General features: G+C 70.7%; 49 protein-coding genes and 3 pseudogenes. 29 read left to right on the forward strand and 23 right to left on the reverse strand.

Annotated elements, in window-relative coordinates; all coding sequences use genetic code 11:
- The 4 genes from ACZ4FV_RS34860 to ACZ4FV_RS34875 form a co-directional block, all read right to left on the reverse strand.
- On the reverse strand, positions 1-3,819 hold a 3,819-nt coding region (locus ACZ4FV_RS34860; RefSeq protein WP_465324306.1), incomplete at its 3' end, for a type I polyketide synthase.
- A 172-nt stretch (positions 3,820-3,991) separates the two neighbouring features.
- Positions 3,992-4,186 carry a ferredoxin gene (locus ACZ4FV_RS34865; protein WP_395861821.1) on the reverse strand — a complete coding sequence of 65 codons (195 nt, stop codon included), beginning with the start codon at positions 4,184-4,186 and terminating at the stop codon, positions 3,992-3,994.
- An 8-nt stretch (positions 4,187-4,194) separates the two neighbouring features.
- Positions 4,195-5,385 carry a cytochrome P450 gene (locus ACZ4FV_RS34870; protein ID WP_402241366.1) on the reverse strand — a complete coding sequence of 397 codons (1,191 nt, stop codon included), beginning with the start codon at positions 5,383-5,385 and terminating at the stop codon, positions 4,195-4,197.
- A 92-nt stretch (positions 5,386-5,477) separates the two neighbouring features.
- The gene (locus tag ACZ4FV_RS34875) at positions 5,478-5,867 is read right to left on the reverse strand and encodes a nuclear transport factor 2 family protein (protein ID WP_395861817.1); all 390 of its coding nucleotides are present in this window, start codon (positions 5,865-5,867) and stop codon (positions 5,478-5,480) included.
- Positions 5,868-6,571: 704 nt separating this feature from the next.
- On the opposite strand from ACZ4FV_RS34875, the gene ACZ4FV_RS34880 reads away from it, so the two are divergent.
- Complete coding sequence (locus ACZ4FV_RS34880) at positions 6,572-9,340, forward strand: helix-turn-helix transcriptional regulator (RefSeq protein ID WP_465324309.1); 2,769 nt, start codon at positions 6,572-6,574, stop codon at positions 9,338-9,340.
- A gap of 100 nt (positions 9,341-9,440) precedes the next feature.
- On the opposite strand, the gene ACZ4FV_RS34885 is transcribed toward ACZ4FV_RS34880, so the two are convergent.
- Positions 9,441-11,039, reverse strand: coding sequence for an ABC transporter permease (locus ACZ4FV_RS34885; protein ID WP_395861813.1), 1,599 nt, complete (start codon positions 11,037-11,039; stop codon positions 9,441-9,443).
- On the reverse strand, positions 11,036-12,037 hold the full coding sequence (locus ACZ4FV_RS34890; protein ID WP_395861811.1) for an ABC transporter ATP-binding protein: 1,002 nt from the start codon (positions 12,035-12,037) through the stop codon (positions 11,036-11,038). The genes ACZ4FV_RS34885 and ACZ4FV_RS34890 overlap by 4 nt, the downstream gene beginning before the upstream one ends.
- A gap of 68 nt (positions 12,038-12,105) precedes the next feature.
- On the opposite strand from ACZ4FV_RS34890, the gene ACZ4FV_RS34895 reads away from it, so the two are divergent.
- A complete protein-coding gene (locus tag ACZ4FV_RS34895; protein WP_465324312.1) occupies positions 12,106-12,642 on the forward strand; it encodes a GbsR/MarR family transcriptional regulator in 537 nt (178 codons plus the stop codon).
- Positions 12,643-13,477: 835 nt separating this feature from the next.
- Here ACZ4FV_RS34895 and ACZ4FV_RS34900 read toward each other — a convergent pair.
- Positions 13,478-13,636, reverse strand: coding sequence for a hypothetical protein (locus ACZ4FV_RS34900; protein WP_402241357.1), 159 nt, complete (start codon positions 13,634-13,636; stop codon positions 13,478-13,480).
- Between the two features lie 189 nt (positions 13,637-13,825).
- Between ACZ4FV_RS34900 and ACZ4FV_RS34905 the strand changes: the two genes are divergently transcribed.
- Entirely contained in the window at positions 13,826-17,038 is a 3,213-nt protein-coding gene (locus ACZ4FV_RS34905) for a tetratricopeptide repeat protein (RefSeq protein ID WP_465324314.1), read from the forward strand.
- A 121-nt stretch (positions 17,039-17,159) separates the two neighbouring features.
- Here ACZ4FV_RS34905 and ACZ4FV_RS34910 read toward each other — a convergent pair.
- The 4 genes and pseudogenes from ACZ4FV_RS34910 to ACZ4FV_RS34925 all read right to left on the reverse strand — a co-directional run.
- A pseudogene (locus ACZ4FV_RS34910) lies at positions 17,160-17,373 on the reverse strand (NAD(P)H-dependent glycerol-3-phosphate dehydrogenase); the annotation flags it as partial.
- 1,518 nt (positions 17,374-18,891) lie between these two features.
- Positions 18,892-19,647: a tetratricopeptide repeat protein gene (locus ACZ4FV_RS34915; protein WP_465324316.1), complete on the reverse strand. Its 756-nt coding sequence runs from the start codon at positions 19,645-19,647 to the stop codon at positions 18,892-18,894.
- Positions 19,648-19,943: 296 nt separating this feature from the next.
- Positions 19,944-20,702, reverse strand: coding sequence for a serine hydrolase domain-containing protein (locus ACZ4FV_RS34920; RefSeq protein WP_465324381.1), 759 nt, complete (start codon positions 20,700-20,702; stop codon positions 19,944-19,946).
- A complete protein-coding gene (locus ACZ4FV_RS34925) occupies positions 20,654-21,019 on the reverse strand; it encodes a serine hydrolase (RefSeq protein ID WP_465324383.1) in 366 nt (121 codons plus the stop codon). The genes ACZ4FV_RS34920 and ACZ4FV_RS34925 overlap by 49 nt, the downstream gene beginning before the upstream one ends.
- Here ACZ4FV_RS34925 and ACZ4FV_RS34930 point away from each other — a divergent pair.
- On the forward strand, positions 20,981-21,355 hold the full coding sequence (locus ACZ4FV_RS34930; protein WP_465324393.1) for a hypothetical protein: 375 nt from the start codon (positions 20,981-20,983) through the stop codon (positions 21,353-21,355). The two genes, ACZ4FV_RS34925 and ACZ4FV_RS34930, sit on opposite strands and share 39 nt — an antisense overlap.
- Before the next feature lie 267 nt (positions 21,356-21,622).
- Entirely contained in the window at positions 21,623-23,068 is a 1,446-nt protein-coding gene (locus tag ACZ4FV_RS34935) for a phosphotransferase family protein (protein ID WP_465324385.1), read from the forward strand.
- A 73-nt stretch (positions 23,069-23,141) separates the two neighbouring features.
- On the opposite strand, the gene ACZ4FV_RS34940 is transcribed toward ACZ4FV_RS34935, so the two are convergent.
- Positions 23,142-23,492, reverse strand: a complete 351-nt coding sequence (locus ACZ4FV_RS34940; RefSeq protein ID WP_395861786.1) for a DUF1876 domain-containing protein — start codon at positions 23,490-23,492, stop codon at positions 23,142-23,144.
- Between the two features lie 1,749 nt (positions 23,493-25,241).
- Between ACZ4FV_RS34940 and ACZ4FV_RS34945 the strand changes: the two genes are divergently transcribed.
- The 7 genes from ACZ4FV_RS34945 to ACZ4FV_RS34975 all read left to right on the forward strand — a co-directional run bounded on the left by ACZ4FV_RS34945 (position 25,242) and on the right by ACZ4FV_RS34975 (position 36,532).
- On the forward strand, positions 25,242-27,482 hold the full coding sequence (locus ACZ4FV_RS34945; protein ID WP_465324319.1) for an MMPL family transporter: 2,241 nt from the start codon (positions 25,242-25,244) through the stop codon (positions 27,480-27,482).
- 178 nt (positions 27,483-27,660) lie between these two features.
- Entirely contained in the window at positions 27,661-28,905 is a 1,245-nt protein-coding gene (locus tag ACZ4FV_RS34950) for a sensor histidine kinase (RefSeq protein WP_465324321.1), read from the forward strand.
- A 53-nt stretch (positions 28,906-28,958) separates the two neighbouring features.
- On the forward strand, positions 28,959-29,651 hold the full coding sequence (locus ACZ4FV_RS34955; protein ID WP_465324323.1) for a response regulator: 693 nt from the start codon (positions 28,959-28,961) through the stop codon (positions 29,649-29,651).
- 941 nt (positions 29,652-30,592) lie between these two features.
- Positions 30,593-31,750: a carboxylate-amine ligase gene (locus ACZ4FV_RS34960; RefSeq protein WP_465324325.1), complete on the forward strand. Its 1,158-nt coding sequence runs from the start codon at positions 30,593-30,595 to the stop codon at positions 31,748-31,750.
- Entirely contained in the window at positions 31,738-33,522 is a 1,785-nt protein-coding gene (locus tag ACZ4FV_RS34965) for an N-acetylglutaminylglutamine amidotransferase (RefSeq protein ID WP_395861777.1), read from the forward strand. The genes ACZ4FV_RS34960 and ACZ4FV_RS34965 overlap by 13 nt, the downstream gene beginning before the upstream one ends.
- A gap of 5 nt (positions 33,523-33,527) precedes the next feature.
- Complete coding sequence (locus tag ACZ4FV_RS34970) at positions 33,528-35,588, forward strand: alpha/beta fold hydrolase (protein ID WP_465324327.1); 2,061 nt, start codon at positions 33,528-33,530, stop codon at positions 35,586-35,588.
- Positions 35,589-36,211: 623 nt separating this feature from the next.
- Positions 36,212-36,532, forward strand: a complete 321-nt coding sequence (locus ACZ4FV_RS34975; RefSeq protein WP_465324329.1) for a hypothetical protein — start codon at positions 36,212-36,214, stop codon at positions 36,530-36,532.
- Between the two features lie 416 nt (positions 36,533-36,948).
- Here ACZ4FV_RS34975 and ACZ4FV_RS34980 read toward each other — a convergent pair whose 3' ends face one another.
- From ACZ4FV_RS34980 to ACZ4FV_RS35010, 7 genes are all read right to left on the reverse strand, one after another.
- Positions 36,949-37,446, reverse strand: a complete 498-nt coding sequence (locus tag ACZ4FV_RS34980; protein WP_465324331.1) for a hypothetical protein — start codon at positions 37,444-37,446, stop codon at positions 36,949-36,951.
- 168 nt (positions 37,447-37,614) lie between these two features.
- A complete protein-coding gene (locus ACZ4FV_RS34985) occupies positions 37,615-37,773 on the reverse strand; it encodes a hypothetical protein (RefSeq protein WP_465324333.1) in 159 nt (52 codons plus the stop codon).
- Between the two features lie 287 nt (positions 37,774-38,060).
- Entirely contained in the window at positions 38,061-38,501 is a 441-nt protein-coding gene (locus tag ACZ4FV_RS34990) for a YdeI/OmpD-associated family protein (RefSeq protein ID WP_465324335.1), read from the reverse strand.
- 182 nt (positions 38,502-38,683) lie between these two features.
- Positions 38,684-39,097 (reverse strand): VOC family protein, encoded by a 414-nt coding sequence (locus ACZ4FV_RS34995; protein ID WP_465324337.1) that lies wholly within the window; start codon positions 39,095-39,097, stop codon positions 38,684-38,686.
- A 157-nt stretch (positions 39,098-39,254) separates the two neighbouring features.
- Positions 39,255-39,920 (reverse strand): VOC family protein, encoded by a 666-nt coding sequence (locus ACZ4FV_RS35000; RefSeq protein ID WP_465324339.1) that lies wholly within the window; start codon positions 39,918-39,920, stop codon positions 39,255-39,257.
- Positions 39,920-40,441 carry a helix-turn-helix transcriptional regulator gene (locus ACZ4FV_RS35005; RefSeq protein ID WP_465324341.1) on the reverse strand — a complete coding sequence of 174 codons (522 nt, stop codon included), beginning with the start codon at positions 40,439-40,441 and terminating at the stop codon, positions 39,920-39,922. The genes ACZ4FV_RS35000 and ACZ4FV_RS35005 overlap by 1 nt, the downstream gene beginning before the upstream one ends.
- A 292-nt stretch (positions 40,442-40,733) precedes the next feature.
- Positions 40,734-41,144: a VOC family protein gene (locus tag ACZ4FV_RS35010; RefSeq protein WP_395861761.1), complete on the reverse strand. Its 411-nt coding sequence runs from the start codon at positions 41,142-41,144 to the stop codon at positions 40,734-40,736.
- Between the two features lie 290 nt (positions 41,145-41,434).
- Between ACZ4FV_RS35010 and ACZ4FV_RS35015 the strand changes: the two genes are divergently transcribed.
- From ACZ4FV_RS35015 to ACZ4FV_RS35025, 3 genes and pseudogenes are all read left to right on the forward strand, one after another.
- On the forward strand, positions 41,435-41,614 hold the full coding sequence (locus tag ACZ4FV_RS35015; protein WP_402241309.1) for a hypothetical protein: 180 nt from the start codon (positions 41,435-41,437) through the stop codon (positions 41,612-41,614).
- Positions 41,615-41,930: 316 nt separating this feature from the next.
- Positions 41,931-42,713, forward strand: a complete 783-nt coding sequence (locus tag ACZ4FV_RS35020; protein WP_465324344.1) for a hypothetical protein — start codon at positions 41,931-41,933, stop codon at positions 42,711-42,713.
- A gap of 43 nt (positions 42,714-42,756) precedes the next feature.
- Positions 42,757-42,939, forward strand: a pseudogene (locus ACZ4FV_RS35025) (Tn3 family transposase); the annotation flags it as partial.
- A 509-nt stretch (positions 42,940-43,448) separates the two neighbouring features.
- On the opposite strand, the gene ACZ4FV_RS35030 reads toward ACZ4FV_RS35025, so the two are convergent.
- Positions 43,449-44,105, reverse strand: a complete 657-nt coding sequence (locus ACZ4FV_RS35030; RefSeq protein ID WP_465324348.1) for a TetR/AcrR family transcriptional regulator — start codon at positions 44,103-44,105, stop codon at positions 43,449-43,451.
- Between the two features lie 95 nt (positions 44,106-44,200).
- Here ACZ4FV_RS35030 and ACZ4FV_RS35035 point away from each other — a divergent pair, with 95 nt between their 5' ends.
- The 8 genes from ACZ4FV_RS35035 to ACZ4FV_RS35070 all read left to right on the forward strand — a co-directional run bounded on the left by ACZ4FV_RS35035 (position 44,201) and on the right by ACZ4FV_RS35070 (position 50,250).
- Positions 44,201-44,545: an NAD-dependent epimerase/dehydratase family protein gene (locus tag ACZ4FV_RS35035; RefSeq protein ID WP_465324388.1), complete on the forward strand. Its 345-nt coding sequence runs from the start codon at positions 44,201-44,203 to the stop codon at positions 44,543-44,545.
- Entirely contained in the window at positions 44,542-45,183 is a 642-nt protein-coding gene (locus ACZ4FV_RS35040) for a Rossmann-fold NAD(P)-binding domain-containing protein (protein ID WP_465324353.1), read from the forward strand. Before ACZ4FV_RS35035 ends, ACZ4FV_RS35040 begins: the two co-directional genes overlap by 4 nt.
- Positions 45,180-46,919, forward strand: a complete 1,740-nt coding sequence (locus ACZ4FV_RS35045) for a type IV secretory system conjugative DNA transfer family protein (RefSeq protein WP_465324356.1) — start codon at positions 45,180-45,182, stop codon at positions 46,917-46,919. Before ACZ4FV_RS35040 ends, ACZ4FV_RS35045 begins: the two co-directional genes overlap by 4 nt.
- Before the next feature lie 277 nt (positions 46,920-47,196).
- Positions 47,197-47,787 (forward strand): hypothetical protein, encoded by a 591-nt coding sequence (locus ACZ4FV_RS35050; protein WP_465324358.1) that lies wholly within the window; start codon positions 47,197-47,199, stop codon positions 47,785-47,787.
- Positions 47,780-48,313, forward strand: a complete 534-nt coding sequence (locus ACZ4FV_RS35055) for an integrase (protein WP_465324360.1) — start codon at positions 47,780-47,782, stop codon at positions 48,311-48,313. Before ACZ4FV_RS35050 ends, ACZ4FV_RS35055 begins: the two co-directional genes overlap by 8 nt.
- Positions 48,300-48,755 (forward strand): hypothetical protein, encoded by a 456-nt coding sequence (locus ACZ4FV_RS35060; protein WP_465324362.1) that lies wholly within the window; start codon positions 48,300-48,302, stop codon positions 48,753-48,755. Before ACZ4FV_RS35055 ends, ACZ4FV_RS35060 begins: the two co-directional genes overlap by 14 nt.
- A gap of 713 nt (positions 48,756-49,468) precedes the next feature.
- On the forward strand, positions 49,469-49,930 hold the full coding sequence (locus ACZ4FV_RS35065; protein WP_395861740.1) for a hypothetical protein: 462 nt from the start codon (positions 49,469-49,471) through the stop codon (positions 49,928-49,930).
- Positions 49,927-50,250, forward strand: a complete 324-nt coding sequence (locus ACZ4FV_RS35070; RefSeq protein WP_395861738.1) for a transcriptional regulator — start codon at positions 49,927-49,929, stop codon at positions 50,248-50,250. The genes ACZ4FV_RS35065 and ACZ4FV_RS35070 overlap by 4 nt, the downstream gene beginning before the upstream one ends.
- Positions 50,251-50,461: 211 nt before the next feature.
- Here ACZ4FV_RS35070 and ACZ4FV_RS35075 read toward each other — a convergent pair whose 3' ends face one another.
- The gene (locus ACZ4FV_RS35075) at positions 50,462-51,070 is read right to left on the reverse strand and encodes a TetR/AcrR family transcriptional regulator (RefSeq protein ID WP_465324366.1); all 609 of its coding nucleotides are present in this window, start codon (positions 51,068-51,070) and stop codon (positions 50,462-50,464) included.
- Between the two features lie 192 nt (positions 51,071-51,262).
- On the opposite strand from ACZ4FV_RS35075, the gene ACZ4FV_RS35080 reads away from it, so the two are divergent.
- The 3 genes from ACZ4FV_RS35080 (at position 51,263) to ACZ4FV_RS35090 (ending at position 53,449) form a co-directional block, all read left to right on the forward strand.
- A complete protein-coding gene (locus ACZ4FV_RS35080; protein WP_465324368.1) occupies positions 51,263-52,090 on the forward strand; it encodes an EamA family transporter in 828 nt (275 codons plus the stop codon).
- Between the two features lie 508 nt (positions 52,091-52,598).
- The gene (locus ACZ4FV_RS35085) at positions 52,599-52,871 is read left to right on the forward strand and encodes a hypothetical protein (RefSeq protein WP_465324370.1); all 273 of its coding nucleotides are present in this window, start codon (positions 52,599-52,601) and stop codon (positions 52,869-52,871) included.
- Entirely contained in the window at positions 52,868-53,449 is a 582-nt protein-coding gene (locus ACZ4FV_RS35090) for a hypothetical protein (RefSeq protein ID WP_465324373.1), read from the forward strand. The genes ACZ4FV_RS35085 and ACZ4FV_RS35090 overlap by 4 nt, the downstream gene beginning before the upstream one ends.
- A gap of 282 nt (positions 53,450-53,731) precedes the next feature.
- On the opposite strand, the gene ACZ4FV_RS35095 is transcribed toward ACZ4FV_RS35090, so the two are convergent.
- Positions 53,732-54,694 (reverse strand): GNAT family N-acetyltransferase, encoded by a 963-nt coding sequence (locus ACZ4FV_RS35095; RefSeq protein WP_465324375.1) that lies wholly within the window; start codon positions 54,692-54,694, stop codon positions 53,732-53,734.
- A 118-nt stretch (positions 54,695-54,812) separates the two neighbouring features.
- A pseudogene (locus ACZ4FV_RS35100) lies at positions 54,813-55,103 on the reverse strand (N-acetyltransferase); the annotation flags it as partial.
- Positions 55,104-55,630: 527 nt separating this feature from the next.
- On the opposite strand from ACZ4FV_RS35100, the gene ACZ4FV_RS35105 reads away from it, so the two are divergent.
- From ACZ4FV_RS35105 to ACZ4FV_RS35115, 3 genes are all read left to right on the forward strand, one after another.
- Positions 55,631-56,083, forward strand: coding sequence for a hypothetical protein (locus ACZ4FV_RS35105; protein ID WP_402241285.1), 453 nt, complete (start codon positions 55,631-55,633; stop codon positions 56,081-56,083).
- Between the two features lie 294 nt (positions 56,084-56,377).
- Positions 56,378-56,695, forward strand: a complete 318-nt coding sequence (locus ACZ4FV_RS35110) for a hypothetical protein (protein WP_465324391.1) — start codon at positions 56,378-56,380, stop codon at positions 56,693-56,695.
- A gap of 376 nt (positions 56,696-57,071) precedes the next feature.
- Positions 57,072-57,506, forward strand: a complete 435-nt coding sequence (locus ACZ4FV_RS35115) for a DUF6892 domain-containing protein (RefSeq protein WP_395861724.1) — start codon at positions 57,072-57,074, stop codon at positions 57,504-57,506.
- The last annotated feature ends 165 nt before the right edge of the window (positions 57,507-57,671 follow it).

Raw genomic sequence — 57,671 nt, forward strand, 5'->3', positions numbered from 1 at the left:
ACCCTCGGACCAGCCCGTACCGTCCGCGGCGGCCGAGAACGCCTTGCACCGACCGTCCGGCGACAGACCACGCTGGCGACTGAACTCGACGAACATGCCGGGTGTGGACATCACCGTCACGCCGCCGGCCAGGGCCATCGAACACTCGCCGGCACGCAGTGCCTGCACGGCGAGATGCAGACTCACCAGGGACGACGAGCACGCGGTGTCCACGGTGACGGCGGGCCCCTCGAAGCCGAACGTATAGGCCAGGCGTCCGGAGACGACGCTGCCGGTGTTCCCGGTGAGTAGATAGCCCTCGGAGCCGTTGGCGGCCTCGTCCAGCCGCGCGCCGTAGTCCTGGTTCATCGCGCCGACGAACACACCGGTCCGACTGCCGCGCAGCGCGGCCGGGTCAATGCCGGCCCGCTCGAAGACCTCCCAAGACGTTTCCAGGAGCAGCCGCTGCTGCGGATCCATCGCCAGCGCCTCACGCGGCGAGATCCCGAAAAAGCCCGCGTCGAAGTCGGCGACGCCGGCCAGGAAGCCGCCGTGCCGGGCGTAACTGGTGCCCACCTTCGAGGAGTCCGAGCCGGAGTCGACCTCCGGGTCGTACAGTCCCGCCAGGTCCCAGCCCCGGTCCTCGGGGAACGGCGTGATGGCGTCCCCGCCCGCGGCCACGAGTCGCCACAGGTCCTCCGGTGAGCCGATCCCACCGGGCAGTCGGCAGGCCATGCCGACGATGGCGATCGGGTCGTCGTCGGTCGGCCGTCCGGCCGGGTGCTCCGGCCCGCTGTCGAGCCCGGGACTGTGGGCGGCGGCCGGGTCGACGCCCGGACGATCCCGCGCGGCGTCGACGACCAGCGCGACGAGGTGGCGCGCGACGGCGGCCGGCGTGGGGTGGTCGTAGGCCAGCGTGGTCGGCAGCCGAAGCCCGGCGTCGGTGTTGACCCGGTTGCGGAATTCGACGGCGCTCGGCGAGTCCAGGCCCAGGTCCTTGAACGTCTGCTCGACGTCGGCCGGCCCGAGCGCGGGACGCCCCAGCACGGTCGCGGCGTGCGCGAACGTCAGGTCGCGGACGGCCTGTTCCCGGCCCTCCCTGGGCAGCCCCGCAAGGCGGTCGGCCCACGCGGACCGTGTCGGCCCGGTGTCGGCGGGCGTCTCGGTCGTGCCGCCCAGCCAGTGGCGTTCGCGCTGGAACGCGTAGGTGGGCAGGTCGACCCGGCGCGCCCCGGCCCCGAGGACCGGGCGCCAGTCGACCGTGACGCCGCGCACGTGCGCTTCGGCCAGGGCGGTGCGGAAGCGCTCGGAACCACCGTGGTTGCGGCGCAGGGTTCCGAACGCGACGGCGTCCGACCCGGTGTCCTCGATCGTCTCCAGGATGCCCGTGGTCAGGACCGGGTGGGCGCTGGACTCGATGAAGACGTCGTGTCCCCCGGCGAGCAGGGTCCTGATCGCGTCCTCGAAGCGGACGGTCTGGCGCAGGTTGGTGTACCAGTACTGGGCGTCGAGGCGTGCGGTGTCCAGGAGTTCGCCGGTCACCGACGAGTGGAAGGGGGTGTGCGAGGTGCGCGGCTCGATCCCGGCCAGGGCTCGCAGCAGGGATTTGCGGATCCTGGAAACCTGGGTGGAGTGCGAGGCGTAGTCGACCGGGACGCGCCGTGCCCAGATTCCCTGTGCCGCGCAGATGGCGAGGAGTTCGTCCAGGGCGCCCGGCTCGCCCGAGACGATGACGGATGCCGGACTGTTGACCGCGGCGACCGACAGCCGCTTCTTGAACGGTGCGATCAGTTCGGTGATCCGGTCGGCCGAGACGCCGACCGACGCCATGCCGCCTCGGCCGGACAGGTCGAGGAGCGCCTTGCTGCGCAGCGCGACGACCTTCGCGCCGTCGTCGAGCGAGAGCGCGCCGGCGACGCACGCGGCCGCGATCTCGCCCTGGGAGTGGCCGACCACCGCGGCGGGCCGCACGCCGAACGAGGCCCAGAGCCCGGCGAGTGAGACCATCACCGCCCAGAGCACGGGTTGTACGACGTCGACCCGCTCCAGCCAGTCGTCGGACTCCGAGCGCAGGATCGAGGTCAACGACCAGTCGACGTACGGCGCGAGCGCCGCCTCGCAGTCGGCGATCCGCTCGGCGAAGACCGGTGCGGAGTCCAGCAGGTCGGCGGCCATCCCCAGCCACTGCGAACCCTGACCGGGGAAGACCAGCACCGTGCGGCCGGCGGATCGCGCCACCCCGGTCACCACGCCCGGCGCCGGTTCCCCGGCGGCGAGCGCGCTCAGGCCCTCGACCAGTTCGGCCCGGCCGCCCGCGATCACTACGCCGCGATGCGCGAGCGAGGACCGTGCCGACAGGAGCGAGTAGGAGAGGTCGGGCAGGCCGAGGTCCGGCCGGTCCGTGACGAAGCGGGCGAGTCGGCCGGCTTGTGCGCGCAACGCCTGATCGGTGTGGCCGGAGACGACCAGGGGCAGGGCCCCCGCGGCCGAAGCCGGGACTCCGGCTCCGGTGCCGGTGGTTGTGTCCGCCTCGGCCTCGGACAGCACGACGTGGCAGTTAGTCCCGCCCATGCCGAACGAGCTCACCCCGGCGATCCGCAATCCCGCTACGGCCGGCCACGCGGTCGGCTCCGTCGGCACCTTCAGGCGCAGTTCGGCCAACGGGATGTCGGGATGGGGCTCCGCGTAGTTCAGGCCGGCCGGGATTTCCCGGTGGGACAGTGCCAGGGCCGTCTTCACCAGGCCGATCACCCCGGCCGCGGCCTCCAGGTGGCCGACGTTGGTCTTCGCGGAGCCCACCGGCAGGGGGAAATCGGCGTTCCGGGCGGCTCCCAGGACGGCGCCCAACGCGGCGGCCTCGACCGGGTCCCCGAGCCTGGTGCCGGTTCCGTGCAACTCGACGTAGCCGACCCGGGCCGGGTCCACGTCCGCCTGCTCGTACGCCCGGCGCAGCACGTCCTGTTGCGCGGTCACGCTGGGCGCGGTCAGCGTCGCGCCGCCGCCGTCGTTGTTGACGGCGCTGCCGCGCAGGAGGCAGTGGATCCGGTCGCCGTCCGCGAGCGCGCGCCGCAGCGGCTTGAGCACCAGCACCGCGCCACCTTCGCCGCGGACGTAGCCGTTGGCCCTGGCGTCGAAGGTGTAGCAGCGTCCGTCCGGGGACAGCGCGCCGAAGCGCTCCATGCGGTCGGTGGACTGCGGGGTCAGGATCAGGTTGACCCCGCCGGCCAGGGCCGTCTCGGATTCGCCGGAGCGCAGGCTCTCGCAGGCCATGTGCACGGCGACCAGGGAGGAGGACTGGCCGGTGTCCACGGTCAGGCTGGGGCCGCCCGCACCCAGGAAGTAGGAGACGCGGTTGGCGATGATGCTGCGGTGCAGGCCGGTGGTGCTGTGCGCGGTCACCGCGTCCGGGCCGTCGGCCTGGAGCAGCAGCGAGTAGTCGTCGGAGAAGGCGCCCACGAACACGCCGGTTCGGGTGCCGGCCAGCGTGGCGGGCACCGTGCCCGCGTCCTCCAGGGCCTCCCAGCTCAGTTCCAGCATCAGGCGCTGGTGGGGGTCCATGGCGGCGGCCTCGCGCCCGGAGATGCCGAAGAAGGACGGGTCGAAGCCGTCGACCGAGGCGAGGAAGGACCCCCGACCGGACACGCCGCCGATGCCCGGTCGATCCGCGGCGGGAGGCCCGATGGTGTCGGCGCCCTCGCGCAGGAGCCGCCAGAAATCCGCCGGCCCGTGCACGCCGGGCAGCCGGCACGAAATGCCGACCACGGCGATCGGCTCGTGCCGGCTTGGACCGGAATGCCCGTTCGCGGACGTTTCGATGCCGGGACGGTCCCCACGTACCATGTCAAGCCCCTCAGTTCTCAGCCGGTCGCGGTTGTGGCCCGCCGCAGGCCCGCCGGGTCCTCCCGGAGGCGCTTGCCGATCACTTCCCTGACGCACTGCCGTTTGGGCCGCGCCGTCGAATACGGCGATTCGCGGCGGCCCTGCCCACGACCCGCCCGATGGGGCCGGGGTTTTACTCGGCGAGCTCGACCGCCCCCGATGGGCAGAGCCTGGCCGCCTCGCGGACGGCTTCGTGCAGTTCGCCGGGCGGCTCCGCCAGGATCAGGACGACCAGGCCGTCGGTCTCGTCCTGATCGAACACCTCCGGTGCCTCCAGCGCGCACATCCCGGCGCCGCAGCACTGCTCGCGATCCACGTCGATTCGCATCGGCCCGGCTACCAGGCGACCGGCATCGAGGCGACGCCGTAGATCAGCATGGTGTCCCGCATCCGGACCTCTTCCTTCGGTACGGCCAGGTGCAGTCCGGGGAAGCGGTGAAAGAGGGCCTCGAAGCCGATCCGCATCTCGATCCGGGCCAGTTGCTGGCCGATGCACTGGTGGATGCCGTGTCCGAAGGAGAGTTGACCGCGGCCGCCGCGGGCGAAGTCGAGGCGGTCGGGGTCGGCGTAGTGCTTGGGGTCCCGATTCGCCGCGAAGGCCGACAGGGTGACCGTCTCGCCGGCCCGCATCGGACAGCCCTCGAACTCGAAGTCCTCGAGGACGCCGCGGATCGGACCGTAGTGATTGACCGTCAGGTAGCGCATCAGCTCCTCGACGGCGCTCTCCATCGTGGTCTCGCCCGCGCGCAGCATGGCGAGTTGATCGGGGTTGGTGAGCAGCGCGTAGGTGCCGAGCGAGAGCATGTTGGCGGTGGTCTCGTGCCCTGCGGCCAGCAGCAGGAAGCAGATGTTGGTGACCTCCTCCACGGTCAGCTCCTCGTGCGCGGCAAGACCGCCGAGCATGTCGTCGGAGGGCTCGGGGCCGCGGCGCCGCTCGACCAGTCCGCTGAGGTACTTCTGCATCGCCTCGAGTGCGGCGTAGGCCTGCTCGATCGGGGTGTTGGTGTCCTGGATGACGGTGGAGTTGTGCTGGAAGACGTCGCGGTCCTCGTAGGGGACGCCCAGGAGTTCGCAGATCACCAGCGACGGGACGGCCAGGGCGAAGGCGGGCACCAGGTCGACCGGCGGGCCGGCCTCCGCCATGGCGTCCAGCGCGTCGTCGGCGATCTCCCTTACGCGCTCGGCCAGTTGATTCATCCGGCGGAGCGTGAACAGGCCGGTGAGCAGGCGGCGATACCTGGTGTGCTCGGGCGGATCGGTGTAGACGAAGAACCCTGGTTTGGCCGGGGTGGGCTCCTGCGCCTGGATCGGCGAGCGCAGCAGGTCCTTTTGTGAGCTGAAGCGCAGGTCGGCCAGGGCCGCACGGACCTGGTCGTACCCCGTGATGAGCCAGCCCTCGCTGCCGTCGGGATAGCGCAACCGGTCGACGGGGCACGCGCGCTGACGCTCCAGCAGCTCCGGCGGCGGGTCCAGTGGCGTGGTGCGCGTGACGGGCAACGGCTGGGCCGCGGCCGGAACCTCGGTCATCTCGTGATCCTTCCTGTCGGCGGGGTGTCGCGGTCTCCGGCGATTGCTTCGCGGGTTCGCGCGTCGCGGGGCCGGGGTGGCCGGCGGCTCGGTCAGCCGAGCACCTTCATGTCCGTGTCGCCCCACAACGCGCGCAAGTCCTTGACCAGGCCGTCCTCCCGGAAGCGGACGATGCCGATGATCGAGATCGAGATCCGCTTCGGGTAGCTGCGCGGACGCAGTTCGACGGTGGCCGGCAGCACCACGGTCTCGCCGTCGTGGGCGGCCACCGGTGTGCCGGGGCGTTCCTGCGCGCGGTCGTCGACGACGGCCCGGGTGATGTGCGCGCGCAGCGCTTCCCGGCCCACCTGCTCGCCGGAGCCGACCGGGTCCTCGAACACCACGTCGGGGGCGAACAGTTCCAGGACGCCCTCGACATCGCCGGCGTTCATCCGGCGGCAGTATTCGAGCGCCAGGGCCTTGCGGGTCACCTCGTCGGGCACGCCGACTCCTTCCGGGCAGGGCAGCGGCGAAGTTGCGGGCGCGGAGACCGGACCGGTCGGCCCCTCGCCGGTGAAACGGTGCGGTCCGCGAGGCCGCGTCGCGCGGGATCGGCGGCTCGCCTGCGTCACCGCCGACCGCCGAACCGAGAAGCCGCTCTCACACGTCCCAGTGTTCGATCACCTGCCGATCGGGCACCACCCCTGTTTGCCACCCCTAACCACCCCGGGGCACACCGCGATGGGGGGGTTGACCTGCACGGGAGCTCAAGGGGAGCAATGCGGGGGCGCGGTGGGACGGATGCCGCGCGCCGGTGACCGGCGGCGGCGCCGGACCGGCCGACCGGCCGGTGGAATGGGCGACATACCCGATCTGCGGACGTGTTTCGGCCCACATCAGGCTTACGTCAAGGAACCTCGAACGGCCCCGATAGCCCTGCTACTGTGATCTCACGGTAACCCCCAGCGACCACAACGCGACCTCTGTCGAGGCAGTCGAGGGCCGGCTGCGCAGTCGGGCACCGGAACCTCGGTGCGGCAGCGTGGCACCCGTCGGCGTTTTCGTGTCCCCATCACTAGCGTGAAGGAAGGTACATGGAGACCATCGAGAGCCGATACACCCTGTGCGCGAGACTGACTCCGCTCATCAGAACCCGGACCCGAGACAGCCCCGTGTGGGTCCGCGCCGTCCGCGATGAGACCGGAACGTGAGCGCGCGGGAGCGTTCGGAAGCGAGCGCGATCATGGCCGGTCTACTGGCCGGATCGCTGGTCGGCGAAAGCGGGATCGCCGTCGTCAGCGGCCCCGTGGCCATGGGCAAGACGACACTGTTGGCCACGTTCACCCAACAGGTGCGTGCGGCCGGTGGGCTGGTGCTCCCAGCCGTGGCGTCCGAGTCCGAGGCCGGCATCCCATTGGGGGTGATCGCCCAACTACTCCAGGAAGCCTCGCCGTCGGCCCCGGTCGGCGAGCAGGTGAACCAGTTGCTGGCGATCGGCAGGGCGTACCTGACGGCCTCGCCGGGGGAATCGCCGGCGCGACTGTCCACGGTGGACGCCCAGATCGTCCAGTCCCTGTGCGGGGTTCTGCTCGGCCTGGCCGGACCCCGGCCGCTGGCCTTGGTGGTCGATGACGTCCAACACGCCGACCCGGCCTCGATCGCCTGTCTCGCCTATCTGGCACGCCGCATGCACAACACCCCGCTGCTCGCGGTGTTCAGTCACGGCGACCCTCCCGACGACCGATGCGCGGAATTCGTCGAGCAGTTGCTTCGGTTGCCGCACGCTCGCGAGGTCCGGCTGCCGCCGCTCGACCTGGATCAGGTGCGCGATACGGCGGCGGCCCGGCTCGGCACCGGCGTCGCGGAGCGGGCCGCGGTGTGGGCGCTGCGGGTGAGCGGCGGCAATCCGCTGCTGCTCGACGGGGTCCTCGAGGACTGCCGCCTCGGTGGGCACGCCGCGTCGACCGCGGGCTACACGCGGGCGATGCTCTCGTGTCTGCACCGGAGCCCGTCACCCGCCGAGCCGGTCGCCCGGGCACTGGCCGTGTTGGGTACGCCGGAGCCGATCGCCCGACTGTTGGGCCTGGAGGCGGGCGAGGTGACGCGGTGCCTGGCGGCGCTCGACACCGCGGGTCTGCTGGAGCAGGGTCGCTTCCGGCATCCCGGGGCGGCCTCGGCGGTGTTGGCGGACCTGGGCCCCGCGGCCACCGCCGCACTGCACCGGGACGCGGCCGAACTGCGCTACGCCGAAGGCGCGTCCGCCGCCGTGGTCGCCGAACACCTCCTGGCGGGACAGGGGTTGCGTACGTCCTGGTCGGTGTCCGCGCTCGACGCGGCCGCCTCGTCGGCGCTGTCCGAGGGTCGGGGTGTCAAGGCGATCGAATACCTGCGCCTGGCCTGCACGCTGAGCGGAAACCGGAAGGAACTGGCCCGGATTCGGGTGGCCTTGCTGCGCGTGGAGCGACGGATGGGGCCCGGCATCGCCGAGCAGCAGATCCCCGGCCTCCTGCAGGCGGTGCATACCGGCTGTCTGGGCAGCGGGGAGACGCTGGCCGTGGTCAGAGCGCTGCTGTGGGACGGTCGTTTCGAGGCCGCCACCGAGGCGTTGAAACATTTGACCGACTCGGATCGGTGCTCGGGCCCCGAGACGGTGATGGAACTGCGTGCCGCCCGGCTGTGGATGCGCTGTTCGTACACCCCGCTGCTGGGGCTGCTGCCGAGTACCGAGGAGAACCCGCAGGAACTCTGCGGCACGCCCTCCACCACCGAGAGCCGCCGCCGCTACGACGCGGCGACCGTGCTCGACTCGGTACTGACCCAGGAGGCTTCCCATCGCGCGGTACCCAAAGCCGAAAGGATCCTGCACGGCAGCCGGTTGCACGGCACCGACCTGGACACGATCGAGTGCGCGCTGCTCGCGTTGACCTACGCGGAGCGGCCCGCGCTGGCGCGGCCGTATTGCGACGAGTTGATCGTCGCGGCGCAGGAGCGGGGCGAGCCGGGCAGCGAGGCCAGGCTGCACGCGCTGCGGGCGGAGATCTGCATCCGCCTGGGCGATCTGCCCGGAGCCGTCCTGCACTCGACCGCCTCCTTCGACGTCGTGCCCACCGGTGAGTGGGGACCGGCCGTCGGCTCTCCGCTGGCCAGCATGATGATCGCGCTCACCTCGATGGGGCGTGAGGACGAGGCCGCGGAACTGCTCTACCTGCCGATACCCGAGACCATGCTGCAGAGCCGATCCGGGCTGCATTACCTGCACGCGCGCGGGCGGTACTGCATGGCGGTCCGGGATTGGGACGGGGCGCTGGCGGACTTCCAGAGCTGCGGTGAGCTGATGACGCGCTGGGGCATGGACGTGCCGGGTCTGATCGCGTGGCGCAACGACGCGGGCGAGGCGTGGTTGCGGATGGGTGAGCGGGACCGCGCCCGCGCGCTCCTGGAGGAGCAGTTGAGCCGCAGCGAGCGTGGCGGTTCGGCGCGCACCCGCGGGGCGACGCTGCGGCTGCTGGCGGCCACGCACGAGCCGCGCAGACGTCTGGTGCTGCTGCGGCAGGCCGTCGACGCGCTGCAAGAGAGCGGGGACCGCTACGAGTTGGCGCGCGCGCTGGCCGACCTCACCGACATGTACAACGCGGTCGGCGAGACGCGGCGGGCCCGGGTGATCGGCTCCCAGGCGCGGATCATCGCGGACAAGTGCCAGGCGGAGCCGTTGAGCAGGCTCCTTCCCACGGACCGCGACCAGCCCGACACCGAACCCAAGGCTCCGGCCGCGCTGCTCACCGATGCGGAACAGCGCGTCGCCGACCTGGTCGCGCTGGGGCATACGAACAGTGAGATAGCCAAACTGCTCTACATCACGGTCAGCACGGTGGAGCAGCACCTGACCCGGATGTACCGCAAGGTCGGAGTCAACGACCGGGCGCAGTTGGCCTCCGCGCTGTTCACCGGGCCGCACACGCAGGCGATCGGCGTGTAGGACGGACCGGCGGGCACCCGGCCGGGGTTCCCGGCCGGGCGCCTCTTGGCGCCGTGCTCTTTTCGAAGGTGAAGGGCTCAGGCGGGCTTCGGTATGCCGGTCACGCGAGCAGGTCGCGGCGGCGGAACGCGGCCAGGGCCGCGGCCAGTCCGACCAGCGCCAGCGCGCTCATCACCACCAGCGGCGTCGCGGCGACCGCGTTGCCGGGGAGTTTGGGCACGTGCGCGAAGGGCGAGATGTCCAGCACGTAGTGGCTGACCTTCAACTCCGGGCCGACCAGGGTCAAAAAGGCGAAGAGACCCAGGAGGCCCCACCCGACGCCCGTCCAGCGGGGGAACGCGGCGAACACCAGTACCGCGAGCGCCACGATCAGCAGGACGGCCGGGAGTTGCGCGAACACGGCGCCGAAGGTTCTGCCCGACATCCGTCCCACGTCGTGCGCGCCCAGCCCCGCGGACAGGCCCAGGCCGAATCCGGCGGCGGCCAGGATCACCACGGCGCCGGCCACCGCCAACGCCAGATGGCTCAGCAGCCAGCGCGCGCGACTCGGCGTGCCGGCGAAGATGAGCTCGATCCGGCCGGCGGCTTCCTCGCCGCGGGCCCGCACGATCACGCTGAGCGCGAAGACAGCCGCCATGATCGCGAACACGCCCACGACGGAGGACACATACGCGTCGGCCATGTTCTGCGAACCGCCGAGTTCGGACATGATCCGCTGCACCCGGTCACTGCCGGTGAGCACGTCCACGTCCCGGACGAAGGAGCCGAACACCAGCGCCGCCGTCAGGACGCCGATCGCCCAGCCCAGCAGGGCGCCGCGGTGCATCCGCCAGGCCAGACCGAAGGTGCCGCGGGTGTCGGCGCCCCCCTGGGCGGGTCCGGGTCGGGCGGGCAGTACACCGGAGCCGAAGTCCCGCCTATCCAGCAGCCGTAGCGCCAGCGCGATCAGCCCGGCGGCCGCGGCCGCGGGGACCGCCAGCACCTGCCAGCGGTCGCCCGCGTACGGCCGCACCTGCTCGGTCCAGCCGATCGGTGAGGCCCACAGCAGCCCGGTGGCGCCGTGACTCATGTCGGCCACCGCGCGCACCAGGTAGCAGACGCCGAGCAGAGTGAGCGCGACCGTGTTCGCGGTGCGCGAGGCCTCGAAGAGCTGGGCGCAGACGGCGGCGACGCCGGTGAAGACGATGCCGCACGCCGCCATCGAGAGGCCGAGGGCGAAGGCACCGGCCACCGGCAGGCCGAAGACGGGCAGGATCGCGCCGATCACCACGCCCACGCCGAGATTGACCGAGAGCACCAGCCGGAGCGCGGCGACCAGTGGCGCCTTCCGGTCCACGATGCCCGCGGCGACCAGTTCCTGACGGCCCGTCTGCTCCTCCGCCCGGGTGTGCCGGACGACGAGGAGGATGGACATCACCGCGGCCAGTACGGCGCCGAGCACCGCCGAGCGCCAGGTGGTGATGGCGCCGAGCGAGGTGTTCGTGATCCGCCCGTAGAGCGCGGCCGCTCCGGACGCGGCTCCGATCCCGTCGACGAAGGTCTGCCGCGACGCCTGGTCGGGGAACAGCCCCTTGATGCTGTACGCGGTGGAGGCCACGCTGCCGATCAGGGCGTACGCCCACAGGGGCAGGATGATCCGGTCGCGGCGGGAGGCGAGCTTGGACAGCTCGCGCAGGCCGGCCAGGCTGCCGCCGCTCACTGCTTGACCTCGGACTGCTGCTCGCCGCGCTGCTTTTCGACGGACTGCCGTTCCTCGGACTGCCTTGCCCCGGGCTGCCGTTCGCCGGGCTGCGCCTGACCGGACCGCTGCTCCCCGGAGTAGTAGCGCATGAACAGCTCTTCGAGCGTGGGCGGCCGGCTGACCAGCGATCCCAGACCCGCGTCGGTGAGCACGCGCAGCACCTTCTCCAGCGCGTCCGGGTCGACCTGGCAGCGCACCGAGAGCCCCTCGACCCGGAGGTCGTGCACGCCGGCGATGGTGTCGAGGCCGCTCACCGGCCGGGACACGGTCGCGGTGATGGTGGTGCGCGAGAGGTGGCGCAGCTCGTCGAGCGTGCCGGTGTCGACCCGGCGGCCTTCGCGGATGATCGAGACCCGGTCGCAGAGTTCCTCGACCTCGCTGAGGATGTGGCTGGACAGCAGGACGGTCGCGCCGCGGTTCTTGGCCTCGGACACACACGCGCCGAAGACCGCCTCCATCAACGGGTCGAGGCCGGAGGTCGGCTCGTCCAGGATGAGCAGTTCGGCCTCGGAGGCCAGCGCCGCGACGAGCGCCACCTTCTGGCGGTTGCCCTTGGAATAGGCCCGGCCCTTCTTCCTCGGGTCCAGCTCGAACCGCTCCACGAGCGCGTCCCGCCGCCCCTTGTCCAGACCGCCGCGCATCGAGCCGAGCAGGTCGATCGTCTCGCCCCCGCTCAGGTTGGGCCACAGGCTGACATCGCCGGGCACGTAGGCGAGTCTGCGGTGCAGCGCCGTGGCGTCCTGCCACGGGTCGCCGCCGAACAGGGTGGCGATGCCACCGTCCCGGCGCAGCAGGCCCAGCAGGACGCGAATAACGGTGGACTTGCCCGCGCCGTTGGGCCCGAGCAATCCGTGCACCTCACCCGGTGCCACCTGCAGGTCCAGGCCGTCGAGGGCGACCGCCCGTCCGAAGTGCTTCCGCAGTCCTGAGGTGTGGATCACATCGATTGCGTTCACGCCCCGGATGCTACAGTTACTTCACGTGTTTGTGAAGCTTCATAATGTAATGCACACAGGTCATCCGGATGGGTGTGCGAGAGTGGCGCACCACGACGGCGGAGGAGTTGGTGAGCGTGGCGGACGGCCGCGACGAGCAGGCCGCACGGCACTTCGTCGAACAGATGGCGATGCTGTTCGCCGACTGGGGCTTCCCCAGGATGAGCGCGCGCGTACTGATCACCCTGATGGCGGCCGAGGAGCGCGGGCTGACCGCGGGCGAGCTGGCCGACCGACTGGCCGCGAGCCCCGCCGCGATCTCGGGCGCGGTCCGCTACCTCACCCAGGTCGGCCTGGTCGCCCGCGAATCGGTGCTGGGCTCACGCAGCGACCTGTACCTGCTGCCCGACGACTCCTGGTACACCGGCACCGCGACCAAGCAGCACCTTTTCGCCCAGCTCATCGCCGCGACCGACAAGGGTATCGAACCCCTCGGCGGCCCCGACACGAAGGCGGGCGCCCGGATGGCGGAGATGCGCGACTTCTTCGCCTTCGCTCAGCAGGAGATGGCGGGCGCCCTGGCGAAGTGGAAGACCCTGCGCGGCCGGCCGCCGGCGCGGCCGTGACCCGACCGACCCCGCACGCGCACCGGATCGCCGATGCCGGGGCGACTCGATATGCACCAAGGCCCGGGACCGGTCCTTGTGTTCGTCCGTTGAGGTCGAAGCCGACCCGCGCCGGCTGCGAGGGTCGTCTCCTTGAACTTCGTCGAGCCGGTCTCCTCGGACTCCTCGAACTCGGTGCGTGGGCCACGCCTCGACGTCGGTGCCCATGGAAAATCGCCAGGTGGCGCCATACGCCTGGAGGGGTGAATCGACCGCCGATCGGTTTGTTGTTTGCTTCGGTGCGCGGTAGGAATTCCGCCCGGGGGCGCGGCGTGTGGGACTCCTCCGCAGGCGCGTGCCCACATGAGGGGACGCGCTCGTGCCGAACTCGCCCGTGCGAAGCGCCGGTACAGCCTTGGAGGACGGGACGTTCGCGTTCTCGTTTCGCGGCGTGGGGATGACCGACGGTGCGGGCGAGTCCGCGTCCGTGCACCGATCCGGTCCTGTGTTGAACAGCATTTGAGCAGTTCCTCCCACAACCGGGCGCTGGCGGAGGGAATCGCCCGATGGTCCGACGTGATGAGCCTGGTTGCGCGCCGCCGGCCGTCGACCACAGCGTTCCGTCACCGGCCCGCTCGCCGGGAACCAGCACCGGCACACACCCCGGAACCCACAAACCGACGACGAACGCGACCGGATCGCGGGGACCACCGGCCACATCCGCCAACGACAGCTCGGTGCGATGGTGAAGGTGTGAGGTTCGGGGTGAGATCGCGAGCCGGGGCGCGGGGTCGATTCCCCGCGCCCCGGCTCCCTCACCGAGTCGATACCGGTTCGACGGTGGTTCGGCCCCGGATCAGTGGTGGGTGATCCACCAGATGATCCAGGTGCCGGTGGCGCTGCCGGCACCAGTGGCAAGGCCGCGGGTGGCGCTTGCGGCGAGGGAGCGGGCGGCGCGCATCAGGCGGCTTCGGGTCGCGACGGTGGGGGCGTTGGTGGGTTGGTCGTCGTTCACGGTGGTCTCCCCGAGTGGGTGTGAACCCCGGGCGGGTTCATGTCGCCCCATCGAGCACTCACGGACGTTTTTCCGGCGACGGTCCCCGGGCCGGTCGTCCGTCTCTAGGCTGCTGGGGCCGGGTGCGCGGGTTATCCGGTGGTCGTCCGGACCGGATCCGGACCGGACAACGCGAGAAGGTCGGGGTTCGTGGCGGGCGATGCGGGGGGCAAGGCGACGGAACTGGCGCGGTCGCTGTGGGAGTTGTGGAAACGGGCCGGGTCGCCCACCTACGAGAAACTCGTCCACCAGGGCGCCCTGCAACAGCCCGAGGTGGAGTTGAACACCACCTCGCTCGGAGAGTGGTTCAACGGACGCGCCGTGCCCGCCGATCCGGTGCGGTTCGCGTTCCTGGTGACCTGGCTGGAGCACGAGGCCCGCGGGCGCGACCGCGCCTACGTTGCGACACCGGTCGCGGCGTGGGAGCGGCGGCGAGGCGAGGCGGTGCGCGAGCGCCGTCCCGCCGGACGCCCCCACACGACGCGCACCGTCGAACCTGCGTCCGGGGGCGGGGGTTTCGTGGGTCGGCCGGTTCGGGATTTCACGGACGCGTTCGCGTTGGAGGTGCACCGGGCGATCGACGCACCCGAGCACGCGCGGGATCGGTTGCCGGTGTTGCCGGTGTACGTCGCGCGCGACCACGACAGGGTGCTGGGCGAGGCGGTGCGGCGCGCGGCGGGTGGGGAGAGCGTGATGGTGACGTTGGTGGCCGGGTCCTCCACCGGCAAGACCCGCGCCTGCTGGGAAGCCTTGCAAGGTGTGCCGGACGGGTGGCGGTTGTGGCATCCCATCGCTCCGGGCCGTCCCGAGGCCGCCGTGGCCGAACTGTCCGCCGTAGGGCCGCGCACGGTCGTGTGGCTCAACGAGGCCCAGTTCTACCTGGAACCGGCCGGGATCGGCGAACGCGTCGCGGCCGAACTACGCGAACTCCTGCGCGACCGCTCTCGCGCGCCGGTCCTGGTCCTGGCGACGCTGTGGCCGGACCCGTACTGGATCACCCTCACGACCCGGCCCCCCACCGACCGGCCGGACCCGCACGAGCAGGCACGAGCCCTGCTCGAGGGCACCGACCTCCACGTCCCCGAGACGTTCACCGGTGCGGACCTGGCGGCCCTCCGCGCAAGAGCGAGCCAGGACCCGCGACTGGCGAACGCCCTCACCAGCGGGGACGACGGACGCATCGCCCAGTTCCTCGCGGGCGCCCTTGCGCTGCTCAAGCGCTACAAGCTCGCCCCGGCCGGCGCGCGGGCCGTGATCGAGGCCGCCATGGACGCCCGCCGCCTCGGCCACGGACCCGCCCTGCGCCAGGCGTTCCTCGAGGACGCCGCCGACGCCTACCTCACCGACCACCAATCCGACGCCCTCACCGACGACTGGTTCGAACAGGCCCTCGCCTACGCGACCAACGTCGCCGGCGTCTACGGCGCGAGGGCGCCGCTGACCCGCATCCGCCCCCGACGCCGCACCCGCGACACCGCCGACGAAGGCGCGACCTACCGCCTCGCCGACTACCTCGAACAACACGCACGCCACACCCGCAGCCGCCTGTGCCCGAGCGCCTCGTTCTGGACCGCCGCCCACGACCACGCCCACACCACCGACGACATACGCAACCTCGCCGACGCCGCACGCGAAAGACTCCGGCTGCGCCACGCCGAACGCCTGTACCGCAAAGCCGCCGACGCCCGAGACCCACACGCTCTGGAACACCTGACCCAGCTGCGGGAGCAGGCCGGGGACCTGGACGGCGCCGAACGCATCGCCCACGAAGCCGCCGACACCGGAAACACCACCGCGCTGACGCGGCTGGCCGCACTGCGGGCGAAAGCGGGGGACCGGGACAATGCCGAACGCCTGTACCGCAAAGTCGCCGACGCCGGAAACGCCTACGCGCTGACGACCCTGGCCCAGCTGCGAGAGCAGGCGGGCGACCTGGAGGACGCCGAACGCCTGTACCGCAAAGCCGCCGACGCCGGAGACACCTACGCGCTGACGCACCTGGCCCGGCTGCGAGAGCGGGCGGGGGACCGGGACGGCGCCGAACGCATCGCCCACGAAGCCGCCGACACCGGAAACACCTACCCGCTGACGCGGCTGGCCGCGCTGCGGGAGGAGGCCGACGACCTGGACGACGTCGAACGCATCGCCCTCAAAGACGCCGACGCCAAAGTCACCGAGGCGCTTACGCGGCTGGCCGTGCTGCGGGAGCAGGCGGGCGACCTGGACGACGCCGAACGCCTGTACCGCAAAGCCGCCGATGCCGGAGACGCCGACGCGCTGGCGTACCTGATCGGGCTGCGAGAGGCCGCGGGAGACCGGGACGGCGCCGAACGCCTGTGCCACGCAGCCACCGACACCGGACACCCCTACGCGCTGGCGTACCTGGCCAAGCTGCGGGAGGCTGCGGGAGATCGGGACGGCGCCGAACGCCTGTGCCACGAAGCCGCCGACGCCGGAGACACCACCGCGCTGACGTACGTGGCCGAGCTGCGAGAGAAGGCCGGCGACCGAGACGGCGCCGAACGCCTCTATCGCGAAGCCGCCGACACCGGGGACACCGACGCGCTGACGCACCTGGCCAGGCTGCGGGAGGAAGCGGGGGACCTGGATGGCGCCGAACGCCTGTACCGCGAACTCACCGACACCGAAGACGCCGAAGACACCATCACGCTGGCGCACCTGGCCGGGCTGCGGGAGAAGGCCGGGGACCGGGACGGCGCCGAACGCCTGTACCGCGAAGCCGCCGACGCCGGAGACACCACCGCGCTGACGAACCTGGCCCGGCTGCGGAAGAAGGCCGGGGACCGGGACGGCGCCGAACGCCTGTGCCACGAAGCCGCCGACGCCGGAGACACCACCGCGCTGACGAACCTGGCCCGGCTGCGGGAGAAGGCCGGGGACCGGGACGGCGCCGAACGCCTGTACCGCGAAGCCGCCGACGTCGGAGACACCACCGCGCTGACGAACCTGGCCCGACTGCGAGAGCAGGCCGGCGACCGAGGCGGCGCCGAACGCATCGCCCACGAAGCCGCCGACGCCGGATACCCGTACGCGCTGACGCACCTGGCCGAGCTGCGAAAGGAGGCCGGGGACCGGGATGGCGCAGAGCGCCTGTACCGCGAAGCCGCCGACGCCGGAGACACCAGCGCGCTGACGAACCTGGCCCGACTGCGAGAGCAGGCCGGCGACCCAGGCGGCGCCGAACGCATCGCCCACGAAGCCGCCGACGCCGGAAACACCACCGCGCTGACGAACCTGGCCCGGCTGCGGGAGGCGGCGGGAGGCCGGGACGGCGCAGAACGCCTGTTCGTGTTGCTTCGTCGCGGTCTCGACGCCGACGACGTGCCACCCGTCGGCGGGTAGACCAGCGGACCGGGAGGGGGTGCCGTGGGGACTCCGGTCGAGACCCGATCGTCGGGGACAGCGAACCGACAACAGGCACCAGGAGGTGTAGGGCGGCCCCGACGCTCTCCGCCGGATCCCACGTACACCAGTCGGCGAGGTGGTGGCCGAAGGTCCGGTTACGCGACAGGGGCGAGGAACAGGTGGCGACCAGGTCGCCCAGGCCGGCGAGTCCGGCGGGAGTGGGCGCCCATATCGACGGCGAGGCGGGTGATCTCGGCGAGTCCGCAGGTGACGAGCATCGCGGTGGCGTCGTGGCCGGGGCCCATGCCGGAGGCAATGCCCACCGCCGGCGCGCAAGCCGGTCGTCATCGTGATTTGGCGGATGAGCGCTTCAGCCGGCGAACGGCCTGGCCCATCTGTCCGCCACGCCTTCTACCCTCTCCGCCATGCGCTACCTGGCAGATCCTTCGCCTGCGGTGCTTTGCGCCGCAGCCGGCCCGTCGAGCAGTTCCTCGGTCCGGTTCGAGCCGCCGACCGTTTGGGCATCCACTACGTCGAGCGGCGGGCGCCAGGGAGGGTCGCGGTGGGGTGCACGCCCGGTGGGCGGGAAGGGCGGGGGTGTTGACGGCGACAGCCTCGAAGAGCAGGGCCTTGGCCACCTCACGGGTCGGTCCAGGCATGGCGGTTAGTACCGCTTTCCCTGTTTCATCCTGCGAATTCGCCAGATCCCGATCGACAAGCTGATGACCGTGATGACGGTGAGGATGATCGCTCCCACCGGCCAGAAGGGAGTGGGGTCGTCGGCGGCCAAGTGGAGGGGCGGCATGGCGTGACCTCACTCGTCAGTCGTGCAAACGGCACCGCCGGATGCGGCTCCCGGCGGACGACTGCCCGCGATCGACCCGGGCATGCTCGGGTTGCCCGTGCGAAGGTCTGCGGGTTGGTGCGCACCGACCGACGACGCGTGCGAGCGCACCCGGCCCGAGTGCGTGCGGTTCCCGATGCGCGCCGCGCCTGTCCGCAGCCGGATCACAGTGGGTGGTGTTCAGGCCGATGTGGGTGGTGTCGGGTTTTCCTGCGCGGGTCCAGGGGTGGTGGGTTTCCTCGATTTGCTGCCACAGGTTACGCGGCCCGGCTTCGTGGGCGACGGATTTGAGGCCGTCGGCGTGGGTGACGGCGGCGATGGAGAGTCCGCTGCCGGTGTCCTGGCCGTACAGCCACAGCGTGCCGGGGACGGCCTGGGGGACGCAGTGCGGCACATGGAGCCCGATGAGGAACTCGACCGGGTCTCAGGGGCTTTCGCCGATGACGTCGTTCGGCGCGAATCGCACTGCCGGACCGCCGCCGTGTGCCGCCGCAACCGGGCGCATCGTGCCGGAACCGGGAACGAAACGGCCACGCAGAAGGCGACCGTGCGACAAACCCGGCGGGGCGGCTCAGCATTCGTTCGCGCCCTTTCGGCCGTCCACAGGTCCCGTTGTCCCGGACCGGGAACGGGCCGGACGGGCGTCCAAGCCCGAGCTGGCGGCAATTCCCGGCGCTGCGGTGCGGGTTCGGTCATGCTGTCGGCATCGTGTCGTCTTGTGGGACAAGTGCGGGGTATGGCGTTCGACTTGCGGTTTCGTCCCTGGACCAGCGCCGGGTTGTTGGAGTTGGTGTTGGCGGTCCGTAACCGCGAGGTGGAGGCTCCCGATCCGCTCCTAAGTCGTGGCCGACGCCGAGCGGGAGGCGCGGCGCCGCCACCTCACCCCGAACCGCTGCCGCAGCCGGGCGGGATACGGACGGTACGCACCGATCGGCAGGTACGGCCCGACGAATTCCCGCTCCGTATCGGTCGGTTGTCCTCGCGTCACCACAGACGATCCACGGGATCAGGACTGCCCGGACGATGAATCCCACGGATTGTCCACAATCGGATACAAGTCGTGTTCGTTTCGGATTTGGTTGGCGCCTTGAGTGAACGCCGCGGCGAACTGGGTGTCCCCCAGGGCCGCCCGGGTGGCGGCCGAGATCCTGTCGATGTCGCCGCGCTCTCCGGGTGGCAATGGTGCCCTCACCGAAGCCCGGGTTTCGGTGGCCGCCCCAAGGAGCCGCGCTGCGTGCCCGTGTCTGCCGGCGAGTGCCGACGCGCCCGCGAGCCCCTCCAAGGCCAGGGCCACGGCTCGCGGATCACCCGTGCGGCCGGCTGCTTCCAGGCCTTCGCTGTGCAACTTCATGGCCGTCTCGGCGTGCCCGCGCAGTTCGGCGACGAAGCCGAGTTCGGCCGGAAGCAGGGCTGTGCCGTTGTCGGCGTCGAATCGGTGGTTCCATTCCAACCAGGTCCGCAAATACTTTTCCGCGTCGTCGAGTCGCCCCTGCCGCCGAGCTCCCAGCGCCGGCCCCACTTCGGCGAATTCCTGGGCCGGTTTGTCGCCCCGTTCGAGGGCGAGCAGTCGGCCACGTTCGTGATATTGCTCGGCCAGTGCGTAGTTCTGCGTCAGTAGGGCGATTCTGCCGAGTTCGGACCATCGGGTCGACGCGTCGGTCCAAAGGCCGAGGGTTTCGGCGATCCGCAGCCCTTCGCGATGCCACCGGCTTGCCTCGGAGTAGTCACCCGCGACCTCCGCGAGTCTGCCGAGCATCCCCATCGCCTGGAGCTGCCCCCACTCGTCGCCGATTTCCCGAAAATGCGCGAGGCTCTCGTGGCCGTCGCGCCGGGACGCGGCAAGGTCGCCGCAGATGTAGCTCTGCGTGCCGGGTGGCCATGACCACGACGGTGCCCCGGTGGCCGGTGTCGGGCGCCAGGACGTTGCTGCCGCCGCCCAGGACCCAGGGGTGGTCGGGGAGTTCGGCGGCGAGGTCGGGCCAGGCGGTGGGGTCGGTGTGGATGCGGAGACGGTCGGCGGGGCCGCCGAGGCGCAGGGTGGTGTGGTCGGCGAGAAGGTCACCCATGGTGAGCCTCCGAGGTGGTGAAGGGGTCAGGTGGTGGTGAGGGTCTTGCGGGCGAGGGTGCGCAGTGGGGCGAGGCGGGGGCTGGGCGGGCCGTGGTAGACGGCGTTGGTGCAGATGGCGATGTAGCGGCCGGTGGTGGGGGCGAGGTACAGGCTCGTGCCGGTCCACCCGTGGTGGTAGACGACGTCGCCGTCGTCCGCGATGAGCCACGCGAGTCCTCGGTCGAGCCGGGTTCGACCGGTGCCTGGGGGGTGCTGGAGGCGGTGAGCCAGGCGTGGAGTGGGTGTTCGGGGTGGAGGAGGTGTTCGGCGTAGCCGGCGAGGTCGGCCGCTGTGGTGAAGACGCCGGCGTGGCCGGCGATGCCGCCGAGGAGAGCGGCGTTGTCGTCGTGGACGCCGCCCCAGATCCGGGGTGCCCCGGTGAGGCGCTGTTCGGTGGGTGCGACGTGTGGGCTCCGGGTGACGGGTCCGTAGGTGGTGTCGGTCATGCCGAGGTCGGTCCACAGTTCGGCGGCGAGTTCGTGCAGGGGTCGCCGATGAATGTGGGCGAGGGCCGGGCCGAGGAGGATGAAGCCCCGGTTGAGGTAGCGGTGGCGGCCCGGGGGTTCTTCCAGGGGTTCGCGGCACAGGAGTTCGGCGAGTGGGGCGGGGTTGCCGCGGTAGCGGTCGAGGCGGGTTTCCGCGCGCAGTCCGCTGGTGTGGGTCAGGAGTCGGCGGATGGTGGCGCCGGCGCCGGGGGCGTCGCCGGTGATCGGGGCAGGTAGGCGCGTACCGGGGTATCGAGGTCGAGGAGTCCGGTGTCGAGGGCGCGGCCGATCAGCGGCCAGGTGGCGACGACCTTGGTGAGCGACGCGGCGTCGTAGACGGTGTGTTCGGTGGGTGGGGCGTCGCCGCATTCGGGGCGACGACGCCCGCGGTTGCCGTGTGCCGCTCCCCCGCAGCGGTCCCGCAGGCCTGGGCACGCGTCGGCGATCCACCGGCCACGGCGACCGCGGACCCCGCGCGGGACACGCTCCCGAAACTCGAACCGGTGGCCAGTGACGCCGATGGAGGAGCGGTGCTCGCGGATCCCGGCGACCCGGCACGCTCCACGTGCGCGCGGTACGCGGCGTACATGTCCATCCCGGACACCGGCGCCACGCCCGAGGACGGGCGGTTCGCGCCCGGCGCCCACACCACGGTGCTGCGTCAGGAGATCATCGGCGACCGGGACGCGCGAATCAGGCGGTCCGTCACCGTGACGGCGCGCGAGAATCGAATCGCGCCGGTCTTCCGCACCACGGCGGGCAGTTCGTTGGTGCCGTGTGCGCTGAACAAGATCGTCGAGACCGCGGTGGCCGATCCCGAGGTGAAGCCGAATGCGGAGGGCCCGGACCTGGTGGCGTTGTTGGGGCTCCCCCGCTAATCTGCTCTGCTGGTTCGTGCGAATGGGCCGCCGACACGCCGGTCCGGGCGGGCGACCGCGGAGTCCAGATCGGAGCATCTCACGCCGTGCAGCCCGTCGATCCAGCCAATGTGAGAGCCCGGGTTACCCGGTTTCCGCTCTGCCCTCGGCCCACCATGCTGTCGTCGCGCACACCGCGCACACCGCGCGCACCGCGCCGGCGGGTGCCATTGTGCCTCCGGGGCCTGCCCGCCCACGTCGCACCCGCGCATGGGTTCGGTGACCACGATGGCAGGTGATCAGACGGCCGGGACCGGTCGGGGCGGCAGCGCGGGAGAGCGGTCGGGTGCGCACACCGGCACAACGACCGTTGAATGGCACAGTGCGTTGTCGGAGGCCGACATCGAGTCGATACACCGGCAGATCGATCAGGCGCGGACGCGCTGGTCGCCGGGACTCGACCGGGGAGTGGACGCGTCGACGTTCTTCACGCAACTACTGGACCGCTCGACGCTGCCGTCGAGCGTCAAGGACGCTGCGTACCGACGCGTGAGTCGGCGAGGAATTTTCCTGGACGGCTTGCGTCTCGGGCGCGGCGCCCAAAGCGCCGGCATTGTCGGGATGACCTCGATCGGTCCGGTTGTCGCACAGGTCCGCGCCGAGTACCACGAGCCCCGTGGACCGGTGCTCGCACCCTTCGAGATTCTCTCCACCCCGAACGCGCTGCGCCTGGTGAACGCTCAGTACCCAGGGCTGACGGCTCGGCTGCTCCACTACGAAGACGAACGTCTGATCGTCACGTCATATATCTCCGGTTCACATGCCGCAAGCAACGACGGAATGCGAGTCGACGCCTTGGCGCGTGCCACGATATTGAACAACTTGCCGCGCGCCCTCGCGGACTTGACCACGCTTCGCGTACCGGCGGAGGTACGTCGACATGGTCGCGTGGACTCGGTGGTCTCGGTGCTCGATCGGGCTGCCCATGTCCGGGCGGTACGGTACCCCTCGAACGATCCGCGGCTCGCCGAGTTCGGGATGACCACCTCCTTGTTCAGTCAACTGCGTGACGACGCACGGGCGTTCACGAGGCGCAGACCGGGGATTCTGCACAATGACCTCCATTACGGCAATGTGCTTGTGCAGTTCGACTCCGCGGGTGTTCGCCCGACGGGCATCAAACTGCTGGACTTCCAGGGCTTGAGCGAGGGTGATCCAATCCAGGATCTGGCTCTTGCGGCAGTGAAATTCGGCTGCACGCCGAGCGAGATGCGGAGTCTGTCGGACGCTTGGAAGGCCGAAGTCGGGAAATCCGTATCCGCCGATGTCGACCGAGACTTGCCCATCGCCATGGCGGCGTACGGGGCTTCCCAGGCGTCGGTGGTGCTTCCGAATGCCGACCACACCGTGCGGGGTACCGCCGTCCACCATCGAGCGTCGCTCGACCAGGTCATCGCCCGAAGTACCAGCATACTGAAGCCTCTGATCGGTGCGGTTCTCACCTACGCCGGCGAAACCGCGGACGTGGGGCACTGGGTCCAGCACCGCTTGGAACGCGCGATTCCACCCAACGCCGCCTTCATCGCTGTCACCGGGATGCAGCCCGCCGTGCAGACTCGGCAGCAGCGTCGTCAAACGCCCGTCCAAGGCCCCGCGTCGATGCCGCCTCATGTGACCGAGATGAAGCGGGACAGCGAGAAGTCATCAGTCGTGCGGCGCTCACGCGAAGTGTGAACACCTACCCACCTGCCGGTGGAACTTCTCCCCGCCGTGGGCGCGGCGCGGCGGGCCCCTCGGGGGATCCGGTTCACCGCGCGGGGTCGACCCAACTCGCCGCCGGCTGCCCCGCCGTGGACTTTCCGATGACCGCCTCGATGTCCTCGGCAGCCGCGTGGAGCAGTTGGTGGGCGAGGTCCGACAGGGCCCGTGCCGCGGCGAGTTCGTCGCCGATCTCCGGGACATCCGGGTCGGCGGGGTGTTTGCGGGCGGCGCCACGGCCCCCCGGTCCGGTGGTGTCGTCGGTGCGCAGCCGCGCCTCCGCATGCGTCATTGCCGTTCCACCACCGTCGGGGTCGTCGACGGCCTTCTCGCTCAGGTAAATGTCCACGGTCCAGTGCCTGGTGGTGGCCATGACGTCCGCCTCCGTCCAGATCGGCATATGACTCCAGAATCCACCGCGCCGGCGTGGGCTGCCACCGCTCGGTGGTACGCCGAGCCGCCGATCCACTCGGACAGTCGGGATGGGAATCCGGATGGTGGGGCAGGTCTGCGGGCGCACAAGCGGGCAGGCCACAGCCGGAGTCGAGGATCACCGTCTGCCCGTCCGCCCGGTGGCACGCTTTCGGCCGTCGGATCCCGGGATCCGGCACCGATATCGCGCCGAAGGGCACCCGCGACCCTCCCGTCCACCGAAGAGGTAGATGAGGCTTCGCCCTCGTGGACCCTGTGTGCGGTGGCGCGTGCCACGGCAGACCGGTGCCTCGCAGCGGGCACGAAACGCGGGCCGAGCACGCTCGCGGGCTGGGGCTGGGACGAGGACCGTGTCGCGGCGGTCGTCCTGGTCGTCTCGGAACTGCTGACCAACGCGCACCTGGCACACCGACGGAGAGGTACGACTGGCCCTGCGCCGGACCCGACGCGGCGTACGGCCGTCCGTCACCGACACCGTCACCGTCACCGTCACCGATCACCGCATGCCGACGCGCCGCGACACCGGCCCCGACCACGAGGGCGGCTTCGGCCTGCACATCCTCGACACGGTCACCACCGGCTGGGGCGTCCGGGCACACCGAGCCGGCAAGACCGTCTGGGCCGACATCGACGACCCGACCCCACCACGGACCAGCGCCCCGAGGCCGGTGCGCAGCCGATCCGGCGCCCCTCGATCCGGCGACCCTACGCCGGGGCCACCCGGCGAGCCTGGCGGCGGCCCGCCGAGGGACGCGACCACGTCGATCGGCGGTAGGGGTGCGACGGCGGGTCGCCCCATCGGCGCGCGGGTGGGCGCCGACGAGGAAGCGGCGGCGAGTGCGCGAAACCTGTCCGACCACGGCGTCGAGCGGCTCGCGCAGGACCTCGCCATGGTCGGCGACAAACCCCGCGAGTTGACCGCGCTGTGCGAGCGGCTCGCCCGCCTTCCCCAACCCACCATCGTCGTCCGAGCCCGGGACGACCGATACAGCGGAACCGGTCGAGGCCCCGGGCCCGAACTCGGCTGGGACCAGGGCGGCCGGGTCGCAGCCCTGGCCCGACTCGCGGCGAACCCCCGCACCCCGCGCGACGCCGTCATCGGCGTCCTCGAACGACTCCACCCCGCGGAGACCGCCGCCCTCGCCGAAACCGACACCGGGCCAACCAGGTCGGCGAGCTGGTCTCGGCCGTTGACCGAGATGATCTGCCGGGGGCGGAGCAGGGCGAGGGCCTCGTCAACGCGACCCCAGCCCTCCAGCAACGCGACCGCGGCAACAATGGCCGTCCACCGCCCCGTTGCCACATACGGAGCGAACACCTCCCACGCATCGGCTTCGCCGGTCCGGTCCGGACCGCCTCGCACCACGCCGAACCCGCACCACGCGACTCCGGCGGGATCAGCAGCAACCGGCACCGGCCCACCCACTATCACCGCAGGCTTCAACGCGTCCTCTCGCGCTCGACGAAAGACATAAAGTCACCCCATTCCCACGGCTCCCCGCTCGCACCGCTACCGATCGGCCGTACTGACCCGGCTGTACCACGCGCCTCTTCGTAGTTCCCGGGGAGTACGGCCAGGTGCCATCCCGGGGCCGACGATCCACCGACCCCGATTCCGGGAATCTGGTGCCCGGCCCGGCAGCGCGGCCCCGCCCGAACCGCGAGTCCGGGCGTTTCGATCATCAAGCAGGTTGTCGCACAGGAGAGTTGGGTTTTCATGGCGCGAGGGAAGAAACAGCCTGCGAGCCGTGTGGGCGGTGGCCGGGCGATCGGCCGAGTGATCCCGTGGGCGGTCATAGGCCTGTGGGTGGCCGCGGTCGCCGTACTGGCACAGTTCGCGACCGGCCTGGACAAGGTCAAGTCCGACAAGGTCGTCGACTATCTGCCTTCCGGGGCCGAGTCCACCACGGTCGCCGCGCTGGAGGACAAGCTCCCCGGCGGCGGGGTCAACGACTTCGTCGTGGTCTACCACCGGGCTGCGGGGATCACCGCCGAGGACCGCACCACGGCCGAGCGTCACCTTGCCGTCCTCGATCGGAAGTACCCCGGCCCACCCACCGACAGTGCTCCGGGCACCCCGGCCGGTGGGAACGGCGCGCAGACCCTCGGCGCCGACGGCGACAAGACCACCGGTGAGAGCGACGGTTCGTCCGGTCGGGTCCAGGGCTCCGGGGACGGCAAGGCCCTGCTGTTCGCCCACTCGGTGGGCACGGCGTCCGGGCAGCCTCCCGAGTACCTGCCCGCGCTGCGCAAGCTTCTGGAGGACCGGCCGGCCGGCCTGGAGACCAAGGTCACCGGCCCGGGCGCCATCGAGGGCGACGTCGACGCGGTCTTCGACGGCATCGACGAAAAGCTGATGATCACCACCGTGATCGTGGTGACCGTCCTGCTCATCCTCATCTACCGGAGCCCGGTGCTGTGGCTGCTCCCGCTACTCGCCGTCGGCTGCGCCACGCTGATCTCGATGGCCGCCGTCCATCTGCTCGCCAAGAACTTCGGCGTGGTCGTCAACGAACAGAGCGCGGCCGTCCTGGTGATCCTGGTCTTCGGCGTCGGTACCGACTACGCGCTGCTCATCGTCGCCCGCTACCGGGAAGTCCTCCAAGCCGAGGCCGACACCGGCCGGGCCATGCTGGTCGCGCTGCGCAGCGCCGGCCCTGCCATCATCGCCTCCGCGGGCACCGTCGCGGCCGGCCTGCTGTGCCTGCTTGCCGCCGACCTCAACAGCACCAGCGGCCTGGGTCCGGTCGGCGCCGTCGGCATCGCCTGCGCACTGACCGCCATGTTGACCCTATTCCCCGCCCTGCTGCTGGTGCTCGGGCGCTGGGTGTTCTGGCCGAGAGTGCCCAAGGTACTGGCCGCCGGCGTCACCGGCGCCGTTGCCGGGCAGGCCCGCTGGGACAGGTTGGGCGCATGGATCGCCCGCCACAAGGGCCTCGCCGCCGTCGGCTCGGTCGTCGTCCTCGGCGCGCTCGCGCTCGGCCTGCTCGGCGGACCCGGCCCCCTGCGCAGCCAGGACCAGTTCGTCAAGACGCCCGACTCCGTCAGCGGATTCACCCTGGTCACCCGGCATTTCCCGGACATCGGCGGCCGGCCGATCACCGTCATCGCACCGACCGTCAAGAAGGACGCCGTGCTCGAGGCGGCCCAGGGCGTCAAGGGCGTCAAGGGCGTCAGCCAGGTCGTTCCCGGGCGTTCCGGCGCCGAGCATGCCGAGATCACCGTCTTCCCCCAGGACGCTCCCGACAGCCCGGCCGAGCGGCGGACCATCAAGGCTCTGCGCGCGGCGGTCGACAGGGTCGACCCGGCGGCGGCCGTCGGTGGTCCGAGCGCGCAGAACCTGGACACCGCGACGACATCGGCCCGCGACGAGAAGATCGTCATCCCGCTGGTGCTGGTGGTCATCACCCTGATCCTCGGCGCGCTGCTACGAGCCGTCGTGGCACCTGTGGTACTGATCCTCACCGTCGTGGTCTCCTTCGCCGCCGCGATCGGCGCCTCCACGCTGGTGTTCGAGCACATCTTCGGCTTCAAGGGCATCGACCCCGGCCTTCCCCTGTTGGGATTCCTCTTCCTGGTCGCCCTCGGCGTCGACTACAACATCTTCCTGATGCACCGCGCCCGCGAGGAGTCCCTCCTGCACGGCACCCGCCGGGGCATCCTGGGCAGCCTCTCCTCGACCGGAGGTGTGATCACCTCGGCGGGCGTGGTGCTCGCCGCGACCTTCGCCGTGCTTGCCACCCTGCCGTTGGTGCCCATGGTCGAACTGGGCTTCCTGGTCGCCTTCGGCGTCCTGGTGGACACTCTGCTGGTCCGTTCGATCCTGGTCCCGGCCGTCGGCCTCCGGCTCGGCTCGAACCTGTGGTGGCCGAGCGCCCTCGGTCGGCGTACGGACCCCGCGGACACCGACGGGCAGGCGTCCGCCCCGATCGGCCGGGAACGGCAGCTCCGGAACTGATCCGGAATCGAAAAGGCGGTCGAGGGCGTACTCCGGTGCCGCCCTCGATCGCCTTCGATCGCCCGAACGTGCCGGCCCCTGTCCCGAAGGCCCCACCACCGCACCATCCGCACCACCGAGAGCACCACACCACCCGCGTGCGCCGAGCAACCGGACCCGCCGACGGACGGAAGAGACGATGACCACCGACTGGACCGGTCTGCTGCGCACAGCCTTCCGGCTGCGCGACATCGCCGTGGCCGCGGTACTGCTCGCCTACGCGGCCACCGCCCTCGCACTGTCCGATGGCGCGGCCGGCGCAACCCGCGGGCCCGACGTGCTCGCGCTCGTCGTGGTCGGGCTGATGACCGGGGCACTGGCGGTCCGCCGGCGGTTCCCGTTGCCCGTCCTGGTGGTCAATCTCGCCTGCGTGGCGGTCTTCCAACTGCGCGGCTACGCGGACGAACCACCGGTGGTCGCGATACTGATCGCGCTCTACACCGTGGCCGCGGTGGGTGAGCGGCGCCGCTCGGTGAAGGTCGGTGCCGTGGTCGCCGTCCTGGTGCAGGTCATGCTGGTCGGCACCGAACCCCAGATGCACTTCTCGGACGTACTCGACGCGGCGATGATGGTGGTGCTGGCGCTCGCGCTGGGCGAAGCCGTCCGCTACCAGCAGGCCTACCGGGCGGAAGTGGCCGAACGACACGCCCGCGAGGAGGTCCACCGGGCCGAGGAGGCCGAGCGGCTGCTCGGCGAGGAGCGCATACGGATCGCGCGCGACTTGCACGACGTGCTTGCCCACAGCATTGCCGCGATCAACGTGCAGGCCTCCGTAGCCGCCCATCTGCTGGGCCAAGACGCCGAGTTGGACGCGCGGACGCGCGCACTGCTGCGCAGCACCATGGACACCATCACCGAGATCTCCCGCTCCGGCGTCGCCGACCTGCGGGTCACGCTCGCCGTACTGCGCGGGCACGGCCCGGCCTCCCACGGGCCGTTGCCGGGGCTGGCCCGGCTCGGGGAGCTGGCCGACATGGTAACGGCCACCGGCGCCCGGATCGACGTGGACATCGTGGGATCGGCCCCGCCGCTGCCGGCCGGACACGACGTGACGGCCTTCCGGATCATCCAGGAGGCGCTGACCAACGTCGTCAAGCACGCCAGGGCCCGTAGAGTGCTGGTCCGGATCGAGTACGGCCACGGGCAGGTCGACGTGACCGTCCGGGACGACGGGGTGGGCCGCGTCCGCCGGCGGGCGGACGAGGGCGCGGGCTTCGGCCTGTTGGGCATGACCGAGCGGGCGCACAGCGTCGGGGGGCGGCTCACCGCGGCCGACCGACCCGATGGCGGATTCGAGGTGGTGGCCGTTTTGCCCCTGCCCGACCACGAGCGGTACCGACCGGCGGCGGCCATGCCGCAGGTCGGATCGCCCGCCGCCGAATGACGCACCGACGCCCGCCATCGGCCGGGCGCCCAACAACCGAGGAGAGGCACGGCATGGACACCATACGAGTGGTACTCGCCGACGACCAGGTACTGGTCCGCGGCGCGCTTGCGTTGCTGGTCGACACCGCGGACGGCATGACCGTGGTCGGTGAGGCGTGCAACGGGCGAGAGGCCGTCGAACTCGCCCGTGCCAACAGGGCGGACGTCGTCCTGATGGATCTGCGCATGCCCGAGATGGACGGCATCCAGGCCACCCGCCTGATCGCCGCCGACGAGGATCTGGCGGGCGTCCGGGTGCTGGTGCTCACCACCTTCGAGACCACGGAGAACGTTCTGGAGGCCCTCCGGGCCGGCGCGAACGGTTTTCTCGCCAAGGACACCAGACCGGCCGAACTCCTCGTCGCCATCCGGACGGTGGCGCAGGGCGAGGCACTGCTCTCCTCCTCTGCCACCGCCTTCGTGATCAACCAGTTGCTCAGCCGCCCCGACCACGCGGCCCATCAGAGCGATCTGGCCGTCCTCACCGACCGCGAGCGCGAGGTTCTGGGCCTCGTCGCGGGTGGTCTGTCCAACCAGGAGATCGCCGAGAGCCTGGTGGTCAGCCCGCTCACCGTGAAGACCCACGTGAGCCGGATTCTGGCCAAGCTCGGCGCCCGGGACCGACCCCAACTGGTCGTCGCCGCGTACGAGTCCGGACTCATCAGGCCCGGCTGGACCAGGCCGGACGCCTCCAGGACGCCTTGAGCGGAGATCGAGCCCCGCCATGGAGGCCATCCATGGCGGCCCCACCGCCCCCCTGCCGCCGCACCGACTGCCCACACCACCCCCGCCCCCGGCCGCCCCGCGGCGACCGGGCCAGGCGGCAGCCCCCGCGCCACCCGGATCCAGGCGCCGGTCACTCACGCGCACGGCGACCCAACGTGTCGCCCGCGCGCCGTCTTGCCCGGGCAGAGGCCGAATACGGGGCCGTGGACGCCGGGTTCTGGACCGGCATGACGCTGGTCGGCTACCTCGGCCGCGCCGTCGTCACCCTGACCCACCTCACCTGCGAGGGTTGGGCTACGACCTGAACGCGCCCGTGATCGAGCCGTGCGGGCACTGCTGGGAATCCTGGGCTGGACCCAGCGCAGCGACGACCCTGGCGGATGACGGGTTCGGATTCGCCGGGGGTCCGGTCCGGCGCTCATCGACACCTGCCCGACGTGACACTCTCGGCATCCGGTCGAACGCACCCAACCATCCAGTCACAGGCGCTGATGAACTCGGTTGGAGCAGGGCACGGCCTGCACCTGAATCCCCCGAACTGCAAACCACCGGTGGCCCAACCAAATCTCACCCACGAATGAGCCACGGTGCTTCCACCTCGCGCCCTATGCGCGTCGCAGCCCGTGAACGAAGCACCTCCCGTCGCATGGCCCGGCACCTTCCGATCGGCCATCCCCCATTCGGGTGAGGCCCACGCGCTTCGTCACCGAGCCGAGGAGCACCTCGCCCTGCGGCCCGCCCGGCGCTGCGGTGCAGGTCACACGACTGGCGTGCGAGCGGGAGGCTTGTTTCCGTCGGATGCGGGCAGCAGGCGCCCACCACGGATCGCGCAACGCGAGCCCGGCGCGCGCGGACCCGCGGGGTTTATGCGGACACGACCGCGGTGAATCGTGCCGGTTATTGATGGCAAGGAGCTTCTGGTGCTTGTTTCGTTGGGAGTCGAGGAAGAATTCCATATCGTCGGAGCCGACAATCGAAGCCTGGTACCGGAGGCGCCCGCCCTACTGGGGAAGTTGTCGAGCGACACCTACACCCAGGAGTTCCGGCGGTCCGTCATCGAGACGAACAGCGCCGTCCATCCGACGCTGGACGCGCTGCACCGCGACCTCAGCGAAACCCGTCGCACCCTCGCCGACGCGGCCGACGCCCTCGGTCTGGCCGTCGTGGCCGCCGGCACAGTGCCGCAGGCCCGCGTCGAGGACATCCAGGCCACCGACGAGCGCCGGTACACCGACATGGCCCGGGACTATCGGCTCGTCGCCGACGAGCAACTCATCTGCGGGGCCCAGGTCCATGTCGACGTGCCCGACCGGGACACGGCCGTGCGCGCGGCGGCGCTCGTGTCACCGTGGCTTCCGGTGCTGCTCGCGCTCACGGCCAGTTCGCCGTTCTGGCTCGGCGCCGACACCGGATACGCCAGTTGGCGCACGCTGTTGTGGCAGCGCTGGCCCACGGCGGGACCCATCGGCCACTTCGCGTCGGCCGCCGCATACGACGAAGCCATCGCGGATCTCGTCCGGTCCGGGGTCATCAGCGATCCCGGCATGGTCTATTACGACGTCCGGCCGTCCGCTCGGCAGCGCACCCTGGAACTGCGCATCACCGACTCCTGCCCACGCGTGGAGACCGTCGTCCTGGTCGCGGGCCTGTTTCGCGCCCTCGTCGTCGACGCGTGCGAGGCGGTTCGCGAGGACCGCACCGACTGGCCGATCGCCCGCACCGAATGGCTGCGTGCGGCAACCTGGCGCGCGGCCCGCTCCGGACTCGAAGGTGCGCTGATCGATCCGCTCACCCACGAACCGGCGTCCGCCTCCGAAGTCGTACACAGCATGCTGACCCGACTGCGGCCCCGTCTGGAAGCCCTGAGCGACTGGACGACCGTGCACCTTCTGGCCCACGAACAACTCGCCCGCGGCAGTGAGGCCCATCGGCTGCGGCGCTACGCGCCCCGCGAGCGTTGGGCCGACGCCGTCGGCGATTTGATCGCCCTCACCCGCGGTGACCGCCCTCCGACCACACACCCGCGACCCGGAACCCGAGCGACCACGAACCGAGGAGACAAGCAATGTGCGGCCTGAGCGGCGAGATACGATTCGACGGCACCAGACCCGACCTCGCCGGCGTCCAGCGCATGACCGACCGCCTGGCACCACGCGGCCCCGACGGCCGCGGCATGTGGTGCCAGGCCGCGATCGCACTCGGCCACCGCCGCCTCCGGGTGATCGACCTGTCCGAACGCGGCGCGCAACCGATGACCGACCCGGAGACGGGCCTGACCGGCGTGTTCAACGGCTGTATCTACAACTATCGCGAACTGCGGGACCGGTTGCGCGGTTTGGGCCACCGCTTCTTCTCCACCTCCGACACCGAGGTGGTCCTCAAGGCGTATCGCGAATGGGGCACCGATTGTGTCGAGCATCTGTACGGCATGTTCGCGTTCGCGATCGCCGAGCACGCGAGCGGTCGCCTCGTGCTGGCCCGCGACCGCCTGGGCATCAAACCGCTCTACCTGGCCCAGGAGCCCGGTCGCTTGCGATTCGCCTCGTCCCTGCCCGCACTGCTCGCCGCCGGCGGCGTCGACACCTCGATCGATCCTGTCGCCCTACACCAATACCTGAGCCTGCACGCCACCGTGGCAACGCCGCACACCATCCTGACGGGTGTGCGCAAGCTCGCCCCCGCCACGATCCGCGTCGTCGAGCCCGACGGCGAGTATCGCGACCACCGCTACTGGCAACCGGACTACACTCGCCGCGCCGAGCACGCCGGCATGAGCGCCGCCGACTGGCGCGACGTTCTCCTGGACTCGCTGCGAACGGCCGTACGACGACGCACCGTGGCCGACGTGCAGGTCGGCGTCCTGTTGTCCGGCGGCCTGGACTCCAGCCTGATCGTCGCGCTCCTCGCCGAAGCCGGCCAGGAGAACCTGGCCACCTTCAGCGTCGGCTTCGAATCCGAGGGAGGTCAAAACGGCGACGAATTCCACTACTCCGACCTCGTCGCCCAGCACTTCGACACCGATCACCACCAACTGCTCGTCCCGTCCGACCGCTTGTCCGCCGCCTTGGACGGCGCCATCGCCGCCATGAGCGAACCGATGGTCAGCCACGACGTCGTCGCGTTCCACCTGCTCTCCGAACAGGTCGCCAAATATGTCAAGGTGGTGCAGAGCGGGCAGGGTGCCGACGAGATCCTCGCGGGCTACCGCTGGTACCCCGACCTCGCCGCCGTACCACGTGACCACGAACCGCAGACGTACGCCGACGTCTACTTCGACCGATCACACGCCGACCTGTCCCACATGGTGCAACCGCACATGATGGCCAACCACGACGTCTCCACCGAACTCGTCACCACCCACATGGCCACACCGGGCGCGGAGACCGCACTCGACGCGGCCCTGCGCCTGGACACGCACGTCATGATGGTCGACGACCCGGTCAAGCGCGTCGACAACATGACCGCCGACTGGGGCCTGGAAGCACGCGTCCCCTTCCTCGACCACGAATTCGTGGAGCTCGCCGCAGCCTGTCCGCCCGAACTCAAGCTCGCCCAAGGCGGCAAGGGCATCCTCAAGGACGCCGGGCGCCGCGTTCTCCCGGTCGAGGTCGTCGACCGGCCCAAGGGCTACTTCCCACTTCCCGCCATCACCCACATGGCGGGCCCCGTGCTCGCGCGGGTACGCGACGCGCTGTCCTCGCCCCAGGCCGTCGAACGCGGCATCTTCCGTCCCGAATTCGTAGCCGAGCTGCTGACCGCGCCCGACACCCATCGCGCCCGTCGCGGAGCGAACACGCTGTGGCAGGTGGCCCTGTTGGAGATGTGGCTCCAGACCCACGGAATCGAGTGAACACGATGCCCGACCCGCACCGGCCCCGCCCAGGCGAGCGGGGCGGCGACCGGCTTGCCGGGCACGCGCCCGTCGCCATGGCGTTGCCCGACGCGGTCGGGGCACGCGACACCGCTCACCGGTGGACGCGGGCGCACGCCTGCGGCGGCCCGTCAGGTGACCAGACCGGCGAACACGTCGCGTTCGTGTGCGATCGGGCCGGGGTGCCCCAGGTGTGGACCGCGGCCGCCGACACCGACGAGCCGCACCTGCTCGACACCGGCTTTGACCCGGTGAACGAAGTGTCGTGGTCGCCGGACGGACGGTGGATCGCGTACACCGCGACCACCGGCGGAGGTGGACGCACGCGCGTGCTGTGCGTACGCCCGGACGGGTCGGGTCGCCGGGTGCTCGCCGACGCGCCCGCCGGCGGCTCCGCCTACCTGGGATGTTGGACACGCGACGGAAAGGCGGTAGCGGTCACCACCGAATCCGCCACCGCCGACACCCGGGCGGCCTCGGCCGCCTCGTCACCGGCCACGTCCCCCGGTGCCCGCCGCACCGGCGCACGACCGGCGCCCGGTCGGCTGATCCGGGCTCCCGCCGCCGAGCGGGGGGCAGGAGAACAAGCGGGTGAAAGCCTGTCGACCGCCTACCTCGTGGACCCCGACGGCGTCCGCTCGCCCACCCTGATCACCGCCGAGCAGAACGCGGCGACCCTGCGCGTATGCGACGTGTCGCCCGACGGACGCCTGGCCCTGCTGCGCCGCGGGCCGCGCGGGCGGCGCGAAGCGGCGATCGTGTCCACGTCCCGCGCCGAATCGGTGTGCGTCCTGCGCGCGGCGGACGGAGACCCGTGGATCGGCCGGTTCGCCCCCGATGGCCGCACCCTGTGGCTGCGCAGCGACGCCGACCGGGAGTTCGCGGCTTTGCTCCGCGTCGAACTCACCGCCACCGGTTCGCTCGCCCGTACGCACGTCGCCGCCGCACGCCAGGACGCCGACCTGGAGTTGCTGTCGGTCTCCAACGACGGCCGGACGGCTGCACTGTCCTGGAACGAGGGTGGCCGCAGCGAAGCCGAGATCGTCACGCTGCGACGATCGGGGGCCGTCACGCGCCTTCGCACCCTGCCCCTGCCGCACGAAGTGATCACCCGACTGGCACCGGCCGGCACCGACGGTTGGTGGATCGCGCTCTCCGGATCGCGGCGCCGCCCCGGCGTGTGGCGGCTTCGCGCCGAGGCGGTCGGCCCCACCCGCACTCCGTGGTCCTCGCGCGGTGCCGACGTCACGGGGCACGGCACGGCGCCGGTCGTGCCCCAACCGGTGCGGGTGCGCTCCCGGGACGGTCTCGCCTCCACCGGCTGGTACTACCGCGCCCCGGACCGCGACGAGGCCGGCGCCGCGCCGTGCGTGGTGTCGCTCCACGGCGGTCCCGAAGAGGAGGCGCGACCCGTCTTCGACGCCCTGCATCATCGCCTGCTCGCCCGCGGCATCGACGTGTTCACGCCGAACGTGCGAGGTTCCGCCGGAGCGGGCCGCCGCTTCGTCGACGCCGACCTCGGCCGCGGACGATTCCGCGCCTTCGACGATGTCGCCGACTGCGCGGCACACATCGTCCTGGCCGGATGGGCGGACCCCAACCGGCTTGCGGTGATGGGTCACTCGTACGGCGGATACCTCACCTTCGCCGCCCTGACCTGGTATCCGGAACTGTTTCGCACCGGCATCGCGATCTGCGGCATGTCGGATCTGACGACCTTCTTCGCAGGCACCGAGCCGTGGCTCGCTCGCTCGGCCGCCGTCAAGTACGGTCACCCGCGACACGACCGAGAGCTCCTGCGGGAACTGTCCCCGATGAACCGCCTCGACGCCCTGCGCGTGCCCTTTCTCGCCGTTCACGGCGAACACGACACCAACGTCCCGGCGGACGAATCCCGTCGGATCGTGCGTGCGGCGCGCGAACGTGGCATCCCCGCACGGATCCTGCTCCTCCCCGACGAGGGCCACGAGTTCCTGCACACGGACAGCCGCGTGCGCGCGGGCAACGCCATCGAACACTGGATGTCGCGCCACCTGACGGCCTGAACGCCACCCGGAACGTCACGTGAGGAAAGGTCGCGAACCGGCGTGGACAATCCTGATCACTGAACCAATGACTTCAGGAGACTGCGGCACTGAGCGCGAATCGACGACACTCTCGTAGCCGTCGTAGCCGTCGTAGCCGTCGTAACCCATGACCTCCCGGCCCGGACTCGGCGCGGACCCAACGGGCGCATGCATCCGTCAAAACGGCGCCACGCACCGCTCCCGAATCGCACCGGGATCCACCTCTAGCCGGCGGTGCCGGAGAAGCCATCCCGACGGGGCGCTCAGCCTCATATGGCCACTCGTCCTGCCCACTGTCGCCGAGGCGAGCCCCAGCGGGTGGGATGCGATATCGGCTTCCCGACGCCGGAGCTCGTGGGTTCCGCTACTTCCCATCGTGTCGGTGTTGACGTCGAGGGCGCACTCGGTTCCGCGTTGAGTCTCCTGGTCCAGGATGGTGATCCCGGGTGGTGCCGGTCGAAGGCGGAACTTCGGAACCGGTCCGAGGCATGTCCGTGAGTTGTGTGGCGGGGTGGGCAAAATGTCGCCCACTCAAGGAAGCGTCCGTAACCCCACGGGTCGTCGGCGGTGACCTTCTTGAAGACGCCCTGCGCGAGGCGGCGATGACACTACCGGTCAGCGACCTCGTGCTTCTGGCCGACCCGCTCAGCAACCCCACCCACGCCGATCAAGGCAGGCGCCGCGCCGAAAGAGGCGACCCGCACCGTCCGGACGTGGCGGCCGACCCGGGGAACACCGGCGCGTGGCCGCCCCCACCGCCCGCGTCCACCGCCCAGGCGTCACCGGAACGGGCCTCCTCGACGGCCACGGACAAAGGCATGGCCGCGGGTGCGGGTCTGCGGTGGGCCACCGCGGTCGGCCCGGCCGTATCCGGGCTCGCGCCGGGCAGCGCGATTCCCGCGAGCGTCCGCACACCCCCGTAAGGACAGCACCCGTGCGACCTGCAGCGGGTGGATCACCGACTACGCCTGATCGGAACCGCTCCGGACCCGCTCCGGCCGCACGCCGGCCGGAGCATCAGGACGCATCCCGCCGAGCGCGGACGCCGTCACAGGCGAACAGTTCCTCCACCGACTCCGTAGCCGGAAAGTCCGGGCATCGAGGGCCGTTGCAGTACGACGACCACCCATTGCCCTGCTTCGCCCGGGAGACGCTCACATCGGCGGCGAGCACCCGGCGCGCGGCGGCTTACAGTGCCGCGAGCGGCGCGTCCGGGTCCCGAGGCGCCACCGGACACGAGGGGTCCTGTAACACCGGTTGTTGAAGGCGGGCCATCCCGCTTTTTCCATGCCCGGTGGCGCTCTCGTGCGCTCCGCCTCGCTGCGTGGCAGCGAGCGCGTTACGCAACGCTGTACGGCCGTGGACCGCCGATCGCCTCGTTCATTCGCGCGGCCTCGTCGAGCGAACGCTGGACTCCCTTGCGGCTGAACACAGCGAACTGGAGGGCGAGGCTGTAGACGGCCACGGTGTGGATGCGGTCGCGGATCTCCGTCGTGTTCGCGACCTCCTGCATCTTCACTTCGCCGTTGGCCAGGCGCAGGGCGGTGACGGCGACGGCGAACTCGTGCTCGGCCGGTGCGAGGCAAGCCACCGCCTCGACCTCCCGCCGCACGGTCGCCGGGTTGCACGGGCGCTCGGTGTCGTTCAAGACCTGGCGGGTGTCGTTGTACATCGTGATGAGCACGCCCGCGGCGTACTCCAGTTGGTCCGGCTCCAGGTTCGCGAGGTGCTCGATGATCGCGGCGCGGTCGCGGGCTGCGTAGGCGCGCATCAGGTCGAGTGCCCGCCACGCGGCCTCGTTCATCCGGGGGTCGGTGAGGTGCTGGAAGTGCTGCATCGTGTCTCCGTACGCGATCGGACGTCGGTGTCTGCCGGGGTTCGGGGTCGGGGCACGGCGGCGGTCCGCCCCGGGGCGAGGCGCTTGTCCGTGTCGAGGCGGAGGGTTCCGTACGGGTTGACGTTGGACCGGGACAGCGCGGCGGGGTCGCGCCGCGCTCCTCGTCGCTCAGCTTTTTCGCCCGGCCGGTTCGGCCGCGACCTGCTGCACCAACAGGTTGTCGACGCGCGCGAGCGCGCACCGGAGCGGATCCAGGGGCGGCACCGACGTCTCGGCGTGCTCCTTGCCCCGTCCGGTCGGGGCGCCGTCCCAGCCGTGGTGGAGCACAGCGTTCGCGCTGTTCCGGCTCTCGACGACCTGGGGCCTGCCGTGGATTGGCGGCGCGGGCCGGGGCCGGCCGGATAATCGCACGCGAAGCAGATCATCACGCCGTTGCCTCCGTAGCGGGCGTGGTACTCGGTCGATCATGAGGTCCGAGGACCAGGACTCGAACCTCTTCGAATCCGACGCGCAGACGGCGCCCCGTCCCACCAAGCGGTGTCGCCGGCGACGAAAGTGCCGTTGACCGGCCTGATGACGGCGGCCAAGTCCGGCGCAAGCTCGCTTCTCGGGTATCAGCCCCGCAGAGTAACGATGGCCTTCTCGATGCGCCGACGGCGCGTCTCGGGCTTCTTCGCGCTCTCGATGGCGCGCACATGCTCGCGCTTGTGGCTGTACGCGAGGTTGTCGTACGCGGCGCGGGCCACCGGGTCGTCGTCCAGGGCCCGGGTGAAGTCCGCGTGCTCGACGACGACGCGCGGCTCGGCGTCGGGCTCCAACTCGACCTCGACCTCGGCCTCCTCGCCGATCGCGACACCGGCGGCCTGCCGGTTGGCGTTGCTCAGGACCGGCAGGTGGCGGCCTCGCAGGATGGCGACCCGGCTCTTCCAGGACTGCCCGTTGACCGTGATCGTCACCGGCGGCCGCACACCCCCGCCCAGCGCCGCTACCACCCCGGGCGGAACTTCCAGGCCCCGCATGGGCTCGGGTGGCTCGACGAGGGTGCGAAACGTCATGATCCTTCTCCTGTTGTTCTGCCGCCCCCTGCGGACGTAGTTCTGCCGGCCCACCGCGGATCCGGCCCGCCCGACTCCGATGGCCGCTCCCACTTCCCACACCGGGACCACCATCGCCGTACTCGGGACGGCTGCGGCACGCGCCGCGCCGTCCCGGACGGCTGTGAGGCAACAGATCGCGGCTATTCCGCGTAGGGCTGGTCGGTTCCCTGGGCGCTGTAGCCCAGGCTCCAGACGTAGCCGTCGGGGTCGGCGAAGGTGCCGCCGTATCCGCCCCAGGGCAGGTCGCCGGCGGGCTTGAGGATGGTGGCCCCGGCCGTTGCGGCCTCCGCCATGATCTCCCCGACCCTCTCCTGGCTGCGGACGACGTAGGTCAGGACCAGCCCGCTGAAGCCGCTGCCTTCCGGATCCGTGCCCACCTGGCCGGCCAGACCCTCGCGGCCGTAGAAGCCGACCGGCGAGGCGCCGTCCGAGTCGAAGAACACCGAGATGCCGAAGTCGTTCCTGATCTTCCAGCCGAGGCCCTCGGTGTAGAACCGCTTGGCCCGGTCCATGTCCCGGACACCGAGGAGGATCGAGCTGACGTGCGCCTTCATGACGTGCTCCTTGCACAGTGGGTGGATGGACGCGTGCCGGACATCCGGGCTGCGGGCCCGGCCGTCGCAGCGGCGCGTGTTCGCCGGTCGATGGGCACGACGGGGCGGGTCGAGCGGGCGGGAGGCGGGTCGAGCGGGCCGGGGTGGGGGCCGGGGGTCAGGACGGTGCGGGGGCGGGCGACGCGGCGGCCTCCCAGGCGAAGTCGTCCGCATCGGTGAAGGCGTCGGCGGTGGTGCCGAGGACGATGCGGTGCGAGCCGGTGCCATCGGCGGGGACACCGAGGTCCTTGGCGAGGGCACGGCGCTTGTACAGCGCCAGCGTGAGGGGACCGGCCCCGCCGGGGGTGAACTGGACGTACTTGCCGCCGAAGCTCTTGGCCACGGACATGCCCCGGCCGACGTAGTCCCGCCTGGTGGCCTTGACGTCCTCGACGCCGATCAGCAGGACGACGTCGTCGACCTCGCGGGTGGCGGGGCCGGTGTCCTTCCTCGCCGAGGTCGCGATCTTCCAGATCGTCCCGTCCGGGGCCTCGACGACGCCGCTGTAGCCCCACAACGACTTCGCGGCGGGCTTCAGCACCGCGGCGCCGGCGTCCACGGCCGCGCCGACGAACGCGTCGACGGTGGACGGCCCGGACACCGTGAGCGCCAGGGTGAAACCGCGGAACCCGGTGGAGTACGCATCGGACGCCCGCAGGCGAATGTACGAGTCCACACCGAACGCACTGTAGAAGCGGCGAGCGGCCTCGAGATCGGCCACCTCGAGGGTGACGGACGCCAGGGACGTGTCGGCTGCGGGGGAAGCGGTGATTGCCATGACCATCACGCTAGGGGCCGCGCGGCGGCCGGGGCTTCTCGATTCCTGACCGGTCTCGCCACCTGCTTCGCCACACACGCCGGCATCCCCTCCACCACGAACGCCGACCCCCCGTCACCGACCGCACCCCCGGCATCGGCAGGGTCGGCCGCCGCATCCGCCGCCCGACGCCGAAAAGCCCCGGGCGGCATACCCACCAACTCGGTGAAACGAGTGGTGAACGTCCCCAGCGACGCACAGCCCACCGCGAAACAGACCTCGGTCACACTGACGTCACCCCGCCGCAGCAACGCCGCCGCCCGCTCGATCCGACGCGTCATCAGATACGAATACGGCGACTCACCGTACGCGGCCCGGAACTGCCGACTCAGATGCCCGGCGGACATGTTCACATCACGGGCGAGCGCCTCCACGTTCAACGGCTGCGCGTACTCCCTGTCGATCCGATCGCGGACGCGGCGCAACCGCGCGAGATCGGCCAGGCGCTGCGCTTCGACGCGCGCACGCCGCCATTCAGGCTTACACATCAGACCCTCCCCCTCGTTCTTTCATCTTCCGTTGCCATCGACGTCTTCGAGCGTTCGGGGTGCCCCCCGAGGGGGCACCCCGAACGCTCGGTGGTGTGGACCGGCCCGCCGGACCCTACCGGCCGCCGGACGGCAGCGGGACGCAGTCCGGGCTCATGACCGGTTCAACGAGACCCGCACGGGGCCCCGACGGGCCACCGGCAGGGCAGGCACTTTTGCTCCGGTGCGCCGGCGCGTTCCTCATAGGTGGTCGCGATGTCGGCCCACACAGCCACAGCAATACCCGCACAGCTCAGCGCAGTTCCTGGATGCGGACCAGGTTGCCCGCGGGGTCGCGGAACGCGCAGTCGCGGACGCCGTACGGCTGCTCGGTCGGCTCCTGGACGACCTCGGTATCACCGGCCTGCACCTTCTCGAACGTGGCGTTGAGGTCCGGGGTGGCCAGCAGGATCCAGCCGTAGGTGCCCTTGGCCATCATCTCGGTGATCGTGCGGCGCTCGTCCTCGGTGACACCGGGATCGGCGGCAGGCGGCGCCAGAAGGATCGACGTACCCGGCTGACCGACCGGTCCGACCGTGATCCAACGCATCCTGCCCTGCCCCACATCGCTGCGAACCTCGAAGCCGAGGACGTCGCGGTAGAAGGCGAGCGACGCGTCCGGGTCGTCGTGCGGAAGAGAAGTCGTGTGAATGGTGATGTCCATGGCGAGCAGGCTAGAGCCGGCGCCGTGGACCGCGCTTCTCGATCCCTGATCGATCAGGACACACCTGGACGCTCATGTCACGCGCAGCCCACTCGCTTCCCGCGACGGTGCACCCGATGCCCCGCCAGCCGTCGGCAGCAAGCGGTCCCTTCGAGCCCCGACGGGATCTGATCGACGCGCGCCGCACCGCCGGCATCCCGACCGCCATCGCCTGGACGGCTCCCTCGACCACGAAAACGACTTCGCCAGCGGAGTCTGTTCTCATAGGAAGTGCTTTTTCGGCTCCGGGGTTGCTGTGCCTGGAGCAGCGGCCGATCCCGCTGCCCGGCGAGGACACCGCACCGACCGACGTCGACCAGGTCCTCGACGCCGCACGGCGCCTGGTCGCGGCCGGAGCGGTCGGCCACGACGACGAACACGGCGGGTACCTCGTCGCCCGCTACGACCTCCCCGCCGCGTTCAGGAGATAGCCCCCGGGGCGCGTCGCCGGATCAGTATCGCGGCGAGCGACCCGGGACCCGGACAGCGCGAGTTCGGGTCCTGGCCTGTCAGGGTGGTCAGCAGTTCGATGATCCGGGCGTTCGCGGCACCTGCGGAGCCAGGCGGCGCGTGTCGGGACGGTCCCGGATCGCGCGATCGTCTCGGGGAGGCACCGCCCCGTGGAACCCGTCACCGCGACCCTCGCCGTTCTGGGCGCCGCGGTCGCCCTCGCCGACCCGGGCCCTGCGCGGCCGACTGGCCCTGCGTCCGGAACGACAGCGCGAGTCATGCCGGCAGGCGCGCACGTTGCCCGACGGCAGCAGGCTGGTGGATCTGAGCACCGGACTGCTGATCGAAGTCGGTACGCCGCGCCCCCGGGCCGTCACCGAATACTTCGCCCGCGCCCACACCAACCCCCTCGACACCCTGTTCGCCCTGCACCCCACGGACCGCCCTTCGCGCATCCTGGATCCCGCGCCGTCCCGGGCGACCGCCGAAGCCTTCGACCACCGCGGCCAGGCGTTGCGGCTCCTCGGCTACCCCGCGAAGTACGCCCGTGCCCTCGACGCGATCGAGGATGCCTGGGACCGCAAGATCGGCCGCGCGAGCCGGATCGTCCTCGACGCCGGACGTCCCGTTCGCATCCTGCGGAATGGCATCGCGGGGGACGACCTCCGAGACAGAGCGGACGAGCCGGCGTTCGCCGAACTCGACTGGGCGGCGATGCCGTTCGACCACGTGGCCAAGCGGCGGAGCACCACCGAGGACCAGCCCCTGGGCGCCCTGCGCGTTCTGGCCCGGCTGCACCGCCACATGACCCGTCTGCGCGATTCCGCGCAGCAGGCAGAGGGAATGGCGGCCAATCACGTTCGTCGGGCGTTCGAGCGAACCGTGGACGTCTCGGGCGAAGACCTCTCAGGGATGGAGTTCACCGACATCCGGGTGCTGGAGAACGTCCTCCGGACGGACGACACCCGGTGGTCGCCCGTGGTCGCCCGCCTCGTCGGCAGGTCCTCCCGGCTCATCACCGAGGGCGTCTACCACGTGCAGTTCGACGGACTTCACGACCACGAACCCGCCTGGGCGTGACCCGACGAGCCGCCCACGCCTTCGCCTTGGGGTGGGGAACTCGGTGGACGCCGCCCTCACCCGGCTCCGCGCCGACGACTTCGAGGTCCGTGACGAAGACGCCGCCCGGCTCTCGCCGTTCGTGCGCCACCACATCAACGTGCTCGGGCGGTACTCCTTCCAACTCCCCGACCTGCCCGGCGGCCTGCGGCCCCTGCGCGACAAGCACGCCACCGACGACGAGTGACCGCGGCTGGCCGGGGAAAGCCGCACCGGGCCTTCCCGGGCCCGGCTCGGCGAGGAACCCGGTGCCTTCGTGCTCGGGCCACAGTATTCCGGTGTCGCGGTGGTCGGTGATGTCGAGGCGGGCGTCGGCGGTGAGGCGGGGGCGCTCGAGACGGTGTTCGACTTCGACGTCCCAGCCGGTGATGGGGCCGGCGTGGTGGCGTACGCACGCCGCGGCGGTCGCGGTGACGACGCATCACCCACCGCGGCATCGACTCCTCCCAACCCCTGGGCCGGCACAGATAGGTCATCGAACGGACCGTTTCCTGGCTCAACGCGTTCCGCCGCCTCCACCGCCGATATGAGGTCAAGGCCTCGCACTTCGGAGCGTTCGAAGGCCTCGCGCTTCGGAGCGTTCGTCAGCATCGGCGCCGCATTCATCTGCTACCGCAGATACGCCACATGAAACGACTTCCAAACCCAACCACCAGGGGTTACACCGTTCTCTTTTACAGACCCCGGGGCGCCGGGTCAGCGGCTTGAGTGCGGGGCCTGTGTGCGCGTTGCCGTGGGGAAGGTGTCGGTCAGTATTTGGAGGAGATCGCGTCCGCGGGCGGGACCTCCTTTCATGCGGCCGTCGAGCATGAGGCTGACGAGGCCGTGCATCTGGGCCCAGAGCAGGTCGGTGGCCGCGTCGTCGTCGTAGGCGGTGGCGGGATGGTCCGCTGCCGCCGTCTTGACCGCGGTCTTGAGGACCTCGAAGCATCGGGCCGCCGAGGGTGGGGCGTCCGGGGTCCCGAACGGGACGTCGGGAAGGCTGTGCATGAGCCCGTACAGGTGCGGGTTGCCGGAGGCGAACTCCCAGTAGGCGGCGGCGATCGGGCCCAGTGCGCTCGTGCTGCCGTGTGGGAGTTCGGGGCTTTGGGCTCGGCCCAGGCGGTCGGCCAGTTCGGCGAAGCCGACGTCGAGGAGTCCGATCAGGAGCGCCTGCTTGTTGGCGAAGGACTGGTAGAGGATCGGTGCGGTGTAGCCGACCCGGTCGGCGACCGCGCGCATGGTCACCTTCTCGAAGCCGCCGGACTCGTCTGCGATCTCCCGGGCAGCCGTCAGCAGTTCGGTACGCAGTTGGTGCCTGGCCCGGGCCCGCTGGTCCGCCGTGCCCTTGATCCTGTACTGCCCCGCCGGCATTCGCTGCTCCTCGTCCTCGCTTTCCAACGATGTTAGACAAGCCGGAGAGGATGATCTACTCTCGAAATCTAACGTTGTTAGAAAACGGGGGAACCATGCGTGCACTCGTCACCGGTGCGTCCGGAACGATCGCAAGCGCGGTCACGCGGTCACTGCTGCGGCAGGGCCACGCAGTCGTCGGGACCACCACCTCAGGTGGCCGTTCCCCCACGCCGGAAGGCGTCGAGACGTTCACCGCGGACCTCTTCGAGGCCGGTGCGCCGACCGATGGGCAGCGTGGACGCCGCCGTGCACGCGGCGTCGAGGAACGACGAACGGGCCGGCGAACTCGACCGAATAGCGGTCGGGTCCCGGTCGAGGCGTTCACGGGAACGACAGGCCGCTGGTCTACTACACCGGCGGCCTGTGGCTGCGCGGGAATGTGGGGTCGACGCCGTTGACCGAGGACTCTCCGCTCGCCCCGCCGATGGTGGTGGCCTGGCACCCGGCGCTCGAGGAGATCCTCGTCGAGGCTGCGTCGAGGCGAGTGCGTACCGTCCGGATCCGACCCGGCCTGGACTACGGCGGGGCGGGCTACGTTCCGCTGCTCCTGCCTCCCCAGGACACAGACGACGGAAGGGTCGTGCGGCACTTCGGCGACGAGTCGAATCGATGGGCGGTGGTCCACGCCGACGATCTCGGCGACCTGTACGCCCCGGCGGTGGAGCGCGCCCCGGCCGGCTCCGTCCACCTCGGCGCGAACGAAGAACCCGTGCCGGTGCGGGACGCCGCCAAGGCCGTGGCCGACAAGCACGGTGCACAGGTTCAGCACTGGAACCCGGCCGACGCACAGCGGTGTTGGAACGTCATGGGCGAGGCACTCATGGTGGACCGGGCCGCGAGCAGCGCCAAGGCGCGCGCCGAACTCGCATGGGACCGACCCGGCACAGCCTCCTCGACCAACCCACCGCGGCATGACCACATCCACACCCTGCCGCCGCGACCTGCGTCCCGTGCCGACCGCGGAAAGGCGACACGACACATGAACCACCGACCGGTACCGCCATCGCCGCATTCCGGATCAAGGGGTAACGCATGAGCGCCACACAAAGGCGTAGAGGGCCCAACATCGAACTCGAGGCGTTGGTCTTCCTGTTCGGCATCGTCATGTTGGTGGCGCTGCACGTGATGGCGTGGTTGGCGGCGTCGTGGGGTGGGGGGCCGTCCGAGCATCCCGGTCCGAATCCGCTCGTCCTGGGCGTGCGTCTGATCATCGGCGACTACCGATGGCCGGGTGCCCTGGCGACTGTCTTCCTGCTCGTCGAGGTCCTCGGAGCACTCGTCCTGGCGATGATCGGGTGGTCGGTGTGGAGCAAGTCCAGGGGCAGTCGCGAGCGGATCGACATGGCCAACCGCTACCTGGCCTCGCCCAAGGAACTACGACCGTCCCTGACGCCTCAGGTGAGGCGTACGGCGGAGAAGCTCGGCGTCGCCAAGGGGACCACGCCGGGTGTGTTCATCGGCCGGACGGTGCGGGGCGGGGACGAACTGTGGGGTTCGTGGGAGGACATGCACGTCGACATCTGGGGTCCGCGTACCGGTAAGACGGCAACCAGGGCCATCCCGAACATCGTCGCGGCGCCGGGCGCGGTGGTCGTCACCTCCAACAAGCGCGACGTGGTCGACGCCACGCGTGGCATTCGCGAGGCCAAGGGCACGGTCTACATCTTCGACCCGCAGAACCAGGCGGGCGGCAAACCGGTGTTCTGGTGGAACCCGCTGTCCTACGTCGAGGACAGCATCGTCAAGGCCGTCAAACTCGCCGCCCGCTTCGTCTCCGCCAACCGCCAGGACCACGCGCGCAGCGACGCCTACTTCGAACCCGCCGCCCAGGACCTGTTCGCCAACCTGCTCCTGGCGGCCTCGATCGACAGGCGTCCGATCACCCAGGTGTACGTGTGGTTGACCCGCCCCACCGACGACACACCGGTACGGATCCTGCGCGACGCCGGCCACCGTCTCCCGGCGGAGGCCGTCGAGTCCGTGATCGGCCAACCGGACCGGCAGCGCGCCGGGGTCTACGGCACCGCGATCCAGATGGCCTCGTTCCTGGTGGCCGAGAACATCAACGAATGGGTGACACCGGGCAGCGACCCCTCACGACCCGAGTTCGACTTCAAGGCGTTCGTCCGCTCGCCCTCGGACACCCTCTACCTGCTGTCCGAGGAAAGCAACAAGATCGCCTCCCCGCTGGTGATGGCGCTGACCACGATCCTGGCCGAGGAAGCCGGGAACTACTCCCGCGACTCGCCCAACGGGCGGCTCCCGATCCCGGCGCTCTTCGTCCTGGACGAGGCCGCGAACGTCTGCCCCTGGAAGGCGCTTCCCGACAAGTACACCCACTTCGGTTCGCGTGGCGTCATCGTGATGGTGATCCTCCAGTCCTGGGCCCAGGGGGTCTCGGTGTGGGGCGACAACGGCATGCAGAAGTTGTGGGGTTCGGCGAACATCCGGGTCTACGGAGGCGGCGTCTCCGACGTGTCGTTCCTGGAGAACCTGGCCAAGTCCGCCGGTGTCTTCGAACCGCGAACGACCAGCACCAGCCACAAGTTCGGCGACCACCGCGGCATCAGCCGGGCCTCCCGGCCGGAGGCCGTGCTGGACGCGGCCGACCTGATGTCGATGCCCCGCGGCCGGGCCTTCGTCCAGATCAGCGGCTCGCGCCCCACACTGGTGCGCACCGTGCCGTGGTGGGAGACCGAGTACGCGGACGACATCCGCCGCTCCATCGCCACCTACGACCCGGCACACGCACTGGCCACCACGCCGGCCTAGTGCCAGGTTCCGCTTTGGGCGGGTAAGCAGTGGTCAAACAGTGGTATTTCGGCTGCCCGGGGGCAAGTCTGGTGCCGAAGTTTCTGATGGCCCGTCGACCCGTGGACGGGGACGAGGAGAAGAGGGTCCAGCGGTTGGGCCCGCTTCGGTGCCCCGAGTTCACGGTCTCGGCGGCGTTTGGGTCGGACCGGGGAGGTTGGACACACCTGCGTCGGGCGCGTGGTGGGATCGGTGCGGGTCCTGTTGCTACGTCCCGACGCGCTGCGCCACGCCGCTCATGACGTTCCACGAACACCTTCGACGTTCAGCCGGCCAGGCAATCGCCGCCGTCCCCATCGCCGAGACACGCGAGATCTACGCCGTCTCCTTCCACATCGACCACGAGCGGGACGATCCCCGGCGACCGATCCTCACGATCGGCTACAACACCGAGACCCAGGTCGAAGCAGTCAGCAATCAACCAACCGGCGGCCCCTCCGACTTGGCCGAAGCACGCTGGAACTATGCCTTCTGGCTCCAGAACGAGCTCGCCGTGATCGGCGACAGCTCCCACGATCCCGCTGGGGCGCGTGCGCGCGAGGACTGGATCAGGGAAGCCGGACTTTGGTACGCCGAACCCGCCGTCGCAGCTGACTGGACGACCGCCGCCGAGCGGCTCGCCCAGCAGATCGATGCACGCTTCAACGAAGCCTGCATCGACCTCGCCGCCGAACTCCACGCCACCGGCGTCATCCAAGAGTCTCTGGGCCGCCCAGTGCCCATCCTCATCCACGAACTGGAGTACTACGACGACGTTGCGCGGTGGACAGAACACGCCAACCCTCCCGACCTGGCCAACGAGTTCACCAACTGGGTCCGCAATGGCTGAGGTATTCGGAGAGTTCCAATATCTGACTCCACCGTTAGCCGTCCATCCGGCCGAGTCGATCAAGGCGCACCGTGCCTTCATCACCCGCCGTCGGGCCACCCGGCCCAGCGAGGAGTACCGGATTCCCACCGAGGAAGAATGGGTCGCCTTCCTCACGCACTTCGAGAAGCGCACGGTGTCCATCGGTACCTGCGTCCGCGCATTTTCAACCCCTTGTGTTCATAAGCACGCATGTGTCAAATGTCCACTCCTCCGTCCGGACCCAGCCCAACGCGGCCGGCTGGTCGAGATCCGCGACAACCTCACCGACCGCATTGCCGAGGCCGAACGCGAAGGCTGGATCGGCGAGGTGGAAGGTCTCCGTGTCAGCCTGGCCGGCGCCGAGGACAAGCTCACTCAAATGGACCGACGCACTGTCAACGCCACGGCGATCAACATCGGCATGCCACGCAGAACCCCAGCTCAGCCAATCCGGGCGGAGGAAGGAACAGCTGCGCCGGGACAATCAGTGGATGACCACCAATGAGATCCGGTTCGACTGCCGACGAAAGCAGCGTGGCGATGGCAGCGTGCTCGTGATCGTCCCCCGCATCGACGGAGCACCACTCACCGAGCTGATCGACAGCTTCGAGATCGCTGCCGGGATGACGCCCGCAGGGAACGCATACGGTGGTCTGATTCCGCAGTTCTACCGGTTCGGGCCGATGGAGGACCACTTCCGCGGACTGTCCACCGACGCGATGGGGCCGGGGACGCCTCTGCTCGGCTGTGAATGCGGAGAGTGGGGCTGCTGGCCACTCATGGCCCGCATCACCGTGACAGCAGATCTCGTGATCTGGGACTCCTTCGAGCAGCCCCACCGCAAGACCCGCGACTACACGGCGTTCGGCCCGTTCCGGTTCGAACTTCGCCAATACGATGCCGCCTTGGGCGCTCTAATATCGGCAATCGGCTCCGACACCACATGATCTGGACCTACCAGCGCCAGCGGTGGTTTGTTGACAGCTGGTCGGGTCGCGGTAGGCCGATGGGAGAGGACATCGCCCGCGCCTCGGGGTGCGATGACCAAGCGTCAAACACCGCCGTTCCTCTTCGGTCAACGCCGCGAGTTCGGCGTCGAGCCCGGGGGTGGGCGTTGCCGGGTGGCCTGAGTGCCGACACCATCCAACCTCCGACGTCGTCGGACGATCCCTCGGCGACGAGGCTGTAGTACGCGAAACTGCGGAAGTAGTACCGGAAGGCATCGGGTCGCAGAGTGTTGATGTCGATGCGGATTCTCTGAAGTTCCCCGGGCCGACCTCCCACCACGCGTCGGAAGCCGCGGACGCTACCCGCCCGTCCCGACACGTGGCCCGCGTCGGGACGTCGACGGAACCGATGGGCGCGGCATCGGTTCTCGGGATGAGACGACCCGCCTGTCGGTTCGGCGGCGCGAACCCGCCACCGAGGCCGGGACGCTCGTCGTGCCGACCGCGGAGGTCCTGGCGCCCCCCGTCGCCGACCCACATCACTCCCGACGGTCCATCCCCGAGCCACCGGAAGCGGGAACGAGCGGCGCCGGTTGCGCGATACCGGGGCCGCCCGGCGGCCTCGGACGCCGATTCGCCCGTCTGATGGCCCTTGACTTTCCCAGTGGGAAAGTCGGATGCTTACTTTCCCACCAGGAAAGTGAGGTTCCATCATGACCGACACCGCTCCGGAGCAGGCCCGCGCCGCGCTGGACGTCGTCGACCGTGCCCAGCGCCGCGTGGCCGACGAAGTCGGCCTGCCCCGCGGCTACTGGTGGGCGATGGCCGCCGCCTGGACCGTGCTGGGTGTGCTCGGCAGCGTATGGCCGTGGCTGGGCGGAATCGCAGCCGCGGCCTTCGGCACGGGTCACGCGATCGTCGCGACGCGCCTGCTCGGCGGACGCCGACGCACCGGCCGAGTGCAGGTGAGCGCGGCCGTCGCCGGGCGCCGCACCCCGCTGGTGGTGATCGGCATGCTGGTCGTGCTCGTCGGCTCCACCATCGCCGTCGCGCTTGCACTGGACGCCGACGGCGCGGAGCACGCCGGCATCTGGGCTGCGGTGCTGGTCGCAGCCGTCATCGGCTTCGGCGGACCGGACATCCTGAGCGTTCTGCGCCGGTGGGCACGGGCATGACGGCGCCGCGGTTCGACGAACTGATCCACCCCAGCACCCGGTTGACGCTGGTGGCGACGCTGGCCGCCGCCGACTGGGCGGAGTTCGCCTACCTCAAAGACCGACTGGGGCTCTCCGAATCGGCGCTGTCCAAGCAACTCGCCACCCTCGAAGAGGCCGGGTACGTAACCACCGAGCGCCGCCTCAGCAGCGGTCGTCGCAAGGTGCGCGCCCGCCTGACCGGTGCCGGCCGGGACGCCTTCGACGGGCATGTCGCCGCGCTGCAGGCCATCGTCGCCGGCGCCACAACGCCCACCGAGAGTCCCGCTACCCGCTCCTGACGCGGGCGCGGCCACGTATTCGGCGCACCACGCGCCCGACGCACGCCCCGTCGAACGGCTCCGGTCGAACGCGCACCCGAGTCCGGCGGCCGTGGATGAGCCTGGAGGCCATGGCGTTCCCGCGTCCTGCCGCGACCATGGCGCTCTCGTCCGGCACGACGCGCAAGGCGTCGCTATCCGCGCGCCGGCCGCGCGCCGGCTCCGCTCGCCATCAGCGGCCGTTCGCGATCAGTCGGGCCGCCACGGCTCGACCGTGGGCGAGCGGGTCCGTTTCCCACCCGCGCAACAGGCCGGCCATTGCGCCGTCGTACACGAGCAGTACATCCGCGGCCAGGGCGGTGGGGGCCGGGCCGCCGACCGCGTTCGCGAGCAGGGTCAGCCTGGTGCGGAGCAGCGCCGACTCTGCGGCGAGTACCGCATGGGCCGGGTGCTCCGGCGACGGGAGTTCGGTGCCCGTCGCGAGAAAGGCGCAGCCGCGTGCGGGGATGTGGCGGTTGCGGTAGGTGGCGACGGCGTCGAAGAGTGCCAGCAGCTTGCCGGTGGGCGTCTCCGCGGCGTCGACGGCCTCCTGCCAGATCCGGTCCCAGCGGTCCAGGCGGCGTTGCAGTGCGGCGGCGATCAGACCGTCCTTGCCGCCGAAGTGTGCGTAGAGCGTGCCGGGTGAGACGTGCGCCTGCTCCAGGACTCGGTCGACGCTCGTTCGAGCGATGCCGTCGCGGTAGAAGAGTTCGTCGGCGGCGTCGAGCAGACGGGTTCTGGGGGGCGCGTCCGGTTTCGGTGCGGGGTCGAAGGCGGGGTCGCGCCGGGAGTCCTGTGCCATGCCTGTACCATAACGCTCGTTACACTGAAACGATCGTTACAGTGGCAGGGCGTCGATGTCGGGTCGGGTCGTCGCACCGGCCGAGGGGTGGATATGGCCGGCACCTCGGGAGCGGAAGCAGGAGCGGGGTCGGGATCGGGAACGAGGAGGTCGCGGTCGGGTTCCGCTCGGCGGGGTCCGTTCGTCGGCGCCGTGTTGGTGCTCGTCAGCTGTCTGGGAGTGCAGACCTCGGCCGCGCTGTCGTCGGGGCTCTTCGGCGCGTTGAGCGTGCCGGCCGTGGCGGGACTGCGTCAGGCGACCGCCGCGCTCGTCCTGTGCGTACTGGTGCGGCCGAGGGTGCGGGGGCGTGGTCGGGGCGAATGGGCGGGGATCCTCGCGTACGGATCGGCGATGGCCGGCATGAATGTGGCGTTCTACGGTGCGGTGGACCGGCTGCCGCTCGGCGTCGCGGCCGCCTTGTTGTTCCTGGGGCCGTTCGCGGTCGCGGTCTCGTCGGTCCGGACTCGGCGTGACGCGTTGTTTCCCCTGGTCGGCCTGGTGGGCGTCGTACTGGTCACTCGGCCCGGCGGGAGTGTCGAGTGGCTCGGGATCGGTTTCGGGTTGCTCTCGGCACTCGCGTTGGCGCTGTACACCGTGTTTGCGCAGCGAGTCGGCCGGGCCGACGCGGGATTGCATGGCCTCGGCCTGTCCGTGGCGGTCTCGGCGGTGTTGTTGTTGCCCTTCTCCGGGCCCGCCGTGCCGCGGGTGGAGGCAGGTCAGTGGGTCCTGGTCGGCCTGTCCGGCGTCCTCGGAGTGGCTCTGGCCTTCACTCTCGACTTCACCGCCGTCAGACTCGCCGGCGCCACGGTGGTGGCAGTCCTGTTCGCCCTCGATCCGGTGGTGGGGACCCTGGTGGGCGTCATAGCCCTCGGCGAGGGCCTGCCCCCGTCCGCACTCGCCGGTATCACGTTGATCGTCGCGTCCGGTGCGGCGGTCACCTGGCGCGCGGGGACACCGCCGTCGGCCGACGGGAACGCTTGACAGCGCCGCCCGCAACCGTCCCGTCCGCCGCTATGGCGAGCGCCGCGACGTCGAGTCAGCGATCTGTGGCGGGTATGCCCTGTGCCGGTCGGGTGCGGAGGGCTTCGGCGAACTCCTCGGCGCGGCCGAGTTGTGCGTGGAGCTTGTCGACCTGTGGGTGGTGGTCTGCTCGTAGGTGCGTACGCGTTCGAATGCGCCTCGCGGTCGTCGGCGCCCGTGGTGTCGGCGTGGCCGTTCGGCCTCTGGGCGGTCGGTGGCCTCCAGCAGGTCGCGCGTCTGTTCCGGAGCTGGGCCCAGCGGCTTCGTCCAACGGATGACCGCGCGGCGGGTCCACCGCCCGGGCCGGCGTCGGATCACCAGGTGACGGGCAGCATCAACCCCGGAGCCGGCCTCACACGAGCATGCGAACCTCACACGTCCGCGCACCGGCACTTCGGCCCACCGAGACGACGCTCTCGCCGCCATCGCCCGAGAACCCGAGAACCCCGCCCCATGATCGGGAGGAGCGGTGGGGGCTGTGATGGTCCTCGACCACGGGGCGGCATGCGTCCGCGGGGTCGAACGCGACGCGCACGTGGTTGATGACGCCGGCCGTGATCCGCGGGTGGTGGGCATGGAGGGGCGGCCCGTGCGGCTGCCGTGGCGCGACGCGGCGGACGGGCGGGTGCGGTCGTGGGTCCCGCAGATGTTCGTCCGGTACGCGGACGGCACCGCACTGTTGGCCGACTGCCCGAGCCAGGCCAGGGCCGGCGGGGAGCGGGTGTCGAAGCCGCAGCGGTGACAGCAGCGGCGTACGAGGCCGTCGGCTGGTCGTATCGGCGGCTCGAGCCGTCGGATCCGGTGTCGGCGGCGAACCTGGGGTGGCCGGCCGGGTACCGGCATCCCCGCAACGGGGGTCGGCCCGGGCTGACGGCCTCGGTGCTCGAGGCGTGCACACGGGCGCGGCCGCTGATCGAGGGCGTCGAAGCCGTCGGCGACCCGATCGAGGTCCTCCCCTGCGTCTTTCACGCCCTGTGGCACTCGCGACTATCCGTGTCCTTGGACGAGCCGTTGCCCGAACACGTCCTGGTGCGTATGTCGGTGGCGGGCGCCGAGGGCACCACTGCGTTGTGGGGAGGCGGAGCGAACGGGGCACAGCGGGGCGGCCGGTGGTCGCGGTGGGGGCTGGGGGCGCGTGTGCGGTTCCGCGGAGCGCGGCGGCAGGTCGTCGGGCTGTCCGGGCAGTGCTGCGTCCTGGTCGGCGAGAACGGGGTCGACGAGGTGGTGTTGGCCGGGTATCTGTTCACCGATCCGGACTTCGCGGTCTTGGGCGCGGAGGTTCGGGTCGCAGGCGGTGCCGCGGTGGGGCTGCCGGCATGAACGCGGATGGGTTCGTCCAGTGGTGTCGGCCGGACGGTAGGCGATCGCCGATCGCCGACGCCGCCGGGCGTCGTGGCAAACGGATCCGTCGCCCGCCGCGTACGGCTCGGCGGATTCCCCGAGCGGGGGACGGCGACCCGCCGGCTTTCGGAGCAGCGTTCTGGTCGGGTCAGGTAAGCAGTACCCGTTTGTGTGGCGGTTTGGAGCCGGCACGGCCGAACAGCCGGTGCCTTGAGCAACTCGGGGATGCCGTCGCGTTCGATCCGGCGGGCCGTTGCGGCGTCAGGGAGAGTCGATGACCTCGTGGCCCGCGGCGCGCAGGGCGGCGAGGGCTCGTGTGCGGTGCGGGTCGGGCACCAGGAGGAGGTCCGCGTGGTACGTGGAGCAGACGAACACCGGCACCGCGGCCTCGGCGAGGGGTTGGACGAGGGAGGCCAGCAGCCCGGGCACGTCCAGACCGTGCTGTGCGTCGGCGTCGTACAGGCCGATCCAGCGCTGTGCCGCGGGGGTGTCGGCGGAGGCGTTCCGCACGACGGTCAGCCCCTCGGGCGCGCGGACCAGGGCGTGCCACGCGTCGTCGCGGGGTTCGCGGTCGTCGGCGAGATGGTCCAACGCGAACACGTGGTCCAGGACGGTGAGCCGAAGTACGGGACGGGGGCGGGTGTTCGCGTCCGTCTCGGCGGTGTTCGCGTCCGTCTCGGCGGTGTCGTCGCCGGTGCTGCCGGTTTCCCGGTGCCGCTTCAGGTCCAGGGTGAACGCGACCCGGTCGAGACCGGGGCCGTCGTAGTCGGGTTGGACGGGTGAATCGCCGGCGTCGGACAGTGTCTCGAAGCCGAGCCGTTCGTGGAATCGTCGGGAGCCCTCGTTGCCCGGGCTGGTGACACTGTGCACATGCCGCCGCCCGCTTGCGCGGGCTTGGTCGAAGAAGCCCAGGTACAGGGCCTTCGCGATCCCGCGTCCGTGCCAGGCGGGGTCGACGCCCACGAAGTGGATGTACGCCACATCGGGTCGGCTCTGCGAGTGGAACCCCACAAGGAACGCCACCGGTTCGCCCTCGCGTTCGACGAGGTAGCTGGTCGTGGCGAAGTGCTGGAAATACAGCCGGGGCAGGAGCAGGGCGCGTTCTCGGGAGCCCGCCTCCCCCTGGAAGCCGCCCCACCAGGCATCGAGCACCGCCAGGATCCGTGGCTGATCCTCGGCGACCGGATGGCGGACGGTCAATCCCCTTGGCAAGTCGTCGATCATGGTCGAGATGATGTCAGGACGTCGTCGGTCGGCCCAGCGAATTGTCCGCGGCCGTTCGCGCCCGCCGCGTCGGCGCGGCACGCGTCGTATTCGACGTGCGTGCCCGCTACTTGTCCTGGACGCAGCCGAGCAGGGCCGTGCCCACGTCGTCGAACAGCGCATGGTTGAACGACTTGTGGGCCGCGATCTCGTCCACGTGCCGGACCAGGTCCACCCGGTCCTGCTCGAACGTCACCGTGGCCACCGGCCAACCCCAGGCCGCGCCGCAGATGGACCACAGACCTTCCCGCGAGCCCATCGCGGCCGGGTGGTCGAGCTCGGCGTCGGCACCGCTGATCGGACGCAGGAGATGATGGCCGGGCAGCGCCACACGGACCGGATGGACGAAGTCGACAGGCAGCCACGTCATGAGCCGCAGGCCGGCAGCCAGCGTTGGACGAACCGGGTGAGGACGTCGCGTCGGTGTTCGGTGGGGTGTTCGCCGCACGACCAGTCCGCGTATGAGGTTCGGTTGTGGTGTCGCTGGGATGTTCGGTTTCGTGTGTCACTGATGTGTGGATGTATCAGTCCGACACAGCCGATTCGCCCCGGATCGACCATACTCGCCACGTCGGCCGTTGCCCGCCTCCGGCGAGGACGACGTTCGCTTGGGGGCGGCATTTGGATAGAGTGCCGCCGCCGACCGACCCCACGTTCCACGGAGGCAACTTGTCCAGCCAGCCGGGAAACCACGGGCCCTATGGTCCCCCTCACCCTCCGCACCCCAGGTGGGCCTGGTGGGTCGTGGGCATCGCGATCCCACTGATCGGCATCATCGTCACCATCGCCGTCAGTCGCGGCGGCGGCTCGGACGCCGGGTCCTCCTCGGCGACCACGGGCGGCGCGCCGGCCCCACAGCTTCCGCCGGCAAGCACATCCGTTCCACAGCTTCCGCCGGTGAGTACCCCCTCGGGGTCGGGGTCGGGAGCATCCGCGCCCGGGACGGCGGGGCCCGCCGCCCCGGCCCCCCGCATCGCTTTCGGCCCCGGTACGGTCACGGTCGACGTCTCGACCAGCTACCTCGACCTGGACACCAGCCCCCCGCTGGCCACCCAATCGAACAAGGCGGCGGACATCGTGTTCGCTTACAGCGTCGGCGCGCCCAACCTCCTGACCACCGGATCCACCCCGACGCTGGCCGTGCTCCCCGTCGACGCCGCCCCTCCCACCCCCGCCCAATGCAACGATGCGATCGGCAAGCGCGGCACACACACGGGAGGTAAATCCGTCCTGGGGTCGAGTTTTTGCGTCCTGACCGACGAAGGGCGCACCGCCTACCTCCGGCTGACCACACCTCCCGCCGTGGGCGCACCCCTACGCATGCAGGTCACCGTGTGGGAGGCCCCCTGAGCTTGTGCTCTATGGTCTGATCTCGAACGATGCCTCGAACGGGGTCACTCGTCCGGGAGTTCGCCGGACGAGTGACACGGCCTTCGTCTGATCATGTGCTCCGACCAAGGACACACGCGATCGATACGAAGGCCGTGGGGGAATGAGTCTGCTGTACCACGAGGTTCGGAGCGAGCCGTTCGCGCAAGCGCCACACTTCCGGGAGGACTTCTTCGCGTGTCGGAACGCGCGGCGTGACGAACTGCGCGACTCACGGGCGCGTTGCTGTGCGCGGACGGGCCGGTGACGACGCCGGTGGAATCGACGCTGCTTGCCGAGCACCGCCGCGGGCACGGCGCGCGGTACGACGCTCTCAACCGCGGCCGTCTCGACACCGGCAGGTTGCGGCGGAACGCTTGCCGCGCTGCCCCAGCCCAGGGCCGCCCACGACCGGCTCGTCCTGGCCGTGGACGTGGCAACTGGCTGCGGCCGGAGGCCCCCACCAGCGCGGACAGGCTGTTCTGCCACACCTGTGGCCGCGGCCGGGACCAGCACCTGATGATCCCGGGCCGGCCGAGGCTGTTACAGAGCATCACCAGGACCGCCCGCCCCGCCGAGGGCAGCGGACTGTGACTGCCGTGGTTCGCGCGCCCGGATGGACTACACATCCCGACAACGGTCGGGCCGTTCGACCCCGGCCCCTTGCCGGCCGGGCACGACGGTGATGCCGAAGTCGAAGCCGTGGAGACGGCGTTCGTCATGCCATGGCAGGGCGGCATCGACCTCGTCCCACAGTCGGCGTGGCCCGCCCCGGACGGCCTTGCCGATCCCGGGTCGGTCGTCGACCAGCGCCCAGGAACGTCCTCGGTCCCAGAACTGCCACGCCGTCCCGACGAAGGCGGTGGGCCTGAGCGGGCCGGGCCGGGGGACGGCTCGGTCCGCCGCCTTTTCCACTCGGGCGGAGGTCGGGTGGGGGGCCCGTGTCGTACCTCCGTGGTACTCAAGCCCTATGAGTCAGTTCCGCGATTTCAACTTCAAGCTGCTCGTCATCGACAAGCTCATGTACGGCCGTGAGCGGCTTCTCCCGGTCTACGACCTGCCCGGGCGGCTGGCCGAGCGTGGGATCCGCGACGCCGCGTCCTACGTGCTGAGGAACGGCCTTTACGAGGAGGTGCTGCCGGAGTCCCGGGCTCATTTCGAGGCCCTGGAGATACCGGCCGAGCTGCTCGCCCGCGTCGAGGAACTGTGCTTCGACGCCGGGGCGGACGTCTTCCGGCACTGTGCTCCCGCCTGGGACGGCGAGGACGATCTGTTCGACGTCCGTTCGCTCGACGACCTCGACCTGCTGCCCAACCTGCGGGCGGTCACCTTCGTGCGGGACGGCGTTCTGGCGGTGCCGGACGCGGCGGAGGTCTTCGCCGCGCGCGGCATCGACACCGACTGAGCCCGGCACCCATTCGTCGCCCGCCGCCTCGGCTGAGGCCCTCAAGGGCCCCAGCCGAGGAATACCGCGCACCGACGTCACGCGGGCGCCTACAGCCGCTCCGGCGCCCCCGACGGCCTCGGCCACGCCTCCCGGCCCGGCCGTGCCCGTGCGGCCGGTCGCGCC

The sequence above is a fragment of the Embleya sp. NPDC025285 genome, from assembly GCF_055558835.1.

Excerpts from the sequence above, each read along its gene's own strand:
- ACZ4FV_RS34865 (WP_395861821.1), bottom strand. The coding sequence starts at position 4,186 with ATGCGAATCGACGTGGATCGCGAGCAGTGCTGCGGCGCCGGGATGTGC.
- ACZ4FV_RS34870 (WP_402241366.1), bottom strand. The coding sequence starts at position 5,385 with ATGACCGAGGTTCCGGCCGCGGCCCAGCCGTTGCCCGTCACGCGCACC.
- ACZ4FV_RS34895 (WP_465324312.1), top strand. The coding sequence starts at position 12,106 with ATGGGTGTGCGAGAGTGGCGCACCACGACGGCGGAGGAGTTGGTGAGC.
- ACZ4FV_RS34915 (WP_465324316.1), bottom strand. The coding sequence starts at position 19,647 with ATGGGGATGCTCGGCAGACTCGCGGAGGTCGCGGGTGACTACTCCGAG.
- ACZ4FV_RS34935 (WP_465324385.1), top strand. The coding sequence starts at position 21,623 with ATGGCAGGTGATCAGACGGCCGGGACCGGTCGGGGCGGCAGCGCGGGA.
- ACZ4FV_RS34940 (WP_395861786.1), bottom strand. The coding sequence starts at position 23,492 with ATGCCGATCTGGACGGAGGCGGACGTCATGGCCACCACCAGGCACTGG.
- ACZ4FV_RS34945 (WP_465324319.1), top strand. The coding sequence starts at position 25,242 with ATGGCGCGAGGGAAGAAACAGCCTGCGAGCCGTGTGGGCGGTGGCCGG.
- ACZ4FV_RS34950 (WP_465324321.1), top strand. The coding sequence starts at position 27,661 with ATGACCACCGACTGGACCGGTCTGCTGCGCACAGCCTTCCGGCTGCGC.
- ACZ4FV_RS34955 (WP_465324323.1), top strand. The coding sequence starts at position 28,959 with ATGGACACCATACGAGTGGTACTCGCCGACGACCAGGTACTGGTCCGC.
- ACZ4FV_RS34965 (WP_395861777.1), top strand. The coding sequence starts at position 31,738 with ATGTGCGGCCTGAGCGGCGAGATACGATTCGACGGCACCAGACCCGAC.
- ACZ4FV_RS34970 (WP_465324327.1), top strand. The coding sequence starts at position 33,528 with ATGCCCGACCCGCACCGGCCCCGCCCAGGCGAGCGGGGCGGCGACCGG.
- ACZ4FV_RS34975 (WP_465324329.1), top strand. The coding sequence starts at position 36,212 with ATGACACTACCGGTCAGCGACCTCGTGCTTCTGGCCGACCCGCTCAGC.
- ACZ4FV_RS34980 (WP_465324331.1), bottom strand. The coding sequence starts at position 37,446 with ATGCAGCACTTCCAGCACCTCACCGACCCCCGGATGAACGAGGCCGCG.
- ACZ4FV_RS34990 (WP_465324335.1), bottom strand. The coding sequence starts at position 38,501 with ATGACGTTTCGCACCCTCGTCGAGCCACCCGAGCCCATGCGGGGCCTG.
- ACZ4FV_RS34995 (WP_465324337.1), bottom strand. The coding sequence starts at position 39,097 with ATGAAGGCGCACGTCAGCTCGATCCTCCTCGGTGTCCGGGACATGGAC.
- ACZ4FV_RS35000 (WP_465324339.1), bottom strand. The coding sequence starts at position 39,920 with ATGGTCATGGCAATCACCGCTTCCCCCGCAGCCGACACGTCCCTGGCG.
- ACZ4FV_RS35005 (WP_465324341.1), bottom strand. The coding sequence starts at position 40,441 with ATGTGTAAGCCTGAATGGCGGCGTGCGCGCGTCGAAGCGCAGCGCCTG.
- ACZ4FV_RS35010 (WP_395861761.1), bottom strand. The coding sequence starts at position 41,144 with ATGGACATCACCATTCACACGACTTCTCTTCCGCACGACGACCCGGAC.
- ACZ4FV_RS35030 (WP_465324348.1), bottom strand. The coding sequence starts at position 44,105 with ATGCCGGCGGGGCAGTACAGGATCAAGGGCACGGCGGACCAGCGGGCC.
- ACZ4FV_RS35035 (WP_465324388.1), top strand. The coding sequence starts at position 44,201 with ATGCGTGCACTCGTCACCGGTGCGTCCGGAACGATCGCAAGCGCGGTC.
- ACZ4FV_RS35045 (WP_465324356.1), top strand. The coding sequence starts at position 45,180 with ATGAGCGCCACACAAAGGCGTAGAGGGCCCAACATCGAACTCGAGGCG.
- ACZ4FV_RS35050 (WP_465324358.1), top strand. The coding sequence starts at position 47,197 with ATGACGTTCCACGAACACCTTCGACGTTCAGCCGGCCAGGCAATCGCC.
- ACZ4FV_RS35055 (WP_465324360.1), top strand. The coding sequence starts at position 47,780 with ATGGCTGAGGTATTCGGAGAGTTCCAATATCTGACTCCACCGTTAGCC.
- ACZ4FV_RS35060 (WP_465324362.1), top strand. The coding sequence starts at position 48,300 with ATGACCACCAATGAGATCCGGTTCGACTGCCGACGAAAGCAGCGTGGC.
- ACZ4FV_RS35065 (WP_395861740.1), top strand. The coding sequence starts at position 49,469 with ATGACCGACACCGCTCCGGAGCAGGCCCGCGCCGCGCTGGACGTCGTC.
- ACZ4FV_RS35070 (WP_395861738.1), top strand. The coding sequence starts at position 49,927 with ATGACGGCGCCGCGGTTCGACGAACTGATCCACCCCAGCACCCGGTTG.
- ACZ4FV_RS35075 (WP_465324366.1), bottom strand. The coding sequence starts at position 51,070 with ATGGCACAGGACTCCCGGCGCGACCCCGCCTTCGACCCCGCACCGAAA.
- ACZ4FV_RS35095 (WP_465324375.1), bottom strand. The coding sequence starts at position 54,694 with ATGATCGACGACTTGCCAAGGGGATTGACCGTCCGCCATCCGGTCGCC.
- ACZ4FV_RS35115 (WP_395861724.1), top strand. The coding sequence starts at position 57,072 with ATGAGTCAGTTCCGCGATTTCAACTTCAAGCTGCTCGTCATCGACAAG.